This is a genomic window from Pseudomonas sp. GW456-L13, from assembly GCF_017350115.1.
In the GTDB taxonomy this organism is placed as follows: domain Bacteria; phylum Pseudomonadota; class Gammaproteobacteria; order Pseudomonadales; family Pseudomonadaceae; genus Aquipseudomonas; species Aquipseudomonas jessenii.
In genome coordinates, this window is the sequence record NZ_JACNAS010000001.1 from 572,811 (window position 1) to 629,825 (window position 57,015).

Genomic DNA, 57,015 nt, shown 5'->3' on the forward strand with positions numbered 1-57,015 from the left:
GAGATAAAGTTGAAGCAGATAATGGACAGGATCAACCAGTTGCTGCCGATAGCCTTGCCATTACTGCGGCTTAAAACACCGATGTCGCCCATCACTGCCGCTCTAGGCCCCGTACGACATCCGCAAGCAACTGCGGGTGTGATACGAACGGCTCGTGCGCCGTATCGATCTCGATAACCACGCCCGCGCCGGCACGTTGAGCAAAACGCCGCTGCCAGTCGACGGGAAGGATGTTGTCGCGCAGGGTGATGATGTAACTCGCCGGAATGATTCCCGGATATCCCACGCGACTGATGGAGTCTGTCGCAACACAAAGTGGCGTCGTGTCCTGGCTCACTTCGCTTAACAACCAACCAAGGGTTTGCTCGCTCAAGTCCTGACCGAACATCGCCACGGCCAGCACTTGAGGGGTTGTTTGCGCCGGGTCCAGCGGCCAGCCGACATGGTCCGGGCTTTCGCCATGCAGCCTGGTGCCAAGCAGCTGCAGAATTGATTGGCCTTCACTGGGCAATGCGCAAGCCAGGTATAGCAACTGCGAATACAGTTGGGGAGCGGCCATGACCATCATCGGAAGCAAAACTCCCGCGATGGAATGTCCAAGCAGGACGGCCTGGTTCACGCCGAGTGCACGCAGGTCCTCATTCAGTTCATCAACCACATCATCGAGCCGCAGGGACCCAACATCACGGCCGCGCTTGGTACCGCATCCTGGCATATCCAGGGTAATTACTCGTTCGAAGCATCCAGGCTGCTGGTTGAGCGCCTCAACGAAGGGCCCCCAACACCAGGAGCCGTGGTTGCCGCCATGCAGCAATACCAAATCAGTCATGCGCACGCTCCTGAGAGTGGGTACCGGTCGTACCTGTCTTGATCACTTGACTGCATAGCAACCCACGGCGACGACGAACCCGTTTACCCGCTGCAGAAAAGTTCTCTTGTATTCGTTTTGCCCGGTAATCGGGTTACGCCACAGATAAGCGATCTCACCTGTTTCATGGCCGCTCATCTGTTCGAGGATGTCCTCGCCAATCGGCTTGCCATCGACTGAGCGCAATGAGTTGAAGTCGGTGCCGATCAACCGGGGCGAAAAACCGTGAGCGACAAACCGCTTGGTCTTGAGATCCACCACGAAGGCATACAGATCATCCTCGGTGAACTGTTTATCGTGCTGATTAATGAGCCCGAAGGTGGTTTTCGCGTCGTTGGCAACTTGTCGCGAAATCTGCCCAAGCAGCTGTTGTGCCTGTTCGGGGGAGGACCGTGGCATGTAGTAACCCACGACGATCAACCGATCCTTGACGCGCTGATAGAACACGCGTTTACGCTCGACCTTGGCGTGTTGCCAGTTCCACCAGCGGTATTCGGCGCTACGCACAATGCCGTCGTCCGGCTGTGCAATGGCATGCTTGAATGCCGCCTGGAGGTCGTCGTCCAGGACGCTGAACACCGGCTTGCCGACCAGCGAAACGGAAGGCCCACCGCTGGCGAGCATCACACCGGAGGTATCGACCACGTAGATGTACAGTTCACCATCGATAAAGGCCCCCTGCCGACTGAACTCGGCCAACGCGGAGTCGCCCTTGGCTTTGTACTCGGCAACAGCTTTTACCAACAAGGCATTGGCGCGTTGGGTGTCAGCACTGTAAGCGTCCACCGGTGCTTGCTGAGCAAAGCCGACGAGGGAGAAAAAGCACAGGCACAACGCAGCGAACGCTCGATAAAGACTCATTGTTGTTCCTCTGGTGAAGTTTCCGATGCCCGAAGGTCCACCGTCAGATTGTCAATGAGCCGTGTTTTGCCAATGCGCGCCGCCACCAGAATCACAAAGTGAGTATCGGTGCTTTTCACAGGTGTTAAATCCTGGGCATTCCTGACTTCAAAGTATTCCAGTTGAAAACCGGCGTCGCTGATACGTTGATGACATTCAATCAACTGGCGCTCAGCCACCCTCCTCTCGAGCTGGATACTCGCCGCCATTTGCTTCAAACAAGCGTAGAGGACGGGGGCTACCGAGCGCTCATGCTCGGTCAGATAGCCGTTGCGCGAGGATAATGCCAAGCCGTCCGCGGCCCGGATCGTCGGTGCACCGACAACGTCAGTCACCATGTTGAGATCCCTGACCATCGAGCGCACGACTGCCAGCTGCTGATAGTCCTTTTCCCCGAAAACCGCCACGTCTGGCTGGGCAATGTTCAGCAGCTTGGCGACGACTGTGGCCATGCCGTCAAAGTGACCAGGGCGTGCCGCACCGCAAAGACCTTCAGAAGCGTTCGGCACACTGACGATGGCCTGATTGAGCATTCCATCCGGATAGATCTGTTCGACAGCGGGGGCAAACAGCACATCACACCCGGCATTGACCAGTCTTTCGCGATCAGCATCGGGCGTGCGGGGATAGTTGGCCAGGTCCTCATTGGCCCCGAACTGGAGTGGGTTGACGAAGATGCTGGCGACGACGAAGTCCGCTCGCTGCTTTGCGCAATGAATCAGGGCGATATGACCGTCATGCAAATTGCCCATGGTCGGCACCAGTGCGACTTTCTTGTTCTCACCCCGGGCGCGGGCAACGAGCGCACGCAACGCGCCAACCGTATCGACTGTCTGCACCGCGTTACGCCTCTTTGGCCAATTGCGCCTCGATTGCCTCAAGCAACCGCGGATCATCCGCTGCAACGTCCGGAGCGAAACGAGCGACGACCGCACCCTGGCGATCGATCAGAAACTTCTCGAAGTTCCAGAGCACGTCCGTCGTGTTGGCAGACTCGATGCCGTAACCCAGCAGACGCTCGCGCATTGGGCCTTCGCCTGTGGACTCAGGTTGCGCGGCGGTCAGCTCAGCGTAGAGAGGATGCTGCTCGGTACCGACAACCGAGATTTTCGAGAACAGCGGGAAGTGAACGTCATAGTTCACTGAACAGAACTCGGCGATTTCCGCATCGCTATACGGCTCCTGTTCCCTGAAATCGTTGGCAGGGAAACCCAGCACTTCCAGCCCTTGTGAATGCTTGCTCTGGTAGAGCTTTTCCAGACCTTCATATTGCGGGGTCAGCCCACATTTAGAAGCCAGGTTGACCACCAGCAGGACTTTGCCCCGATAATCGCTAAGGCGGCTGGCACTGCCATCGATCTGCTTCAGCGAAATATCGTAAAGGGAGTTACTCATTTGTCTGCCTCATGCAGGTTGGCTTCAAAGGGTACGGCCGATGATTTCTTTCATGATTTCCGAGGTGCCGCCATAGATGCGGGCCACTCGCGCGTCGACCCAAGCGCGGCTGATTTTGTATTCGCTCATGAAGCCGTAGCCGCCATGCAGTTGCAGGAACTCGTCGAGCAGCTTGCCCTGCATTTCCGATCCCAGCAGCTTGGCCATCGCTGCGATTTCGGGCGTCAACTCGCCGCGCATCACCTTGGCCAGGCAGTCGTCGACGAACACCCGCAACATGGTGGCTTGGGCCTTGGCTTCGGCAAGCTTGAAGCGGGTGTTCTGGAAGTCGAGAACCGGTTTGCCAAAGACTTTGCGTTCACGGGTGTAGCCGATGGTTTCTTCCAGCAGCGTGTCGATCGATTGGGCGGCACGGATAGCAATGATCAAGCGTTCCCAGGCCAATTGGTGAGTCAGGTATTTGAACCCCATCCCCTCCTCGCCCAATCGATTGCCAACCGGCACCCGTACCTCATCAAAAAACAGCTCGGCGGTGTCCTGCCCTTTCAGGCCGATCTTTTCCAGTAGACGTCCCTTGGCGAAACCCGCACGGCTTTCTTCAACGCAGATCAAGGTCAGCTCTTTGGCCGTAGGATCAATCTTGGTGGCGGTCACCACCAGCCCGGCATTGCCGCCGTTGGTGATGAAGGTCTTCTGGCCGTTGACGATGTAGTCATCACCGTCGCGGCGCGCCGAAGTGCGCATGGATCGCAGGTCGCTGCCGATGCCTGGTTCGCTCATGGCGATCACGCCAATCAATTCACCGCTGACCATGCGCGGCAGCCATTGCTGCTTCTGCTCCTCGCTGCCGTAGGCAACGATGTAAGGGGTGACGATTTCCGAGTGAGTGGTAAAACCAACCGCGGTGGCGTTGGCTCGCGCCAGTTCTTCGATCATCACCGCAGAATGACCGAAGTCGCCTCCCGGGCCGCCGTATTCTTCGGGCACCGTGGAGCACAGCAAGCCGTTCTCGCCGGCCTTGAGCCAGACTTCCTTGGGCACGATGCCGTTCTTTTCCCACTCGTGCAGGTAAGGCACGATTTCGCGGTCCACGAAACGGCGGGCCTGATCACGGAACATGTTGTGGTCTTCTCGAAATACGCCACGCATCTTGCTTACTCCAGATCGATTCTTGTTGTTGGCACTGAGTAATCAGCGGTCCCGGTATTGCGGCTCGCGTTTGTCGACAAAGGCGGCCACCGCTTCCTGATGGTCTTCGGTGTGATGGGCGAGTGCCTGGTACGCAGCAGACAATTCCAGTAGCGAGTCGAGTCGCATATGTTGGCCTTCGCGCAGCAGGCGCTTGCACAGCCGCAACGCATGGCCCGGGTTGCTGGCGATCCGCCGCGCCAAGGCTTGCGCTTCCGACTGCAAGGTTTCATGGGTGCAGACCTGCTCTACCAGACCCCATTCCAGCGCTTTTGCAGCATCTATAGCGTCACCGGTAAACGCCATCAGGCTGGCTTTCGGGATGCCGATGATCCGCGGCAACAGCCAGGCGCCGCCGTCACCCGGAACAATGCCCAGGCGCACAAAACTCTCGGCAAAGATCGCCTTGGGCGCTGCCAGCCGGATGTCGCACATGCACGCCAGATCCAGGCCCGCACCAATCGCCGGGCCGTTGACGGCGGCGATCACCGGGATATCCAGCTCGTAGATCGCCAGGGGAATACGTTGAATGCCATCACGGTAGGTATTGCGCAGCTCATAAGGCGAGCCGGCGAAGATGCCGCCACGCTCATGCATGTCCTTGACGTTGCCGCCGGCACAGAAGGCGCTGCCATTACCGGTGAGCACCATGACCCGCACCGTCGGATCGCGACGTAACTGGGCACAGAGGTCGACAAATTCCTGAATCTGCTCGGGCGTCGTCAGGGCGTTGCGGGTTTCGGGATGGTTCATGCGCACGGTGACAACACCGCCATCGCGCTCAATCTGAAGAAACTGACTCATACCGGATCACTCACAAGTCGGGTTAATGATTGTTGGCCATGACCTGTCAGTAACGGCCAGTACCCCTCGCTGCCACCCTGGCAAACCCGGACGCCCAGCCGCTGGCTCCAAAGGCTGGCCGAGCCGAATTCGCTGCGCCACGCCCACAACCGCCGGGTGAGCAAATGCAAGGGGTATTCCTCGGTGAAGCCGATGGCGCCGTGCACTGAATGGGCAATGCCGGCGCCGACGCTGGCAGCTTCTGCGCTGCTGATTTTTGCTGCTGCAATGGTCAGCGCTGCGAGTCCTGAGCGGGATTCCACGAAGGCCGCCTCGGCGGCAATCCCGGCGGCGGCGGCTTGTTCCGCGAATACCGCCAGTTGCTGTTGAATGGCCTGGAACGAGCCGATGGTCTTGCCGAATTGTTTGCGTTCCCCGGCATAATTGGCAGTCATGTCCAATAGCGCATGCAATGCCCCGGCGGTCTGCGCCGCGCGCAGCATCGCGCCACCCAGCTCCAGGACATTGGCGTCGAACCCGTTGGGCAGCGGCACTTGCGCCAGTACCTGGGCGCTGGTGAAACCCAGGTCATCACGCGGTTCGCCAGCCACATTCAGACTGAGCGTGAGTTCGCTGGCAGTGCTACGCGATAGCAACACCACATGCGGAACACCCGTCGAGCTGTTGGCAATCGCGACGACCTCTTCGACATTGCGCCCCCAAGGTACCGAATAGGCGGTGCCATTAACGCGCTCGCCATCGAGCACCAGACTGGCATTGGCAGCCATGCTCAGCGCGCCAGCTCGCCCCTCCAGACCGGTCTTGCTCAGCAGCCAGTTGGCCAGCAAGGCCTCACCCAATGGGGCCGGAACGGAAAAGCGTCCGGCGGCACGCACCAGCACATACATATCAGCCCAACTGGCTTCGGCTCCGCCCAGCGCTTCGCTGACACCCGCCAAAGTGAAGCCCGACTCATCCAGCGCGGCCCATAAATCCGCCGGCCATTCCCCGCCCTCACAGCCCATTACATAAGCGGGCGTCGCCAAATCGGCAAACAGGCGTTCAATCGTCGTTTCAAATATCTCGCGCATTATCGCAACCCCAGGCCGCGGGCAATGATGCCGCGCAGAATTTCACGAGTGCCCCCGCGCAGTGAAAACGAGGGCGCCATCTGAGTCAGGTAGGCGAGCACGCGGGCATGCTCGCTGCCGCCGTCTTGCCGTGGCTCGGTTTCCAGCAGCAGTTGGGCCACCTCGGGGATTTCTTGTTCGAAGGCATTGCCGAGGTCTTTCACACAGGAAGCCGCCCAGGCTGGGTGCTCACCCGCTGCCAGCTGTGCCGTGACCGACAATGACATATTGCGCAGGGTCAGCAGCTTGGCCGAAAGACGCCCGATTTCTCGTGCCTGTAACGCGTTGGGGGTCTTGCCCAGCGCATCGATCAGGGTTTTCAGCAGCGCCATGCAGCTGAGGAACCGTTCTGGACCGCTACGCTCGAAGGCCAGTTCGGCGGTCACTTGTTCCCAACCTTTGCCTTCAGTACCGATCAAGGCATCAGCAGCCAACCGCACATTGTCGAAGAACACTTCGTTGAAGTGCTCGCCACCGGCCAGGTCGCGGATGGGCCGGATGGTGATGCCGGGCAGGCTCAGGTCGACGATGAATTGCGACATGCCCTCATGCCGGGCGGCCTGTTTTTCACCGGTACGCACCAGGGCAATCATGTACTGCGAATGGTGGGCGTTAGTGGTCCAGACCTTCTGGCCATTGAGCAGCCAGCTATCACCCTCACACACGGCATTGCTTTTGATCGACGCCAGGTCCGATCCGGAATTGGGCTCGCTCATGCCGATGCAGAAGTAACTTTCACCTCGGCAAATGGCCGGCAGGTAATGCTGCTTTTGTTGCTCGGTACCGAAGCGATTGATCAGCGGACCGCTTTGGCGGTCGGCGATCCAATGGGCCGACACTGGCGCACCGGCGGCCAGCAATTCTTCAATGATCACATAGCGGGCAAAAGGCCCCGCCTCTGCGCCGCCGTAGGCTTTGGGCAAAGCCATGCCGACCCAGCCTTTAGCGCCGAGTTTCTTGCTGAACCCGGCGTCGAAGCCCATCCAGGACTCGGCGCGCCGGGTGGGCGGGTAATCGGCCAATGTTTCGTGGATAAACTCCCGCACTTCTGCGCGAAGCGCCTCAGCCTCGGGAGGAATACTGCTGTAGGTAAATTGACTGATGGCCATATGCGCTCTCTAACGCTGAACACAGGCGCAATCGCTTCGAATGAAGCGACCACAGGACGGCAACCGCCCCCCGCAGTCGCCGTTGGCCGACGACTGCAGAGAACAGCGGCAACTTACAACGCGGTTTGCGCGTCAGCCTGGGCGAACATCGCGTTGATGTCGCCGGAAGTCACTGGTTTGTTGTCGTGACGACCATGGTCGGCGCCGCCCAGGCCCAGGGCCGGTTCGATGCTGACGTGTGTCGCCTGAGCACGCAGCGCGCCGACTGTGCAGTTTTCCCGACCGTGGATGGAGAACGGATCAAAGGAAAATTCGCGCATTGCGTTCAAGTGAGTGACCTTGTCGATCATTTCTTTTGGTAGGTGCTGCAACCCTTCCCACGCTGTTTCCGGCGAGTTCGGCCAGGTGCAGTCGGAGTGCGGGTAATCGCTTTCCCAGGTCACCATGTCGGCGTTCAGGTAGTCGAGGTTCTTCAGCCCGAAATTGTCTTCGATGAAGCAGGTGATGAAGTGCTTGTTGAAGATGTCGCTAGGCATCTTCCCGCCGAAGTTGGAGTTGGTCCACGCGTTGTGGTGACGGTGGGTGAAGTCAGCGCGCTCCAGCAGGTACGGAATCCAGCCAATGCCACCTTCAGAAAGAGCCATGCGCAGGTCCGGGAATTTCTTCCACATCGGCGCCCAGATCCAGTCAGCGGCGGAGTTGGCGATAGAAATCGGCATGGAGGTAATCCAGGCGTCGATGGGCGACATATCCGATGCGTGCTGGGCTTTAACGCCGGTGCCGATATGGCAGCAGATCACCACCTTGTTATCGCTGCAGGCCTTCCACAGTGGATCCCAGTAATCGCTGTGAATCGATGGGTAGCCGTGAATCGCCGGGTTGTCCGACATCGAGAGTGCATGCACGCCCTGTCTGGCCAGGCGCTCGACTTCGGCGGCAGCGGCTTTCATGTCCCACCACGGCACGATCATCAGGGGAATAAAGCGACCTGGCGCTGCGTTGCACCAGTCGTGCAAATGCCAGTCGTTATAGGCCTGGATAGCGGCCATCGACACATCGCGGTCAGCGTGGACCTGGAAGCGTTGCCCGGCAAAGCCCGGGAAGGTTGGAAAGCACAATGAACCGAGCACGCCGTTGGCGTTCATGTCGTCGACACGGTCCTTGATGTTCCAGGTACCACGGCGCATTTGGTCGTAGCCCAACGGCTCCATGCCGTATTCCTCTTTCGGTCGACCGACCACGGAGTTGAGGCCCATGTAGCCTGTGGCCTGCTCCTCGAAGACCCACACGTCACGATCGCCTTTCTTGACCACATGAGGTTCACGCCCCTTGAAGCGCGCAGGCATGTGGCGAGCAAAAGCATTCGGTGGCTCGATCGCGTGGTCATCGACACTGACGAGAATCAGATCTTCAACTTTCATTGTTTTCCCCTTCGCATTCGGGCTTGTTGTTGTGCCTGAATCATAGTGCACATCGCGACTTAATTAAACACATTTTTTGAATGTGTTCATATTAATTCCGGTGCGCGGAAAAACCCTTGAGGCAGAACGCGTTGAACCGCGGCAGGCGCAAGACCTGTCGCGGTTCAACCAGAGGATTTACAAGAGGGGTACGGACGCCGTTCAGTCCCACAACACATGCAGGTAATGCGGACCGCGCAGCTGTGCACCGACGATCTGGGGCCCCGGCTTGTCTGGGTCGAGGCGGATATTGGGCATCAAGTCGAGGATCGCATTCAGTGCGCAATTGATCTCGGTCTTGGCAACGAATTGACCGATACACATGTGTGGGCCAAAGCCGAAGCCAAACGAAGGTTTTGGTTTGCGGTCGATGTCAAATTTATCGGCGTTTTCGAACGCGTCCTCATCGCGGTTGGCGGAGGTAACGATACATTGCACCATTGCCCCTTTGGGGATCGGCACACCGCGAATCTCCAGATCCTTGGCGGCCTGGCGCACCTTGAAGGTGGCCACGGGCTCAAAACGCACCGCTTCATCGATGGCCTTGTTTACAAGGCTACGATCATTGCGCACCCGCTCCAGCACATCCGGATTTTGCAGAAGCAATGCCATCAAGGTTCCGAAGGTGCGGGTCGTGGTTTCGCTGGCAGCCGGGAGCAGTGAGCGCACGAAGGTGGTGATCTCATGATCGTCCAGGGAACGCCCTTGGTACTCGACGCCAATCAGCCGGCTGATCAAGTCATCCCCCGATGCGCCCGCAGCCCGACGTTCCGCTACCACCACTTTCACCACGTCATACAGCGCTTGTGCGGCGTCCATGGCAGCGCCACGGGCGGCGGCGGCCTTCTGCGGGTCGACTTGCGGACCGGCCAGGATTGCCAATGCCCAGGCGGCGTATTGCTCGATTTGCTCAGGGCGATCCTCAGGAAAGCCAATCAAGGAGTAAATCACCCGGATCGGGAAATACAGGGCGAAGTCCATCAGGTCGCCCCCTTTGGCGGGCACCATCGGCTTGATGTATTCCTCGCGAATAACCCGGTCGATCCTGGTTTCTTTCCAGCGATTGACCGTCTCCGGCATGAATACCGGTTGCAGCAGATTACGCATGCTCTTGTGGGCATCACCATCCATTGCCGTGAGGATCAGGCCATCGAAAAACGCACCCAGCCCTTCGGCGATAAAGCCACTGGTAAATGTACCGGCGTCACGCATGACGGCCATGACATCGTCGTATTTGAACAACGTGAAGGTGGGTCGCTCGGCATCCAGGCCGGCAATCGATGGCACGCCCAGACGGGCCATGAAGTTGTCTTGGAGCACAGGCGAATTGGCGCGCATCTCGCTGTAGGTCGCGTGAAGATCGATATCACTGGTGCCGCGATAATTGCTGGCGACGTCGGTAAATACCTTGGTCAGGTCGCTCTGTACCGGTGTGGACATGATCGTCTCCGTTGTTATTGTCATTATTTTCTGAGTTAGCCTGCAGAAGGCTATACCTTTCGGCTAATAATAGGCCTGAGCAGGACAGTATTGGACACTTTTCAATAATTCGATCAACTATTTTAGATGAGCGACCTGCTCAGTAGGCCTGTTGCACCAATGTCATGCGGCCACCGGCCAACATCAGCGCGCAGTACATTCCAAGCTCTACCACTTGGGCGGTGGAGAAAAACGCGCCCAGTTGAGTAAATTGCTCGTCATCGATGCTCAGGTAATCGCTGGCAAACAACTCGGCGTAGCGCAGCGCTGCACGCTCGGCTGGCGTGAAGTACTCGCTGTCCGTCGCCATGCACGCAATATCCTCATCCGTCACACGATCGGATTTGCGCGCCAGCTGGCAGGCCTTGCAGGTGGTGATGCTGGCAATCTTCAGCCGCACCAGTTCGCGCAAGCGCTCATCCAGCAGACTGTCGCTGTGCAGGCTCTCCATTAAGCCCAGCCAGGCCAACGCCACCTTTGGTCGATGTGCCCAGACCTGCACCGGCGTCGTAGAGCTGAGCATGCGACTGCTCTGACCACGCTCGACCGCGTCTTGCAACGCGGCCGGCATGGCATTCAGGGGAATCAACGGCAAGCGAGCCATCTCAATCGAGCCGTTCGATGATGGTCGCCGTGCCCATGCCACCGGCGCAGCAAATGGCTTGCAACCCATAACGCCCGCCACGGCGCTCGAGCTCATTCAACATCGTGGTCATCAAGCGAGCGCCGCTAGCCCCCAATGGGTGTCCGAGGGCAATGGCGCCACCATTGACGTTCAACTTACTGTGCGGCACACCGGTCTCCTGCATCCAGGCCAGCGGCACGGAGGCAAAAGCTTCGTTGACCTCAAACAGATCAATGTCATTGATACTCAGTCCTGCCTTGGCAAGTACCTTTTGAGTAGCGGCAATCGGGCCGGTGAGCATCAATGTCGGGTCAGAGCCGACTGTGGTGAAGGCCACGACACGCGCTCGTGCTTTGAGGCCGAGCTTTTTCGCGGTGTCGGCACTCATCAGCAGCAACGCTGCCGCACCGTCGGAGATCTGCGACGAGTTACCAGCGGTGATGCGCCCGGTGTCCGGACGAAAACTGGTTTTAAGTGTCGACAGTTTTTCCCGCGACGTATCACGACGAATGGTTTCATCGTGACGCAACACACCAGCGGGTTCCGACAGCTCTTTTTCGCGGAGTTCTTCAACCACCACCGGTATTGTTTCATTATCGAAATAACCGGCATCGCAGGCAGCCGCTGCACGCTGGTGACTCGCGAAAGCGAAATCGTCCAGCGCATCGCGGCTGAGCGCCCACTTGTCAGCCATACGCTCGGCCGCCTCCCCCTGACTGGTCAGCTCATAACGTTGCGCCGCCATCCAGCCAAATGCCGCGCCGTGGATCTCACGGTTACTGCCCATGGGCACGCGACTCATGTTTTCCGCGCCACCGGCCACCACAATATCGGCGGCACCCGCCGCGATGGCGCCAACGGCCATATGCACTGCCACTTCACCCGAACCGCATTTACGGTCGATAGTCAGCCCCGCAACGGTGACCGGCCAGCCAGCGCCGAGTAACGCCGTGCGGGCAATATTGGCGGACTGTTCGCCAATTTGCGTGACATTGCCGAAGATCACGTCATCGACCAACGTCGGCGAGACATCGACCCGCTCCAGCAAACGGCTGATCACCAACGACCCAAGGTGATCAGCGCGTACGCCGGAAAGGCTGCCGCGGAACTTGCCGATGGGCGTTCGTACCGCATCAACAATGACGATGTCTTTCATAGCGCACTCGCCTTGAGCCCTGAACCCGGAACTTGCTTACCCTCTTCATAACGGTAAACCCCGTGCCCGGACTTGCGCCCCAGTCGTCCGGCGGCGACCATTTTGATGATCAGCGGGCAAGGTCGAAATTTTTCGCCCAAGGTCTGGTGCAAATAACGCAGTACCGACAGCCGCGTGTCCCAGCCGGTCAAGTCTCCCAATTCCAATGGACCCATCGGGTGGTTGAAGCCCAGGCGCAGCGCCGTGTCGATGTCCTCGGCGGTTGCGGTGCCTTCCTGGAGCATCCACATCGCCTCGTTACCCAGCAGCGCAGACATTCGACTGGTGGTCAGTCCTGGCGACTCATTGACCACGATCGAGGTTTTATTGATCTGCTCGCACAGAATGCGAGTGCGCGCCACCACTTCATCGCTGGTGGCCAAACCACGCACCAGCTCCACCAGTTTCATTTTGTGCACGGGGTTGAAGAAGTGCATGCCGATCACGCGATCGGCACAATCCACCGACGCCGCAATCTCGGTCACGCTGAGGGCCGACGTATTGGTGGCAATAATGGCATCCGCCGCCAGCAGCGGCGCCGCCTGGCCAATCACCGCCTTCTTCACCGCCAACTGCTCGGAGACTGTCTCCACCAGCCAGTTGGCCCCCATCGCAGCTTCGCTCAAGTCGCTACACGTCAGCAGATTGGCCAGCGATTGCTGAGCTTGTTCTTCGCTGACCTTGCCCAGACGCACACCATCGGCAAGGATCTTTTCGATGCTTGTCCGGGCGCTCGTCAACGAGGCGGCATTGGTATCGACCAACAGCGTATTGAAACCTGCGCTTGCGAACGCATGTGCAATACCGGTGCCCATCAGACCGGCACCCACCACGACTACTTTTTCTTTATTGGCGTTCATGTTTGGCTCTCGATTAGGCGCGGTTCTTTTTACTGACCACATTGCGCAACGTGCCAATGCCTTCGACGCTGGCTTCGACCACATCGCCTTCCTTGAGGAACAAGCCGGTGCCCATCCCCACTCCCGCCGGCGAGCCGGTGAACAGCACGTCGCCACTGGCAAAACTCGAACGCTGTTGCACGAAGCGAATCAGCTGGCCAACATCCCAAGTCATTTCACCGGTAGAGCCGTCCTGACGCACTTCACCATTCACTTTCAGGGTCAGGCGCAAGCGTGGTGAGCCCTCGGGAAACTCATCCTTGGTCACGATCCAGGGCCCAAGACCGGTGGTCTGGTCCTGGCTTTTGGCGGCGAACAGGTCCATGCCGATACCTGCCGGCCCACTACGTTGCAGGTCACGCGCACTGACGTCATTGCCGACGGTGTAGCCGAGCACGCAAGCAAGCGGGTTTTCCAAGTCGATTTCTTCGGTGCCGATGACGGCCACCAGTTCAACTTCGTGATCGAGCTCTTCAGTCAACGGTGGAAAGCGGATCGAGTCATTGGCGCCAATCAGCGCGCCATAAGCCTTGAGAAAAGCCACTGGCTGAGCCGGTGCCTGCAATCCGAATTCCACCAGGTGCTTGGCGTAGTTGGCACCCGCCACTACCACTCGGTTAATCGGTTCAATCGGGGGCAGCAGGCGGACCTTCGACAGCGGCAGCGATGGCCCGGCAAAACGCACCGAACTGATACCGCGCCCGGCGGCTACCGCCGGTGCCCAATCCTTGAAATCACCGGAAATGGGTGTCACTTGATCTTGAGCGACATCCACCACAGCCCAAAAGACGCCGGTAGAAAAATACTCACATCGCGCCAGTTTCATCAGCCACCTACCTTGCCCAACTTGGCAGGATCCAGGTGCAGCAAGCGGCATGCGTTTTCATAACGGATCTTGCGCATGTCCGCATCGGACAACTTCAGGCCGTGGGTCAGATCGTGGCGCACGGCATCGCTACCGCCGAAGTTGCTGCCGTACAGCACATGGTCCGCACCGATGATGTCGACCAGAGCCTGGCGCATCGGTACTTCATGCAACTCTACGTCGAAGTAGAAGTTTTTCATGTACTCGAGCAGTGGCTTCTTGTTGTATTTGACGTCGAGGTTTTCATTGGTCTTGGCCAGGCGACCGAGCTGGTACGGGACATAACCGCCGCCATGGGTGATGTAAACCTTGAGGTCAGGGAAGCGATCCAGCACGCCGCCGCAAATCAGGTTCCAGAAACAACGGGTTTCGTCGTATTGCATGCCGACGATAGCGGTGGTTTCGTAGCGGTCGCTGTTAGCGTTCTTGCCCCAGGTAACGGACTGGTTATAGCCGTGTACAAAAATCGGCAGGTCCAGGTCACAGAGGGTTCTCCACACCACATCAAGTTCCGGCGAATCGAATTCCAGACCGCCGAAGTTGGCACCGCCAGCAACCAGGCCCTTGGCGCCCAGCTCTGTGCAAGCGTGACGTATTTCAGCCGCCGCCGCTTCAGGTGCATTGAGCGGTGCATGAGCCCAGAACATCAGGCGATCAGGAGCTGCGGAGCAGTACTCGGCCAGCGTGCTGTTGACGGTGCGGGCGAATGGCACGGCGAATTCGGCTTCAGTCCAATACATGTAGCAATGGGACGGGACGGAAACCACCTGCAGGTTCTGCCCTGCGGCATCCATACCGGCCAGGCGCACTTTTGGGTCAGCCCAGCGTGAAAAATACTCCTCAAGCTTGGGACCATTACCGGAGCGCACGGCAGCCTTACGCTCTGGCGACCCGAGACCAAGAATCCAATCACCTACACGCAGCTTGATATCGCCGTCGGCGTGTTGCTCGAAGAACGGCCCCCAGTGCGGGTGCTGGTTGTAATAGCCAGGGTGGGGTGCGTGGGCGTGTAGATCGATAAGCATGTCTAGGTACCTCGAAGTTGGCACTTTTTTATTGGTTATTGGCGCAGTGCCTTCACGTGACCAGGATCAAACTGCCGCGAAAGGGGAAGCCAGGGGCTCACTGCTAAGACCAGAGCTTAAATTTAAATTGAGCAGAAATCAAAAATCTGTTCAGATTATTTTCAAGGTGCGTGAAAAAGCCCGATCCAGAGCCTTCGTCAGATGTCAAAAACACTTCGAAGAGTCAAAAAATGGACACAGAAAGGAAAAATCGCGGCACGCAGGCGAGAGAAAATTATCAGGCGGAAACGAAAAGCCCCCGAAATACGGGGGCTTTGCCTATAGCGAAAGATTGTGGGTCGAAAGTTAGCGACGGGTGCGGGAGGTGGAACCCATGATCAAGGCACCGAGCAGTTTTTTCACCCGCACCGGGAACAAACGTCGCCCCGCCGCTTCCGGCACCAGGATTTCACTCAACACGTATCGAATGATCATTTCGCAGATCAGCTCACGGTCAAGACGGACCCCGAGGCGCTCATCCCAATCGTCGAACACGATGCCCAGGCCATCCTGAAAGCGCACGATCGAATCGTGGAAAATCCGTCGAAAGAAGCCCAGTGCGTAGTCAGGTGCAACCACCAACAACCGCCGGGCTCGACTCTGCTCAAGGTAGTTGTCGAGATAGGCAAACAGCGCGTTGAGGCGTGCTTCCGGGTCGCTGATATGGCCCAGCTCCTGGGACAGCGAACTGTGGAAACTTTCGCGTTTATGCCGGGAAAAGGTGTCGAGCAAGTCTTCCTGGGAGGCGAAATAGCGATAAAAGGTACCGCGCGAAACACCCGCGACCTGGCACACATCCAGGATCGAAATGCGATCCGCACCCGACATCAGCACCACTTCTTCAGTGGCTTTAAGAATGTTGGCAATGGTCTCTTCCGAACGGCGGTTCGGCTTGACCTTGGTGCCTACCACGCCATTGGCGGCGGTACGTCGCTCCACCGGTTTTACCGGAGCCGTTCCTGCATCAGGCAGCGATTTTTTTTTCGTTTTGGAGGCCGGCGTCGGCGCTTCTGCTTTCTGGGATGCGGCTTTTGGCATGGATTGACGGGCTCATTGAGAGTAAAGATAGGTCAACACTAGCACAGGATCTGTGCATAAATAAGATTTCATGTTCAACTTATTGCTAAAGACATTTTCATATTTTGTATTTAGAATCAAATTCTCTCATCAAAATAAAATCAGGCAAACCAGCAGCTTTAGGCGCCTAAAAGGAGAATATTCATGGGCAGCAGTGGCAATCCAGAAACTTGGGCAGTGGGAGAACGAGACACTGTCATCGAAGCGCTAAGTCGTGCAGTAGCAAGGCATCCAGACAAGATTTTGTTGGATTTCAGCGGCGAGTTATACACTTATGCTCAGGTTGACTCACTCTCAACCAAGATGGCCAACGCACTCGCTACCTTGGGCGTGAAAGCCGGTGAAACCGTGCTGACCATGCTCGATAACAACATCGACGCTGTCACCACCTGGCTGGCCATCAATAAGCTCTGCGCCGTGAGCGTGCCGATCAACACCGCGCTCAAAGGGGAATTTCTCCGGCACCAGATCGCCGATACCGGCACTTCAGTGGTGATTTGCGAAGCGGCCTACCTGCCACGCATCACGCCGCTCGCCGAACAACTGCTGGACGTCCAGCACATCCTTCACCGAGGCACGGCCGATGCGATCCCCGATTGCCGAATTCGCATTGCGCCGCTGGATGAATGGCGTGGCCATGACGCCACTCCACTCGCCAATAAACCGCAACCTTCAGACCTTGCCTGCCTGATTTACACCTCAGGCACCACAGGTCCTTCAAAGGGTTGCATGATCAGCTACAACTTCATGTGCAACCTGGCACGCCTGCAATTGCGCGCTGGCCCAGCCAGTGCCGATGATGTGACCATCACGCCATTGCCGCTGTTTCACATGAATGCGCTGTGCGTATCGATCATCGCCAGTATTCTGGTTGGCGCACGCGCCGCCATTCTCCCGCGATTCTCCGTTTCGAATTTCTGGCAGGAAGTGGAACGCTCCGGCGCTACCATCGCCTCGATCCTGGGTGGCATGGGCGGTCTCCTCGCCCAGGCGCCAGATAACGAAGCGATGCTGCGTTGTGTCGGGCAGATCCATACCGCTCGAGGCAACCCTTACACCGAAGAAACCAAAAAGATCTGGCGCGAGCGTTTCGGTACCAAGCTGGTGGGCGGCAATGGCTATGGCCTCACCGAAGCCTGCGTTATTACCTCATTGGCCGCCGGCGAGTACGCCGCGCCGGGCTCCTCGGGAAAACGCATTTCGGATTTCGATGTACGCATCGTCGACGACCTCGATCAGGAAGTAGCGCCGAACAGCGCCGGCGAAATTGTGGTTCGTCCGCTGCGTCCGGACATCATGTTCCAGGGCTACTGGCGCCGTCCGGAAGACACCCAGAAGCTGATGCGCAACATGTGGTTCCACACTGGTGACATTGGCAAGTTCGATGACGATGGCTTTTTCTACTTCGTCGATCGCAAGAAGGATTATCTGCGCCGCCGAGGCGAAAACATTTCCAGCTTTGAAATGGAAGCAGCCTTTGCTGTTCACCCGGCATTGGCCGAGGTCGCCGTACATGCGGTGCCATCGGATAAGGGCGAGGACGATGTGAAGGTCACAGCGGTACTGCATGAAGGCATGACACTGGATCCGGAGCAGCTGTTCCATTGGGCCACTGAATCGGTGCCTTACTATGCCCTGCCCCGCTATATCGAATTTCGCAGCAGCCTGCCGAAAAACCCGCAGGGACGGGTGTTGAAATACTTGCTGCGCGATGAAGGAAAAACCGCGACCACTTGGGATCTGGAAACCACATCGATCGTGGTTTCCAAAAAATAATCGTCTCTATCTGGCTGGAGTTGGCCATCCATCATAGAAAAAGCCCGCTTTGAAGCGGGCTTTCTCGTCTCTTGGGCCTGGTGTCGCCTTTGTAGGAGTGAGCTTGCTCGCGATGAACTTAAGGGACAACGCGCTCTACCAGAACGTACGCGTTATCGTTAACGTCCATCGCGAGCAGGCTCGCTCCTACATTGATCTGTTGAATTCAATACTCACGCACAGGAATGCCTTTAGGGCGAGAGTTATAACCCGGCAGATGCAGGCCTCCGTCGACGTGAATGGTTTCGCCCGTGATGAAACGCGACATCTCGGACGCGAGGAATACCACCACTGGGCCGATGTCGGCTTCAGGCTCGCCACAACGGCCCAATGGACGCATGGAAGCCGACATCTCGGCAAAGCCGGGGTTCTCTGCGGCGAGCTTGTGGAACGTGGCGCCCATTGCCGTGGGAGCGATGGCGTTGGTGCGGATGTTGAACCGCCCCCACTCGGATGCAGCGCTGCGGGTCAGCCCGACAATGGCCGACTTCGCCGTGTTGTAGTCCCCATGCAACCAGGCACCGATTTCGATATCGATAGAGTAGAAGTTGATGATCTTGCCACCGCCCCGCGCCTTCATATGAGGCAGCGCGGCTTTCATCGCCCACCATGCAGCCCACACTGTTGAGCCGAGGGTTTGCTCCAGCATGGCATCGGTTTTTTCTTCCAGGAGCACATTGGGGGTGGGCGCAAAGGCGTTGTTGACCAGGATGTCCAGCCCCCCGAATTGATCAATGGCCAATTGCACGGCGGCCTCGATGTCCGTTTTGCTGCACACGTCAGTCTTGATGAATACAGCCTGGCCACCTAACGCTTTCAGTTCGGCGACTACTGCCTCTCCACTGGCGACATCCAGTTCGGCGACCACCACGGCAGCACCCTCTTTGGCAAAGTTCAGCGCAATACCGCGCCCAATTCCGCCGCCTGCACCGGTAATCAGCGCAACCTGTTCATTTAGCAGTGCCATAGCCACTCCGTTTTTGTTTTTTTGTGAACATTATTGGTTATAGTGTCTAAATATAGCGTATTTCTTCAGGCTAAACAGTACTGGAACAAGGATATTGAGGATGACTGTATTTCGTCGCCGCGTAGACATCATTGCTCACCATGTCGATGGCACGGGTGAGGTCCGTGCGGCTCTGGAAGACGACTTTCACCACTTCCGTGTATGGGTTCGTCACCATGAAGGTGAAGTCACCGCCATTGGCGGTGAAGCGCTGCGTTATCCTTACTCCATGTGCCCGCAGGCTTGCGGTCAATTACAGCAGTTGCTGGGCATGAAGCTGGACTGTATAGCCCACTCAGTGACCCGGCAGGCCGACGCCAGTCATCAATGCACCCACCTGTTCGATCTGGCGGGTCTGGCCATTGCAGCTGCAGCCCGTGGCACTCTTGAACGTCGCTACGACATCAACATCGGCCAGCGCATCGCCAACCGTACCCGCGCCACCTTGATACGTGATGGCGATGAAGACCTGACCTGGGACGTCAACGGCACCATGATTGAAGGGCCATCTCCCTATTCAGGCATCAACCTTCGCGAAGGCATGGCACGCTGGGCGCTGAAGGCCCTCGGTGAAGAAGCCGCCGAAGCCGCCCTGCTACTTCGCCGTTGCACGTTGATCTCGATGGGACGCGCCTATAACCTGGACGAGCAGATTCACGCCGCGAACACTGGCCTTTGCTACAGCCAGCAACCCGAACGCGCCGAGCAGGCACTGCGAATGAAGGGTTCGACCCTGGATTTCAGCCATGAACAACTGAAGTTGTGCGCCGAGGACCAGGATTGGTTGGGGCAAAGGCCTTAGCCGCGCTGCTCCTGGTGCAAGAGCAGTGCGGCCAAGGCCCGCAAGACCCGACGATCCGGGTTCGCCCCGGACCGCCGATAGGACTCAGAGGAAGACGGCCAGATTGGGGGTTCCGAGCACCGCCTGGTCAAGGATGACTTCGCGCCGGGAAAGCTTGAACCCCGCCTCATGCAGACGCAGCACGTCACGTCGCTCGCCACTGATGATGTCGACATGGTGGTCGTTGAAACGGCTACGGGTCAGTAGCAGGTAACTGGTCACCACAAACTCATCGCTCTTGTCGGTTTCCTCGACAAACACGTTGGTCACCAGGCGTCGGGTACGCGAGGGAGGATCTTCCGCCCAGGCGCTTTTACCGGACAGGCGCAAAATGCGGCCCATGATCGAACGGTAGTCATCGTGGTAGTGCTGAACACTGCGCACGATGGTGGTTCTGAGCTCGGACGCCACGCGAGTCTGGCGCAGCGGTACGGTATACACCAGGTCGGTGTCCAGGCGTTCGGCCCACTCCTGCAGGCGAATCTGGTCGAGCAGCGTGGCTTCCTCGTAGAGAAAGGTCACCACATCGTTGTAGATCGGCGAGCCCACCGGCACCCGCTTGGTGCCGACTGGGGAACCCGGCTGGATATCCTCCACGCCGCGTTGTTGAACCTGAGCCATGAGTCATTCCCTCACTTTTATTCTTGTACTTGTTAATGCTGTTACCGGCGATTGCGACCCGCAAGGACCGCAATCGAACCAGGGCCAACAGGCGCTTATTGCTCGTTCGGTGCAGTCATCAGCTCGTGCCAGTACAACCACCAGTGCCACTGGGTATCGTCCTTGGTGAAGCCTTCGTTGACGATGCCAGGGCCCGGCCAACCCTCGGGTGCTCCTGTTTCGAAGCAAGCCTGGTATTTCAGCGTGCTCTTGCGGCCCATCGCGCCTTTGGCGGCCAGGGTCATGTGCGGCCAGGTATCGGAGTCATCCTGCTCGACCATGCCCGAGGTGCCGAACAACTGGATGGTTTGCTTGAGCATCTTGTCGCGCAGTTCAGGGGATGCGTCTTTCTCGGCAAACACCCAGTTGACGAACTCCAGCTTGTCTGGCCCGCGAGGCACGTAGGCGTGCAAGGTCATCGAGCCGACTACGCTGCCATCGGGCTGCGGAATGTAGACGAAGCCGAAAAGAATGTTCGGGAACATCCCGCCGACTTGCGGCGGCATGCTGGTCAGCACTTTCAACTGATCTTCAGTCAGATTGCGTGCCAGCTGTTCGACCATGTCGGCAGTCATGCCGGCAGGCGGCAATGCCTCCAGTTTTTGCTGCACGGTCAGCTCGGCCGGGTCGAGGCCGGTCAGGCGCTTGATCTTGCGCGCCAGGTCGATGCAGCGCAGCGCATGGCCGTGGGGCGAGCTGATTTCCACGCCGATCATTTCCGGACTGAGGTCGGCTGTTTCGCCCTCACCTTTCTTGGCGTAGTTACCCACTTCGCCCAACCAACGGTGCAAGGTCAGGGTGTGGAAACCATCGGCCGCCGATTGCTCACCCGCGGTTTTCCAGTTGGCGTTGACGATAAAGCGCTGGGGTGGGCCGAGCACTTCCATGCCCTTGTCGGAACGACAGAACAGCATGTCGTAGTACCATTTGGCATCACCCAGGAACTCGTCAAACGACGGTCCTTCAATGTTCCAGGTGGCAAATACCAGGCCGCCATACAGCGTGACCCGGGCTTTTTTCAGGCCCAGTTCTTCCTTGGGCAGCATTTTGCCGTGCATGCATTCACGCTCGACCGGCGAGCCGATGAAGTCGCCATTGGGGCGGAAAGCCCAGCCGTGATAGATGCACTTGTGAATTTGCGTGTTGCCGCAGTCGGCAGTGCTGATGCGCATCCCGCGGTGCGGGCACACATTGAGGGTCACGAACACCTCGCCCTGCTTGCCACGGGCAACAATGACCGAATCAGACCCCATGTCACGGACCATGAAGTCGCCGGAATTAGGAATTTCCGATTCATGACCCAGCAATACCCAGATCTTGCCGAAGATTTTTTCCATTTCCAGATCGTAAATTTCGTGGTCAGACAACACACGCATTTGCACTTCACGGCTGGATGGATAGATGAGGTCCGAGACCTTGGTTCCATCCGACAATACGGGGCTTGTTCTTGTTAGCATGCTTGCCTCCTAATCAGAGTGTCACGACAGTGGTTGCAACGAAATATAAGACACTTTTTCTATTTTTGTACATAGAATTCACCTTCTTTTCGTAAGTGAATTCTTTCGCCATTCAGGTAACCGTCAATCCTTGCTCGGCGCCTTCCCCACTTGAGTGCGCAGTACACCGATGCCGTCGATCTCCAGCTCAACCACGTCGCCAGGTTTCAAATAACGCAGTTGCTCCAGGCCGCAGCCGTTGCCGACCGTGCCGGAGCCCAGGAACTCGCCGGGGTACAAGGTTTCTGAGCGCGACACGTGGGCAATCACGTCCTCGAAGCTCCAGCGCATGTCGCGGGTATTGCCGCGCCCCCACTCCTCCCCGTTGACCCGGGCAACCATATTCAGGTCGTAGGGATCACCCAGTTCGTCTGCGGTCACCAGGCACGGCCCCATGATGTTGGCCGTGTCGAAATCCTTGCTCTTGGCCGGGCCGAGCATGCCGGGCATTTCCAGGGCCTGTGCGTCGCGCGCGCTCATGTCGTTGAAGATGGTGTAACCGACGATATGCGAACGGGCGGTTTCACGACTGATGTCCTTGCCGCGCTTGCCGATGTAGCAACCGAACTCCAGTTCGAAATCCATTGCCCGACTGAAGCTCGGCCACTGGAATTCGTCGTCGATGCCGATCACCGCAAAACGGTTGCCCTTGTAGTAGATGGGCTGCTTGTTGAAGGTTTCGATCACCCGGTCATCGGCGCGAGTGTTCATCGCCTTCAAGGTCGCTTCCGGATCCTCGGTACGCAACGCCCGGGCGCGACGGGCCGCGGCGAAACTCTGGCGCAGGTGCAATTCGAAGCAGGAGCAATCGCGCATCTGCGGTGGCGGCTGGATCGGTGCGCGCAGTTTCACACTGGCGCGCTCCAGCACTGCCGCCGAGGGGGCCTTGGCCACCAGGGAGCGGGCCAACTCCAGCGCAGGCTCACCGCCTTCCACCAGAGACAGAATGCTGCTCAGTGCCGGGGTTTCGCGGCTTTCCAGCAAGCGGTAGGCGATTTGCAGGTCGAGTACCTGCTGGTCCTGGTTGAGCAACGCACCCGCACGATCAAAGCCCTCGGCGTCGCTATAGGTCACCAGTCTCATACGCGTCCACTCACTGGCAACAGCGCACCGGTTACTGCCGCAGCATCGTCCGACAACAGAAACGCAACCACCGCCGCCAATGCATCCGGGGTCACCCAGCGGCGGCTGTCGGCTTCAGGCATGTCGGCACGGTTGGCAGGAGTATCGATGATGCTTGGCAGCACGGCGTTAACCGTCACGCCACGATCCTTCAGCTCTTCGGCCAAAGCCTCGGTCAACCGGGCGACGCCGGCCTTGGAAGCAGCGTAAGCGCCCATGCCTGTTGCGGCTTTGACCGAGGCCAGCGCTCCCACGTTGACGATGCGTCCTGCCTTGGAGGCCAGAAGCTGCGCCAGCGCCGATTGGGAACTGACCACTGCGGTACGCACATTCATCTGATAGAGGCGATCCCAAGTCTGCAGGCTACCCCCTTCGACGGTCTCCCAGGCAAACCCGCCCGCGACGTTGACCAAACCATCAATGCCGCCCCACTGCGTGGCAATCTGCTCGAACGCCGCACTGGCCGACTCGGTCGAAGTCAGGTCAACACCGCCCAGGCACAGCAGGTTTTCCGTGTCCAGCAAGGCGGCAGGCGCCTCGCTGCGATCCAGCAATGCAACCCGGGCGCCACGCGCCAGCAGGAATTTGCCAAGTGCGCTGCCGAGGGCTCCAAACCCGCCGGTGACGACTACCCTCTTGTCCAGTAATGACTGGGACATCGCGAAATCCTCTTGTTGTTGTTTTACGGCGCGAAGGTTCGATTCGTGCCTTCGTCGGTACGTATATATGACACTTTTAGAAAATATGTACAAATGATACCGTATGACTTCAAGTCAAACATTCACCTGCGGACCGCTGATGCCTAGAAAACTTCCTGCACTCAACGCCGACAACCGCGCCTTCTGGCAAGGCGGCGAACGGGGCGAACTGCTCGTTCATCGCTGCGCGGCCTGCAGCCGGTATTTCCATCCACCCGCCCCGCTTTGCCCGCATTGTGCAAGCTTTGAGGTGGCGCCAGAGCCGGTGTCCGGCAAAGGCAATGTGCTCAGTTACACCATCAATTACCAGGCCTGGGCCCCCGACCTGGAGGTGCCCTATGTGGTCGCGATCATCGAGCTGGTGGAACAACCTGGCTTGCAATTGGTGAGCAACGTGGTGGGCATTCCGGTCACGGATGTGCATATCGAAATGCCGGTACGGGTCAGCTTCCTCAATGTCGAGGATGTCTGGTTGCCTCTGTTCGAGAAGGATCAGTGATGTTCGATCATCGTTATGAAAAAGACGTCGCCATCACCGGCATTGGTCAATCGGAAGTCGGGCGACCGTCGAACAAGTCGGCGATGCGCCTGACCCTTGATGCGTGCCTCGAGGCCATTGCTGACGCTGGCCTGCAGCGTAGCGACATCGACGGTGTGGCCTGCTGGCCAGGCGACAACAACAATGGCGACCCGTTTTCGCCGATTGGCCCGAGCGCTCTGAAAAGCGCTCTAGGGCTCAACGTCAACTGGTTCGGCGGCGGCTATGAAGGGCCTGGCCCGCTGACTGGCGTGATCAACGGTGCCATGGCGATTGCGGCGGGGCTGTGTAAACACGTGCTGGTGTTTCGCACCATCACCGAAGCGTCAGCCCGCATGGTGAACAAACAAGCCAGCGCCTTGACCAATAAAACCCAAGGACGTGACAGCAGCTACGCCTGGCAGTGGTTCACGCCATTCAATGTGCTCTCGGCCACTAATCTGATGGCGCTGTACGCCCAACGTCACTTCCATGAATACGGCACCCGTGCGGAGCAACTGGCGCAAATCGCCCTAACGTGTCGCCAGAACGCCATGCGCAACCCCAAGGCGGTGTTTCGCACACCGATGAGCATGGACGATTACATGGCGTCGCGGATGATTTCCACGCCGCTGCGCATGTTCGACTGCGACGTGCATTGCGATGCATCGACCGCCATCGTCTTGTCGCGCCGCGATATCGCTCAGGACCAGCCGAACAAACCGATCCGCATTGAAGCCATGGGAGCTGCATTGAACCAGCCCTGGTCATGGGACCAAATTTCCCTGACCAAAATGGCCGCTTTCGATGTTGGCCAGATGATGTGGGCACGCACTGACTACACCCCGCAGGACGTCGAATCCGCGCAGCTGTATGACGGTTTTTCGATTTTGACCATGATCTGGCTCGAGGCCTTGGGCCTGTGCCCCGTCGGAGAAAGTGGTGCATTCGTCGAGGGTGGGACGCGCATCGCGCTCGATGGCAGCCTGCCAATCAATACCAATGGCGGGCAGCTATCCGGCGGGCGCACCCATGGCCTGGGTTACGTGCATGAAGCCTGCCTGCAACTGTGGGGCCGTGCCGAAGGGCGACAAACCCGTGAACACCGTGTCAGCACGGTGGCAGCAGGTGGCGGCCCGCTGGGGGGCAGCCTGCTTCTGGTACGCGAGTAACGGCGCGCTTCAGTAAAGTACGCCGGCCACTTCGCTGCAGAACTCGATCAGTGCCTTGCCCAGCTCGGCAAGGCCCTCTTCATCGCGTTGCCCGCGGAACATCACCGCGGAGACGGTGAAGTCGATGCTGTTGGTCGGTGAGTACACTGGCGCCGCGACGGCAAGAATCCCACCCGAAAAATGCCCGTCATCTACTGCCCAACCACGCTCGGCGGCGACCCGGACTTCTTCCCGGAAAACCTCCAGCGACAGCGGCTGGGCCCAGCGAATGGTTTCGAAACTGCTCTGCACTTCGGGATCGTCGAGGTCGATCTGAGTGGCGAACAAACGCCCGCTGGCGCCCATCAGAATCGGCAGGCGCTGACCTTCGGCCATATCGATGCGGACATCAGTCGGGCTGGCAGCGGAGCTGACAATGACGATGCGGTCAGGGCTCATCTTGCGCCAAAGGGTGATGGTTACCCGCTGGCGCGCGGCCAGGTTCTGCAGCAGGGGTTTGGCCATCTGCACGCGGTGGCCTTGGGTAACCAATTGTTCAACCAGACGCGCCAGGCCCAGGCCCACGGAGTAGCGCTTGGACATGGCACTGAAGTCGACGACCTCCTCTTGCACCAGCGTGCGCAGGATGTTGAAGCAGGTGCTGGGATTGATCTTCAGTTGTCGGGCGATGTCCACCGATCGTTCCGGTGTGCCCACCTGGCTGAGGTAACGCAGGATGCGTATCGCGTTGGAAACGGGCTTGACGAGTGTTGCGCCGGTTGATTTGTCGTTGTCGTTGACGTCAGTGAAGTCCATGCCCAATCCAGTCACTTTATAGTGTCGCCATTCTAGCCTGAGAATGAATTGCGCCGTAAAGTTTTGTCTGGGAATTATTCGAACATTTCAGTCGGATTGTCTGACCAGAGGCTGATGGATCAGCCGGCGGGTTTGCAGGTCCTCGCGACGAAAACGCTCGATGAGACGCTCCTGGGCATGGTCAGCCTGAGTCACCCGTGTCTGCTGGCGCAAATACTCCAGCCAGGATTCGACAATAAATCGCTCGCTGTAGAGCTGCGGGTTGGCCATGTCGCGGTACAGGCGCCAGTTCTGCGCACCGTTGCGCCGGCGCGCCTTGCCTACTGCGTATACGGCAGCCAGGAAGTCGTCGCAGTCCGGCGCCGTCACCTGGTACACGATCTCCACCGAGACCGGTCCATCGGCATGGGTCACCGGGCTGGCCAGCTGGAGTTTGTCGGTCAATTGCACCTCGGCAAAATCTGCCTCCTGACCCAGCTCCACACGGCCGTTACGGGTCAGCAGAATGCCGACCAGCAACAAAAGCGTCGAGAGCAGCAGGCTCTGGCTCAGCCCCAGATACTCGGCCAGCGCACCCCAGATCGCACCGCCGGCGGCCATCGAACCCATGAGGATCAATACATAGACCGATGCAACCCGGGCGCGCACCCAGTTGGCGGCGTACGTTTGCACAACCGTGGAAATGGTCGCATTGACCGCCATCCACCCAAACCCTGCAAGCAACATCATCGCGCAGACCCCATAGCGATTATGGGACAGCGCGGCAGTGAGGGTCGCGAGGGCAAAGGCAATGACGCCGCACACCAGCAAATGCCGCATATTCAATACGCGGTACAGACGCGGCAAGTTGAGCGCCGCCAGCACGGCACCCGCTCCAAGAAACGCCATGAGCAAGCCATAACCACCGGCGTCCATGCCCAATTCCTGCTTGGCCACCAATGGCATCAATGCCCACAAAGCGCTAGCGCTGCTGGTGAATACCAACACCTGCTTCATGGCGCTGAACAATACCGCCGAATGGCGGATGTAACGCAGGCCACTGCGCATGCCTCCGGTCAGGGTTTCCGGTGGCAAGCCCACGGCTGGCGGGTTGGGTACCAGGCGAAAGAGGAAGAGCAGCACCGAGAACATGCACAGCGCGATGGCCAGAAACACCGAAGTGGTGTTCCAGTAAGCAATCAACGCACCGGCCAGCGCCGGCCCCAAAGCGCGGGTCGCGTTGATGGAAATGCCGTTCAACGACACGGCCGCCGGCACCTGGTCGCGGGAAAGTACACCGACCATGGTCACCATCCACGCCGACATTCCCAATGCACTGCCGGTACCCAGGACAAAGGTGAACGCCAATAATCCCCAGGTTTCCAGGTGAGCGCTGTACGCCAACCCGCACAGCACCAGCGCGGCGAACAGCATCATGCACTGCGTAATAATGAGCCAACCGCGACGGTCCACCCGATCGGCAATCACGCCACCCGGAAAGGCAAACAGGAAGACCGGCAGGGTCACAGCGGTTTGCACCAGGGAGACCATCGCCGCAGACGTGGTCAATGTGGTCATGATCCACGCAGCAGCGACCGTCTGCATCCAGATCGCCATATTGACCACAGCGCCCGCCAGCCATAGGCCGCGGAACGCTCTATTGCGAAACGGCGCCCACGCCGAACCCTCGCTCATCATCACTCCTCAGCGTCTATACCGGTCAAAATCAGGGGTTTACTTATCCAGCGGCTGGCCCAGTCGCCCCACCGCGCGCGCGGGGCTCAGCTGGCGTGGTGCTGCAATGGTATTGCGCAGTCGGCCGATGCCTTCGATTTGCGCCTCGACCCGGTCACCCGACTGCAAAAAGCGCCCGCTTTCCAGACCCACCCCGTGGGTGGAACCGGTAAACACCAGGTCACCCGGCCGCAGACTGATACGTGCATCCAGATAATTGAGCAACTCATCCAGGCTAAAAATCATCTGCCGGGTGTTGTCTTGCTGGCGCAGTTCATCGTTGACACTCAGGCGCATCTCCAATGCCGGCTGCCCCGCTACACCCAGTTCATCCACCGTGACAATCCATGGCCCCACCGGAGTGGCGCGATCCATGGCTTTCTGGGTCAACAGGTCCAGGCGCCCAATCTGCTTGCCGGCATCCCGCGCACTGATGTCATTGCCCACCGTGTACCCCAGCAGACAGTCGCTGGCATGAGGCTCATCCAGCAACGGGCGGCCCACGACAGCGACCAGTTCCACCTCGTAATCGAGCTGGGTGGTCAGCGGCGAATAATCGATCTCGTCATCAGCACCGACCAGCGCTGACTCAGGCTTCATGTACGCCAGCGGGTGCGCCGGCGCATCACTGCCCAGGCGCTTGAGGTGGCTCAGGTAATTGAGGCCCACACCAAAAACCCGACTGCCCGGCTCCAGCGGCGCAAGCAGACGTGCAGCCGACAACGGTAACCATTCGTCAGCAAGGTCGAGGATGTCTGGTGCAAGCTTCGCCCCCAACCCGGCCCACTGGGCGAATGGCGCATTGATCCGCCTAAGCCGATCCGACTGCGCATCCAGCAACGCCCAGAACGCCTGCCCGGCTACCTCGACCCGCGCCAGGCGCATCTCAGTGTCTGGCCAGGTAGATGGGCAGATACTCGGCGTCGAGCACTTCTTCCGGTGTCTTGACGCTGGCCCCGAGAATCGGGCCGACCATTTCGTGGCCCCACAGGCTGAGTTTTTCCGGGTTCAACTCATAAGGGTCGCCTTGCCATGGCTCGATTTCCGCAATGGTCTCGAAGGCAAAGCCGGACGGGTTGAAATGGTAGAACGACAGGTGCGGATCCTGGGCATGCTGACCGAGGGTCATCATCATCGGCAGTTCGCGCTGGCGCACGATGTCGTAGGTTTCACCGACATCACGCACGTTGCGCACAAACAGCCCGACATGTTGCACGCCCATGCGTCCCGGGCCGTGGCCATAAGCGATGTCGTGACTGGTGTGATGATTGAGTTTGGAGCGGAAAAATCCGGTGCGCCCTTTGCCCGCGCCGGCGCCATACCAGCTGAAGCCCATGACGTTGAGCAGGAAGTCTTCCAGTTCCGGCGTGTAGTCCGGGGTGATCAGCACCACGTGGCCTGCCCCACGTTCGTCGGCCAGGAAACCACTGTGTGGACGCCCTGGCTGGAACGAGCGCGGCAGCCATTTTTGCCCGTAAAAGAGTTCGTGCTGATACCCCACCGGGTCGCGGAAGCGCACCAGTTCGCGAACACCACGCTTTTCACAGAGCTGAGCATCGCCACGGGTGAATTCGACATTGGCCGCGGCCAACTTCTTGATGCCGTCCTCGAACGCCATGCGCCCCACCGCTTCCCAGCCGATATAGGCAATTCGGTCAACTTTACCCGGATGGAACGCCAAACGATGACGGCGATCGTCGATTTTGAAGTACAGTGACTCAGGGTCACTCTCGGGATTCTTGCCGATACCAAAGCCCATCACCTGCGGGCCGTACTCACGCCACGCCTCGAGATTGGGGGTTTCGAAGCCCATGTAACCGATACCGATGATGTCCACGTTATTCACCTTGTTATTGTTCGAGATGAAAGGGTGCCAATGGCACCTGCACTGACGCCGCGTGTGTCAGACCGCGAGTAACCCGCCGTCGATGACGAAGTCCGAACCTGTAATGAACGAAGCTTCATCCGAGGCGACGAATACCGCCATGGCCACCACTTCTTCGGGTTCGCCGGGACGGTCCATCAATACACCGTCCAGCAGCATGGCGCGCATTTTCGGGTCTTCCAGAAACGGCCGGGTACCCGGCGTGGCGACAAAGCCCGGGCTCAGGCTGACCGCACGGATACCAAACGGTGCGCCTTCCACGGCCAACTGGCGAGTGAAAGAGACCACGGCGCCCTTGGCGGCCGAATGCGCGGCAATACCGGCGACTTTCGAACCGCCCCAGGCCGCGGTAGACGACACGTTGATGATCACTCCGCGCTGCTCGGCCAAGTGCTGCCAGGCGTACTTGGTGGTGTAGAACAGCAGGTCGATTTCGTTGCGCATGGTGAACTGCCAATCTTCGATCGACATCTCGCTGACCAGCCCGAAACGTGCGGCGGAAGCGTTGTTGTAGAGGACGTCGATGCGTCCGTGCTCAGCGACGGCGGCATCGATCCAGGTCTTGGCCTGTTGGTGATCGCCCAAGTCCACGGGCGCCGAACCATACAGGGTAAACCCCTCGGCCCGCATCAAGGCTGCAGTCTCTTCATGGCCTTCGGCGTTAAAGTCGCAGCCGACCACAATCGCCCCTTCGCGGGCAAAACGCAGCGCCGCAGCGCGGCCCTGGCCACCGCCGGTCCCGGTAATCAATGCGACTTTGTTGTGTAACCGTCCCATCCGCACATCCTCAACTCTGTGGTTATCACGTGACGACTGACGCTCACGCCATTAAACGGCTTCGTCTTCCTGGGTGATGGGCTCAAGCCAAATGGCCTCCGCCGGGCAGGCGGCAGCCCCTTCACGGGCCTCCTCCTCCAGTTCCGGTGGAACACGAGCATCGTCCATGTATACCAAGCCATCGGCATCAAGTTTGTACAGGCTTGGGCAGATCGCGGCACACAAACCATAACCACAGCAGCGGCTACGGTCTGCCACGGCTTTGAATTGCGCTTTTTCTGAACTCATTTTTGTCTCCTTTATCAGGTCCAGTCTCAGCAAATTATGAACACTATTTTATTTTATGTGCAATTAATTTTTAACGCGGATATGCTGCCATCTATCCGCTGTCGCAAAACACTGGTCTGGAATCCAAATGGATAAAAAACAGCAGGATGTTGAACACGACCGGATGCAGATTGATTGAAAGGTGGGTTCAACGCAGGAAATTCGTTTGTCTTTGAGTCAGATAGCTGTGCTGGACAAAGGGGATTTTCTGATTTTATTCTGAATAAAAAACCAGATTCTGTTCAAAGAATTTGCTGGCGGTGGTCCACATCACCATCCAAAGCAGTGCTTGGCTCAACAAAACCTATAAGGAAGCCAACTGAATGCACCCGTCCAAGAACGAAGCGGCCATTGATCTTCATGAGTTCCGGCAAAGCTGGAAGATCCTGATGTTGGCTGTCGCCGGTGTCGCCATCAGCATCAACGCCGCCCTGCTCTACGGCTTCGGCACCCTGGTCGTACCACTGGGCGATGCCTTTGGTTGGAGTAAAAGCGAACTGCAGGCCTGCATCACCTTCCTATTTGGCGGCGCCGTGGTGTCCTTGCAACTGGTGGGTTGGTTCAACCTGCGCTACGGCATGAAGCGCGTCACGGTGATTTCCCTGCTGTTGTTGTCGCTCGGCTACCTGGCGACCACTCAACTGACCCAATCGATCTGGTCGATGTACATTGCCTTTGCGTTGCTGCCCATCGTCGGCATGGGCGCCCTGGCGGTCACCTGGACGCAATTGATCAGCCTGTGGTTCGACAAAAATCGTGGCCTGGCGCTGGCCATCGGGCTGTCCGGTACTGGCGTCACTGCCGCCACCATTCCCCGCCTGATGGCGTGGGGCATTGAGCAATGGGACTGGCGAGCGGCCTTCGTGATTCTCGCGCTTCTCAACCTGCTGGTACTACTGCCGCTGATTCTGCTGTGGTTCAAGCTACCCGCTGCGGTGGGTAACCGTAATGACGGCAGTGCGCTGGAGCAATTGCCCGGCATGGGTTTTCGTGAAGGCATGGGCTCGCTGAAATTCTGGACCTGCAACCTGGCACTCGGCCTGGTGATTTCTTCGATTGTCGGCATGGTCACCAGCACCGTGCCCATGCTGCAAGCCAGAGGTTTGTCCGCTGCGCAAGCCGCCACCATCTTCAGTGGTTTTGGTATCTCGCTGATCTTCGGGCGCATGTTGATCGGCTACCTGCTCGATCGGCTATGGCCGCCAGCGGTGTCTGCGCTCAGCCTCGTGCTGCCCGCTATCGGGTGTTTCATCTACCTGAGCCCCACCAACGAATTTGCCCCCCTGCTGCTGGCGGCCGTACTGGTCGGTTTCGGCGCCGGGGCAGAGTTCGACATTGCCGCCTTCCTGATCGCCCGCTACTTCGGTTTACGCGAATACGGCCGTCTGTTTGGCGTCCATCAGGGCTTGAATACCGTGGCCTCGGCACTGGCGCCGTTGCTCTTCGCCTACATGCTGGCACGCACCGGTTCTTATACCTCGATGCTGGTATACAGCGCTGCTTGCTGCCTGATCGGCCCCTTGTTGTTGCTGACCCTGGGGCGAGTGCCACGCTTCAACGCACAAACAATTCCAAGTCAATCCTGAGCCCCCAACAAGAATCGGAGCAGAACATGCCCACTTTGACGTTTATCGAACACAACGGCACGGCCCATCAGGTCAAAGGCGACGTAGGTCAATCGGTGATGCAAGCCGCTACATTCGCCTCAGTGCCGGGCATTCCTGCCGACTGCGGCGGCGCCTGCAGCTGCGCCACCTGCCACACCTATGTCGACGAGGCCTGGCTGAGCAAGGTGCAAGCCGCTGAAGGCATGGAAAACGACATGCTCGAATACGCGTTCGAGCGCCGTGACAACAGCCGCTTGAGCTGCCAGTTGATCATCAGCCAAGAGATGGACGGCATGGTCCTGCACCTGCCGTCGTCGCAATTCTGAATGCGCTTGAAGGAGCTAACATGACCCTCGCCTCAGTCGTTATCGTCGGTGCTGGCCAAGCCGGTTTTCAGGTCGCTGCCTCCTTGCGTCAGGAAGGCTATGACGGGCGCATTACCCTGATTGGCGATGAGCCAGGCCTACCCTATCAGCGGCCGCCATTGTCCAAGGCCTACTTGCTCGGCAAGATCCAGGGGACCAATCTGCTGTTCCGTCCCGCTGAGTTTTATGCCACCCAACGCATTGAACTGCTGCATGACCAGGCGACGGCAATTGACCGCCAGAACGGTCGCGTAGTGTTGGCCTCCGGTGAGGCGATCAGCTATGACCACCTGGTATTGGCCACGGGTGCACACAACCGGCCGCTGCCGGTGCCAGGCGCCGAGCTGCCTCAGGTATTCGGCATCAAAACCAAAGCCGATGCCGATGCCTTGGCGCCACTGGCTAAAGAAGCGCGCAATGTGGTGGTGATCGGCGCCGGGTTCATCGGTCTGGAGTTTGCCGCGGTAGCCGCAGCACAGGGGGCCAATGTCCATGTGCTGGAACTGGCCGAGCGGCCAATGGCCCGTGCCGTGTCGCGGGAAATGTCGGAGTTGTTCCGCCAGGCCCATGAAGCCTGGGGTGTGCATTTCGACTTCCGCCAGGGCTTGAGTCGCATCGATGGCGACAACGGCAAGGTCTGCGCCGTGCAAACCGCTGACGGACGTGCCCTGCCTGCCGACCTCGTGGTGTTTGGTATCGGTGTGATCCCCAATGCCCAACTGGCAACCGAAGCGGGTCTGGCCATCGAGAACGGCATCAAGGTCGACGCCAACCTGCTCACCTCTGACCCGCGAATTTCCGCATTGGGCGATGTCGCCAGTTTCCCGTGCCTGCAAAACGATGAACAGCACACGCGTCTCGAGTCGGTGCAGAACGCCATCGACCAGGCCCGCGCAGTGGCCGCACGGTTGATGGGTAAACCGGCGCCTTACGGCGCCCTGCCCTGGTTCTGGACCGATCAGGGTGACCTGAAACTACAGATTGCCGGACTCTCCAACGGCTACGACAGCACTGTTGTCCTCGGGTCTCCCCAAGACAAACAACTTTCCGTGCTGTGTTTCCGCAATGACCGCCTGGTAGCCGTTGAATCCTGCAATCGCATGGGCGATCACATGGCCGCGCGCAAGATTCTCGCCCGCGCGCCCAAGTTGTCGGCAGCCGAAGCCGCCGCTGACGGTTTCGACCTGAAAGCCTGGGAAGCGGCCAACCGCGACTGAGCGCCGCATGGACAGGTAAAACCCGCAGCCGCGCCCGCCTCCGAGCTGACGCGGCTTTTTTTTTGCATAACGACTGGAGCGATGCAATGAACAAAGTCTGGTTTATTACCGGTGCCGCCCGAGGCTTGGGCGCCGCCATTGCCAAAGCCGCCTTGGCTGACGGTGACCGCGTGGTGGTCAGTGGCCGACGTATCGAACCACTGGAAGATGCCTTCGCCGAGTTCGGTGAGCGCGTTTTGGCGGTGGCCCTGGATGTGACCAACGAAGCCCAGGCACTGACTGCCGTAGAGACTGCCGTCGCGCGATTTGGCCGAATCGATGTGCTGGTCAACAACGCCGGCTATGGGCAACTGGCACCCTTTGAAGACAATCTTGCCAGTGAAGCCGACAGCCAGTTCGCGACCAACGTGTTTGGTGTCTTCAACGTCTGCCGTGCCGTGTTGCCCGTCATGCGTGCGCAACGCAGTGGTCACGTATTCAACGTGTCCTCAATGGGCGGTGTGGTGGGGATGGGCGGTGCGGCGCTGTACTGCGCGTCGAAATTTGCCGTGGAGGGTTTTTCCGAATCCCTGAGCCTGGAAGTGGCGCAGTTCGGCATCAAGGTAACGCTAGTGGAACCCGGGGTTTTCCGTACCGACTTCCTCGACCCCAGCTCCGCTGTCTTTGGTACCCGTGGGCTGGAGGATTACGCCGCACTCACGGCCAAGGTCAAAGGCGCTTCGGCCGCCTACAACCACCAGCAAACCGGCAACCCGGCGAAACTGGGAGACGCGCTGGTTCACCTGGTTAACAGTGAACATCCGCCGTTGCGTTACCTGGCCGGCTCCGACGCTTACCTGCAAGTCAGCAACAAGCTCAACAATATGCTCGCGCAAATCGAGCTGTGGCGACAGCTTTCCTATTCCACCGACGGTGTATAAGCCGCCAGTGCGCACAACCTTTATGACAAGGCTGTGCGCACCCGGGCGATCAACCCTTACTGGTTGATGAAATAACGCACAAACAACTGCCCTTCTTCGAACCGATACAACTCGATTGTTTCGATGCCGCCTTCCTGCTCGCGAAAGGCATTCAGGTGATGGCACGCGGCTTCGTTGCCATTAACGATGCACTGCCGCACCTCGACGCGAATCTTCGGTTGCTGTTGCGCCCACATGCCTTCCAGGACCTGCCAGGCATCGTGCTGTGGTTTGCCGACGTATTCGATACTCAAGCCATTGGCCGAGACGCTGCGGTAATGTGCAAAAAAGCCCTCTTTATCGCCTTTGTTCCAGCAGTCGATCTGGCCGTGCAGGAAGTGCTCGATTGCGTGTTTGTCCATGCTCATATCACGTTCGTCCTCGGGTGGGGTTCAGGCGTGTTGCCGTTGTTGTAGAGTGTGCTGAAGCGCCAGAAATGCCGGTTCCATCTTCAACCACAACAAAATGCTCGGGCCGATAATGGCGCAGCAGAAACAGCACACCAGCACCGCCGAATAACTGCCGTAAGTATCGTAAAGATGGCCGAACAACATGGGCACCAGCCCGGCAGCAATGGTGATCAGGCACAGGTGCAAACCGAAGATACGCGCGTAGTCTTTCAGGCCGAAATAACGTGCCATCAGGAATGCCGCCAGATCGAATTCAGCCCCGGCACTTGCGCCGATACAAAGAGTGGCAAGCACCATTAACGGTGTGCTCTGCGCCCCGCCAAAGAGAAAGATCGCGCAGCCCAGCGCAGGCAGTGCCAGGCTCACCGCAGCCACCAGAGAAGGTGAAAAGCGGTCGAGCATGTAGCCCACCAACAGACGCCCGCCGATGATGGAAATACCAAAGGTACTGAATATCTGGCTGGCTTGCTGGCCGCTCAAGCCTTTGCTTTGCAACATCGGCACCATGTTGGTCACCATGCCTACGGTCAACGATACCGAAAGGATCAGCGCGATGTTAAAGCCCCAGTATTTCCCGGAGCGCAACGCTTGTTGGAAGGACATGCCGGCCAGTTCCGGGAGTTCCTTCTGTGTCGTCGCTTCAGTGCTGGCGTGCGGCGCCGGCATGCGCAACCACATCAAAGACAAGGGCAGCGTAAACAGCAGCGGCATCGCCCCCAATGCAATAAAACCCGCCTGCCAGCCATAGACGGCAATCAACCGCGACAGTAGCGGCGGCAGAATCATCGCCACCAGCCCGGTTCCACATAGAATCACTGCCAGCGCCAGACCCCGGTTGCGCTCGAACCAGAGGTTGACCAATTGCGTCCAGGTGATCGCAATGGTGCCGGCACAGACGATCGGCATGCTGAAAAACGCCAGGTACAACCAACCAATCGAGCCCTGAATTTGGGTGATCGCAAAATAACCGACGATCTGCAGCACGATCGAAACAATCGCCACTCGACGCAAACCGAAACGGCGGTAGAGCCAGCCGACCAACTGCGTAGAAATCGCCACACCGGCGAACAGGAAGGTGATCGAAGCCTGCAAGTCGCCACGGCTCCAGCCGAAGGCCTGCTCCAGCGGAATAACCAGGGTGCCGAAGGCATACAGCAGCGCAGCGGAAAGGCTGGTGCAGATGCCAAACAGACCCAGCAGTACCACGCGCCAGCCGCGCTTGAACTCGGAGAAATCATTGCCACCGTGGGCGGTATTGCTGCTGTTGCGTGTCTCAATTGTCATGACCTGACTCCCGGCGCGGGCCGCCATCGCGGACGCGCGACATGATTAGTGGCCCTTGAGGATTTCTTCGACTTTGGGCAGCGCGATCATGGTGGCGCCACCATCCACCAACAACGACGTGCCGGTGATATAGGAGGCCTCGTTGGAAGTGAGAAACATCACGGCATTGGCAATATCAGCGGACTCGCCCAGGCGCCCAACCGGGAAGTGTGCGGCGAGTTTGTGCGGCAGTTCATTGCCCAGGGTTTCCAGCATGTGGTCAGTGCCAATCAGCCCAGGTTCGACGACGTTGACCAGGATATTCATGGCGCCGAACTCCACCGCCAAACCACGGGCGAACGCATTCATGAATGCTTTGCTCGAACTATAGGCAATCAGTCGTGGTGTGTATTTGCGGTTGGCTTCGCCGGAGGAGATGTAAATCAGCCGGCCTTTGTCGGCTGCTTTGGACAGGTAAGGTGCGCTGTCCTTGGCCAGCCAGAACAACGACTGGATATTGCTGCGAACAATGTGATCGAAGGTGTCATCGGCCATTTCGGCGATCAGCCCGTGACTGGTGTCGGCGGCGCAATGCACCACGATATCCAGGGAGCCAAAATGTTCTACGCCGCCCTGCACCATCGACTTGATCGCCTCACGATCGGCGATGTCTCCACCGACCAGGCAGGCTTCACCGCCCAGAGCCTTGATTTGCTCGATTGTTTCTTCGCCGTATCGAGCGGTGCGTGCCGACACCACCACTTTGGCGCCCTCACGGGCATAGGCCAGGGCAATGGCGCGGCCCATGCCTCGACCGGCACCGGTGACCAGTACGACTTTGTCGCGGAATTTCATCGTGATTCCTCTTTATTGTTATTAGTTGAGGCTTTTTGTGGGAGCGAGCCTGCTCGCGATGTTTCTGAACGATAACGCGCCAAGCCTGAAGCCCCGCGGTGCTCTCAGGTTTTTCGCGAGCAGGCTCGCTCCTACAGGGGGTTCACTGATTTAGAGGTCCTTGCCTGGAACGTTACGGGCCGAGCCGTTACGCCGGTCCGACTCGCCCCAGCCCAGCCAGTGCGAAGGCTCGCGGGTATCGCCAACCCGACGCCAGCGCCCTTCCTGCTGCGCCGTGACCGGGAAACCGCCAACGAAGTCGATCATTTCGCCCTTCTCGTCAGGCAGGAATTCCCACTCCTCCTTGCCTTCGAGCACGATTTTGGCCGACTTCAAAAAGTAGCTACCGTCCTTGTGCTCGGTGTGCCCTTCGATATCGGTGGTGACCCGCACCTCGCCTTTTTCATTGTTGAAAATGGCGTAACCCAGGTGGTCGTGACCGACCATGAAAGAACCGGTATCCCACGTGCCGTCTTTATAAACGGTGACAAAGGACCACCAGATCACATGCTTGTTGTTGTTCACCACCAAGTCTTTCTTGAAGTGGATGGCGCCGCCTTCAGCCATGTAGAACTGGTCCAGCGCCATGGCGCCTTTTACCGGGCGCCCCTCGCAGACACCGGCGATATCCCACAACTGTGAAACGTAAAAGGTGCCCCACTCCACACCCGGCAAGTACCACTGCAAACCGGGTCCGAGCAGACGACCTTCGAGATGAAACAAGCCTTCTTCTTTCCAGGTCAGGCGTTCGCTGCTGGCCGTGATTTCCCAGCCATTACCGGCTTCACCCGGTTGGCTGGCCCAGCGTGCGGTATCACCTTCCAGGCTATGCACAGGCAGTGGCGTCAGTGCCTGGCGGGCCATTTTTTCGTGGTCCATGCGCAGGTGAACGTTGTCGACGTGGTTGTTCAGGTAGTAGAACTTGGTCGGGTTCGGCGTGCCATTGGGCGCCATCAGCGACCGCACGAATGAATAGATGTTGCCCTGTTCATCGCGCACCGAGCCGAACGGCGAGCTCTTGCTCAAATGCAGGCCGAAGAAGCCGCGCTCGGCAGACATCGAAGCGCCAGTGACCTTGTGCGGCCCGACCAGTTGCTGGAAGCCGAAATCACCGCGTTCTGGAATGGTTTTGAACGTTCTCATACTGCCCTCTGTTGTTTTTATCAAGGCCTGGAAACGGATTGGAATCGTGGGTCAGTCCCAGATCACCGGGAGTGTCGACACGCCGCGCAACTGCGCGCCGCCGATCTGCGGGACGGGCTGGGTCGGGTCGAGGCGCAAGTTGGGGAACAGATCGAGGATCGCGTTGACCGCGCAGCTGATTTCGACCTTGGCAACGAACTGACCGATGCACATGTGCGGACCGAAGCCAAAACCAAAAGAGGGTTTTGGCTTGCGGTCGATGTCGAAGACATCCGGGTTTTCAAAAGCGTCTTCGTCGCGGTTGGCGGACACCACCATGCACTGGACGAATGAACCTTTGGGGATCTTCACACCATGAAATTCCACTTCCTTGGCGGTTTCGCGCACTTTGAAAGTGGCGACCGGTTCAAAACGGGTGGTTTCGTCCATCAGCTTGCCAATCAGCGAGCGGTCGGCCTTGACGCGTTCGAGCAAGCCGGGCGTGGTGAGCAACAAGGTCATTACCGAGCCGAACATGCGCGTGGTAGTTTCCCCGGCCGCCGGCAACAACGAGCGAGTGAAGGTGATCACTTCATGGTCATCCAGCGTGCGCCCTTCGTATTCCGCGCGCAGCAAACGACCGACCACGTCATCGCCCTGGCTGCCCTCGGCGCGACGTTGCACCACGACCTCGGCCAGTGCGTCGTAAAGACCCTTGACGGCGATGCCGGCCTGACGCCGCGCTTCGACCATCTTGCTCGGGTCGATCTGGTTGCCGCCGACAATGGCCAAGGCCCAGGCCGCATATTGTTTGTACTTGGACGGTTCATCCGAGGGGAAGCCCATCAAGGCGTACATGATGCGAATCGGCAGCTCGAGGCCGAACTTCATCAGGTCGGCTTTCTTTGCCGGCAACATTGGCTGGATGTACTCCTCGCGGATCACCTGGTCGATCTGCGGGCGCCACTTGTTCACGGTCTCGGGCATGAATGCCGGTTGCAGCAAGGCGCGCACCTTGCGGTGTTCGTCACCGTCCATGGCCAGAATGATCAAGCCATCGAAAAACGCGCCCAGACCTTCGGCAATAAAGCCGCTGGTGTAGGTCGCACCATCGCGCAGAACAGTCATCACGTCCTGGTATTTGAACAAGGCGAAGGTCGGGCGAGTGCCCTGCTGGGTACCGGCATTGGTTGGCACCCCGAATTGAGTAATGAAATCGCCTTCATAGATGGGTGACTTCAACCGTTGCTCGCGGCACACCGCATGAATATCCAGGTCAGTACCGCGATACATTTCCGATACGGCGGAATACGCGGTGGCCAGGTCCAGTGCTGCGCTTTCGTTGCTCATCAGGTTCTCCTGTCTTGTTTTTATTGCTCTTGCACACCAAGATTGCCCGGCTGCCAATCCATGGTATGCGGTTGTGTCTGCACCGGTACTGCGCTTCGTTTGACTCTGGGTCAAACGATGGCGCCCGGGTATATGCTTCAAGGTGTGACCCCATTCAACAGGAGGAGTACGAGGTGGCGGTGAAGGCAGGAGAAGGTGGCGAACAGGGCAAACGCAATACGATGAATCGCCTGCTCGCTGCTGCGCGCGTGGAGTTCGCCAAGAAAGGCCTGGCCGGTGCGCGCGTGGAAGAAATAGCCCGGGATGCCGGGGTCACCAAGCAACTGGTCTACCACTACTACAACTCCAAGGAAGGGCTGTTTGTCGCGGTACTGGATGAATCCTCGGACAACATCATGTCGGAGCTGGTCAACCTCAAGGTTGAAGAGCTGCCACCGCCTCAGGCGATGCGCACCGTGCTCAATCACTTCTTCGACCAATACCGGTTTGACCCCTTCCTCGGCAGCCTGGCGCTGGAAGGCATCCGCTACCACGACACCCACGAAACACCGCGTAACCATTTTCTTGAAATGGCACCGAAGCTGATCGCCAAGCTCGACGCGATCCTGGTCCGTGGGGCCGCCAGTGGTGATTTTCGTGCGGACATCAACCCGCGCCTGTTGCTGGCCAGCGCATCGCTGGTGACCACAGGCTGGTTCACCAACCGCTACTCCATGTCCGCACTGGCCGGCCTGGATACCGACTCGGCAGAAGGCATGGCCACCTGGCGCCAGTACTCGGCAGATTTTGTCCTGGCGAGTATTTCGTTGGGTGCAGAAAAAAACGCCGGCAGCGTTTAACCGCTGGCAGCGTCTTTCTTGATGCACTGAACCCGTGGCAAGGGAGCAAGTTCACTCGCCACACAAGCTCAACGCTCGTACTGGCGCTACCTGTTTTTCTGCAGGTACTTGCTCACCCGTTTGGCCGCCAACCGCCCTGCCATGCCGTTGACCCCACCACCGGGATGTATGCCGGCACTGCCCAGATACAACCCCGCCACTGGCAAGGTATCGCCGCCCAAACCGTACGCAGGGCGCATGGTGCTTGAGCGCATGGAGGTGGTGTCGATATGCACCACGCAGCCATTGACCGTGTTCAAGCGCGCGGTAAAGTCCGGTGCGGCCTCGATGTGTCGGCCTAGCACCTGCCCTTCGATCCCTTCTATATAGTCGTACAGCTGTTCCTGTACCTGGTCGGCCACTCGCTCACGCAAAGCGTCCCAGCCTTCGTTAGGGTTAACCGGCATCACCGGAGGGTAGATGTACAACACGTCCTGACCGGCCGGCGCTTGTGAAGGGTCGGCGGCGCTCGGTGCGGCCACGGTGATGTAGGGCAACTTCGGTACCTCGCCTCGGGCGCAAGCGGCGAAGTTTTCCAGCACCGCCTCTTCGGTACCGATCAACATCACGGTTTTACGCAGATCCACACCGTCGCCGCGAATGGCAGCAAAACGTGGCACGGAAATCTGCCCGCGCAAGGCAAGATCCACCTTCAGTGGTCCCGATCCCTTGCCGTTGGCTGGTGCCATGGCGATGCGGGTGAGCAAGTGTTGGGGAATTTCACCACGGGTGACCATATCCAGCGCAGGCTTGGGGTGACAGCCGGCAATCACCGCACGGGCCATGAACTGGCGACCATCAGCCAGTTTCACCCCTTTTATCCGGCCATCCTTGGCCACGATTTCACTGACGCTGGCCGACACCAGCACCTGACCACCCAGCTCTTCCAGACGCGCCTGCATGGCGTTGCTCAACTGCTGCATGCCCCCCAGGACACGACCCACACCAAAACGATGGAGGAAACCGAGCAAGGCGTAATAAATGCCACCGCCATCGGCGCTGATATCACCCGCCAGACCGGTCAGTGCACACATCGCGGAAATGGTCACTGGATGCTCGAAGCGCTCACGCGCGGCCTGCAGCGCGGACCCGGTCATCAGCGCCATCAGTTCGGGCTTTAAGGCTTTGTGTTTGATCGCGGTGCCGAGCATCTTCAGCTTCACACCCAGGTTGGTCTTCGCCGGGTCGACGCGCATCATCGGCAGCGCAATGTCGAGGAACATGTCGATGACCTTCATGAACTCAAGAAACGCCTCGGCGTCCTTGCTGCTGAAGCGACGAATCTCGGCAGCGGTTTTCTCACGGTCACGCCAGAAAATCAGCGACTGCCCATCCGGATGCAAATACACATACCCCGGCGCGAGCTCCACCGATTTGAAACCGTGGCGCTCCAGCCCGAGTTCCGCCGGCACATGGGAATGCACACGCATCGACATCATGTCCAGGGCACAGGGGTGGACCAGGTGCTGCGGCGCTTCGGGTATCAGATAGCCCGATGACGCCATGCCGCCGACCTTGTCCAACGCTTCGAGCACCAGCACTTTCTTGCCTTCCATGCCCAGGTAACAGCCAGCCGAAAGGCCATTGGTGCCACCGCCGACGACGATCACATCGAAGTCGGTATTTCCCGCTTTGTGGTTCTGATTCATCACTTGCTTCCATGACGTAATTCAACCACGGCGGCGCGCGGCGGCTGTGGTGGCGAAGTACAGCCCCAGCGCACCGGACGGCGCACCGAGGCAAACGTTACATGCCGGTGCGACCCATCTGCGCGAACAACGCGCGCATCGCAACCAGGGATGGCGTGTGGCTGCTGAAACCACCGTCGGCGACCAGGGTAGTACCCGTGACGAAGGAGGATTCGTCACTGGCCAGGAACGCCACCACATCGGCGATCTGCCGAGGCGTGCCCAGCTCGGCGGTGCAATGGTTGTCGCGCAGAATGTCGAGCAAGGGTTCAGGCATGGCGTGTTCCGAAGGCGCCAGTCCGATCTGCACGGCGTTGCCGCGAATGCCTTGCTTGCCGTACTGCGAGGCCACCATGCGTGGCAGCATCATCAGCCCCGCCTTGGAAGTGGCGTAGCCGGTCAGGGACATATCGCCCTGCATGCCCAGACCCGAGGTGGCGAAGATGATCGAGCCCTTGCCGTTCTCCAGCATCACCGGAATCACATGCTTGGTGCACAGCACGGCGCCACGCAGGTTGACGGCGATGGCGCGGTCCCAGGCCTGCATGTCGAGGTTGACGAAATCGCGGTCCAGCTGGCGTTGCTCGGCATTCAGGATCGCCGCGTTGTTGTGCAAGATGTCGATACGGCCAAAACGCTCTTTCACCTGGGCAACCATTGCCCGCACGTCGTCTTCCGAGGACACATCGGTGGCAATCGCCAAGGCCTGATGGCCCTCGGCGACCAAGGATTGGGCAACGGCTGTCGCCCCTTCGAAATTGATATCGACCACGGCAATACTCGCGCCATGCGATGCCAGTACCCGTGCGCATTCGGCGCCCAGGCCGCCACCGGAGCCGGTAATAATGGCCACTCGTCCTGCCAGTTTTCCTGTACTCATGCCCTTATCCTTTTTGTTTTAGGGAGTGGCGTTTTATTCGCCGGTAAAACGCGGTTCGCGCCGTTCGCTGAAAGCCTGGGCCGCTTCGCGAGCGTCCTTGGTCGGGGCCAACAAGGCGAACAGATCAAGCTCCAGGTCCAAGCCACGCTTGAGATCCATTTCCAGTGCCGCCCGCGCAGCCTGTTTGACAAAGGCGGACGCGGTGGGTGGCTTACTGGCGATGCGCTGGGCAAAAGCCCGCACTTCTTGCACAAGGTTGGCACTGTCACTGGCCAGTCGACTGACCAGACCAATGCGCTGCGCCTGCTCGGCGCCCACACGGTCACCGGTGAGCAACATGTCCAGTGCCTGACCCGGTGCCACCACTCGGGAGAGTCGTTGTGTGCCGCCGCCACCGGGGATCAGCCCCAGACCGGTTTCCGGCAAGGCGAACACGGCATCGGGAGCGGCGAAACGGATGTCGCACGCCAGCACCAATTCCAGCCCGCCACCCATGCAGTAGCCATGAATGGCGGCGATCACCGGCTTGGTGATGCCGTCGAGGGTTTCGATCCAGCGTACGTTTTCCATGCGCTGGCGAACTTGCAAGCTGGACTCGGGGCCGCGGCGTTCCTTGATATCGGCGCCCGCACAAAAGCCCCGGTCGCCTTCCCCGCGAATCACGATCACGCGAATGTCCGGGTCCTGCTGCAACAACGCCAGTGCCTGCGGCACGCCTTGGCGGATCTCGTCGTTGATGGCGTTGATCTGCCGGGGACGGGTCAGTACCACCCAGCCCACCATGGCATCGCGCTCCAGGCGCACCGCATCGTTGATCAGCACGGGAGGCTGCTGGTTTTGCGCTGTACTCATGCAGGGCACTCCTCGAACTCGAAGACCTGACCATTGAGTTCTTGTGGATCGATCTTGATCAATGGACGACCACCCACGGCCTCCGAGGACTCGATCCACTGGAACCGGGTGCCGCGCGCACGCAGATCTTCCGCCTTGGCAGCCAGGTCATTGACACCAATACGGATGTAATACGGACCCGGACCCCAGTTATTGACGTAGTGACCGGCGTCGGTGTTCCAATAGGTCGCCTCGAGTACATCGAGGGTGGCACTGTTGGGCACGGTGAACCCCATGCGCGCACGGCGGTAGCCTTCGCTGCGGATGTTCTCCACCGGACCGCTCGGTTCCCAGTCGAGGTTGGTCGATACCTTGCGCAAGGTTTCATCAAGGTCACGGACCAGGAAGCCACGGGCCGTCACGCGTACCATGTCGCCGGGTTTGAGATCGCGTGGTTGCACCGGTGGCAACTGGTAGGTTTCCGGCGGCATCTGCAATGGCTCGGTCGGCATGATTTCAATGCACAGGCCACCGTCCACGGATGGCTGGTAGTACGGCTGCTCGGGAGTAGCACCCAGCCACAGACGGTCGAACGGCATTTCCGGGGTGCGCTGTGCCATGCGGAACGGCAAGCGCCGGCGCATCAGTTTGTCCACCAGTGCGTCGAACTTGTCCCCGTGCAGGGCCAGCACGATGGAGTGAGTGATCATCGGCCGATGATGACCCTGGAAATCTTTCAGGCTTTCCAGAAAGTCATGGAACAACGGGTCGCCGGGGTTCGGCCGATCCAGGTGCCACTGCGGTTCGATGCGCGTTGGCGACACCGCCAGGGATTTGTGTACCCGCAGAAAATGCGCGATGTACGGGTGATTGTCGAACGCCTGGCGCCAGCGTTCGTGCTTGTAGATCCCGAGCTTGTCGACCAACATTTCCGTCATGCCGTCCGGGTCCGGAACCATCATGTCGGCACTCATCAGTAACTCGAACATACTTCTCTCCTTGCAATTGCCAGCCTGGGCCTGTGCCCGGCTATTAGTCAGAGGGCACGCCGGGGTAAGGCGAGCTCAGTCAATGAGTGGGTCGGTGCGCCGGCTGCGGGCTTACGCGGTTCCTGCTGCGCGCGGGCGTCTTCGAGGTCCAAGGTCACTCCGGCCTTGGAGTTGCCCTTGGGATTTAGCAGGTAATGCGACAGGGCCGGGATCAACACCAGTGCACCGAGCATGTTCCAGAGGAACATGAAGGTCAGCAGGATGCCCATGTCGGCCTGGAACTTGATCGGCGACCAGGCCCAGGTAATCACCCCGGCCGCCATGGTCAGGCCCACCAGTGCGACCACACGGCCGGTGAAGTCCAGCGAGCGGCGATAAGCCACCGCCAGGCTGCCACCACGCTCCTGCACCGCCAGTTGCACACTGAGCAGATACAGCGCGTAGTCCACACCCACACCAACACCCACGGCGATGACCGGCAAGGTGGCCACCTTGAGGCCGATTCCCAACCAGACCATCAACGCCTTGCAGATGATCGTGGTCATCAGCAACGGAATCAGCGCCACCAGGGTTGCGCGCCAGCTGCGGAAGGTCAGCAGGCAGAGCAATGCCGTGGCACCATACACCGCCAGGTACATGGTGATGATGCCCTTCTCCACCTCGATGTTGGTGGCGGCCTCGATGCCGGCATTACCCGCAGCCAAGAGGAACTCCACCGGCTGTTCAGCGCCGACGACACTGTTGTTTTCCTTGGCGAATTCTTCGGAGACCTGCAAGACCCGGCTCAGGGTGTCGGCCTTGTGGTCAGCCAGATAGGCAATCATCGGGGTCACCGAGCACTGCTGGTTGGTGATCCCCGGGGCGGAAATCATCGCCGCATCCACCGCCGAGTTGGTGATCGCCTGGTCACGGCTGATACTCAGCCATTTCGGGCTGCCTTCGGCCATGCCGGAGCTGATCATCCGTACGGTTTCTGCCAGCGACTGGGTGGTTTGTACACCTGGTGTCTGACGCAGGCGCCAGGCCAGCTTGTCCATGCTTTGCAGCGACTGGTACAGGCGGCAGCTGTCTTCATTGGTCTTCATGATGACCACGAACTGGTCACTGGAAAGCCCGTAATGACTGGTGATGTAGGCGTTATCGCGGTTATAGCGCGAATCCGCTCGCAACTCCGGCGCACCGGGGTCCAGGTCACCGACCTTGAGATGCATCATCACTACGCTACCCGCCAGGGTCACCAGCAGCGACACGGCGATCACCGCGGTGGCCATCGGCCGTTCGGTGAACCGGTCGAGGCCGCTCCACAGACGCCCCAGAAAACCTTTGTTTTCTGCGCCGGCCTGGTCTTTGGCGATGGCGATACGCGCAGCTTTTTCACTGACGCCCAGATAGGACAGCGCCACCGGAATCAGCAGCAACTTGGTGAAAATCAGCACGGCGACGCCGATGCTGGTGGTCAGGGCCAGGTCGCGGATCACCGGGATATCGATGATCACCAGCACGGCAAAACCAACGATATTGGTCAGCAGTGCGGTAAGACCCGTGAGGAACAAACGGCGGAAGGTATAGCGCGCGGCAATGTATTTATGGGTGCCACGGCCAATGTCCTGAAGGATGCCGTTCATCTTCTGCGTGCCATGGGAAATGCCGATGGCAAAAATCAGGAACGGCACCAGAATCGAATACGGGTCCAGTTCGTAGCCGAGGATTTGCATCAAGCCCAGCAGCCACACCACGCCCGCCACTGCCACGCTTACCAGCAACAAAGTGCTGCGCAGGCAACGGGTGTAGAAATAGACGAACAGCCCGGCAATCACCACGGAGGCGCCAAAGAACAGCATCACCGAATACAGGCCGTCGATCAGGTCGCCGACCAGCTTGCTGAAGCCGACGATATGGATGCCGACCTTGTCGCTTTCCAGTGAGCGAATCTGTGCTTCCAGTTGCTTGGAGAAATCCCCGTAGTCCAGTGGTTTACCGGTCTGCGGATTGGTATCGAGCAACGGCGCGACAATCATGCTCGACTGGCTGTCGTTGGCCACCAGGTTGCCGACAATGCCGGCGCGCATGATGTTGCGGCGCAGGGCCTTGATCGACTTGTCGCTGCCGTCGTAATCGGAAGGCATCACCGCACCGCCATCGATGCCCTCCTCCGTCACTTCTTTCCAGCGGACGATGGGCATCCACAGCGACTTCATCCAGGAACGGTCGATACCCGGGATGAGGTACAGGGTGTCGTTGACCTTCTGCAGCGCCAGCAAGTAGTCGGCGTCGTAGATATCACCGGTCTTGTTTTCGACCACCACGCGAATGCTGTTACCCAACCCCGGAAGCTGGTCTTTATAGGCCAGGTAATTCTTGATATAGGGGCTGGAGCTGGGGATCATTTTCTCGAAGCTGGCATTCACTTGCAGCCGTGTAGCAAAGAAGCCCAACACCACGGTGGCGAGCAAGCAGGCAATGACGACCAACATGCGATGCCGGAAAATCACCCGTTCAAACCAGCCTCCGGAGCTCTTGTCAAAGTCCTCCAGGTTGGCAATCACTGGCATCCCGCTGTTGAATTTTTGCTCGACCATTTTTTCTTTCTCGTAGGGGAATCGTGCCGAGGGCGTCAGTTGGCCTGGGCGATATCGATGACCTTGGCGCCGCTAAAGCGCGTGACAACCAGGCTCCCAGCCTGACTGGTGGCACTGGCTGCATACACCTCGCCCATTCGCGCATCCGCCAGGGGCGTGACTTGCAAACTCTGTCGATCAACGCTGATCAGTTGCCCGCCCTGGCTCACGACGATCAAGGCGTTGCCCTGCTCGACAATGCTAACCAGGCTGCTATTGAGGTTGGTTTCCACGGCCTGCCATTGCTGTCCGTCATCGCGGCTGGCAAACAGGTTGCCGCGCAGCCCGTAAGCCAGCAGCAAATGATCGTAGGCGCGGACGCCGAAGTAGGTGCCGGTATAGGGCGTGTCGATTTTCACGAAACGTTGTTGCTGACGATCCAGGCGCATCAACAGCCCCTGTTCGCCGCTGATATAGAAAGTGTCCGCGTTCTGAGCCAGGCCATACAGGTGCATGCGCCGCTCATTGTCACTGCGCTCGATCCACGGCTCCCAGTTCTGGCCGTTGTCAGTGCTGTGCAACAACAGCCCAAAGGCACCCACGGCAAAGCCGTTGCCTTGTTCATCGAACATCACATCCAGAAAAGGTGCAGCCAGTACGCCTGGGGTCGCCGAGGTACCGGCGGACATTGCAACTTCCTTGACCACCGCGGCTGCGGACTCGTCGCCTTTTTCGGCCCGCGGACCGTAGTAAGCATTGAGCAACGTCAACAGGCGGCGCCCGTCGAGTTGTACTTGCCAGCTGTGGCCGCCATCAGTGGTGTGCAGCACCAGGGCATCGTGGCCGACAATCCAGCCATTACGCTCGTCGCGAAACCGTACTTGCACCAGATCGCTTGACACCGGACTGTCGACCTGCTGCCAGGTTCGTCCCGCGTCGGTGGAACGCTGGATCAATCCGTGGAGGCCGACACTGATCATCGCATCGCCAGCCCTGGCGACCGACAACAAGGGTGCGGGCAAACGCTCGTCCACCCGTTGCGCCGGCACGTCCAGCGAGTCGGTGGACGTCGTGGCCGCGCTATAGGCAGGCACGGTCAACAACGAACTCGTGCCAACGATCAACGCGACAGCCAGCAGCAGGCGCGACCTGGCGAGAAGAAGAGAAGCAGGGCAAAGGCTAATCATTATTTTTATTCCTTGACCATCCCGCATGGCAAAACTCTCCTGCTCTGCCCGTCAGGCTTGATGCGCAAACCGACGGGCAGGACAGGCGACTCATATCAGCGTTGAGTGACCCGGGCTACGATGGCTTCAGGGTTCATGTCGCGCTCGCTGAGCGGTTTGTCATAGAACTTGTAACCACCTTTGAGCCCATCGTTGAGCAACGCGTACATGCCTTTGTTGAAGTCATAAACGACGTTTTTCACGTTGTAGGGAATGTTCTTGTCGTAAAGCTGCACGCCACTGAGGAAGATCGAGCGATACAACGCGCCGCTCTTGTCCCAGGCGTCATACAGGCCAACGCCAAAGGTGTCTTCATCCAGGTAATAGGTGCGTTTGTTGTAGACATGGCGCATGCCCGGCTTCAACGTTGCCTCCACGACCCACACCCGATGCAGCTCCCAACGCTCGTTGGCCGGGTTGGCGTGGTGCGGCATGAACTGATCTTCCTGCTTGGTACCGAAGTAGAACTTGTAGGCGTTGTACGGGATGTACATCTCCTTTTTGCCGACCAGTTTGTAGTCGAACCGGTCCTGGCTGCCGGAGAACATTTGCAGTTCGTCGAACAGGGTCACTCCGCCCTGACTGGCCACGGGTGTATCAAAGGCAAACTCTGGAGCCAGCTTGACCCGACGCTGACCTGGGGAGTAGCTGAAGGAGCGACGTGCCTTGGCCAGTGGATCGAGGAAGTCGTTCAGCACCACGACTTCACCGGAGCGCCGCGCCGGATAGTCATTGCGCGAGAACACCCTGGCATACATCAGCGGATCACGGTCCGCCTGGGTGACCTGGTAGTACGGCGTTTCTTCGAAGGTCGCCTGTTCGGCGGTCTTGGTGATCGAACCATTGGCATCGACAACCCAACTGTTCGAAGACGAGGTCGTCGAGTAGCCGGTGCCGATCTTGTAGCGCACCTGCTGGTTCCACATCACTTCGTTGCCGTTCTTTGGAATCGGGAACGGCAAGCCGCCACGGCAGGATGGATCGACCGCCAGACCGTCCTTCTGAATCGTGCAACTGGTAGCGTTGCGCACGGTGGAATCGAGCACGGCCTGGGGATAGGCGGTCGTACGGTGGCTTGGATAAATGTCGATGTAATACGTCGGGTACTTCTTGATCAGGGTCTTTTGCCCTTCACTGAGCTTGTCCGCGTACTGGTCGACGTTTTTGGCATCGATGCGAAACAGTGGCTTTTCATCCTTGAACGGATCGACCCAGAATCCGCTGTCGGGTACGAAGCCGGCCGGCGCCTTGGTCAGGCCACCGTCATAGGCAGGGATGGTGCCCTCGGCGTTACCCGCCTTGATCGCCCCGAACGGGGTGAGGCTTTTGCCCAGTTCGGAAGCGTCACCGCCTGCCGCCAGGGTGTAGGTCGCCATGCTCATCAGGGCAATGGATAAGGCAAGTTGTCGTTTCATGAACACATTCTCCGATTCTTGTTGGATTTATCAGAAGGAGGTCTTGAAGGTAAATGCCAGCCAGCCGCGGTCGGTACCACCGACCGGACCGTTACCGGCTACAGTGCCGTTGGCCAGATGCTTGGGTTGGGCCTTGGTGTCTGCGTAACGCAAGCCGAACTCATAGAGTTGGGCATAAGTGGCCTTCAGGCCGACTGAGTAGGACAGCGCGCCTTCGTTACCGCCACCGGCAGTCGGGGCGTTGCCATGCAGGCCGTAGTTGACAGTCATTGGGACATCCAGGTCCCAGGAAGGCAGGACCTGAATGTACTGTGGCGTGTAGTTGACGGCAACTGCGTAGTAGTTCTTCGACGAGCAACCATCGGACTCATCGCCAGAGCCGGGGCTGCGAGGGTTTCTGGCATCGGTACAAGCATTCTCGCCAACCCCTTTGTACAACTCTTCGTGCTCGGTCACCCGATCCAGATGGCTGTAGGCGAATTCACCAACCAGCGTGCCGTTGTTCGAAATAAAGTTACGCGGCACGCCGTAAACAGCGTTGGCAATAAAGTGGATGGTGTCACCGCGAGGACCTTCATCGTCCAGGGCACTGACGCCGGTGGCATTCAATGCGCCGTTCATCCGATAGGACAATTCGGTACCGACCGCCACAGTGTTGAAGACCCGGGCGAAGCTGAGTCCCGCGAGCTTCACGCCACGTGGGTAAATCACCCGATAGGAACCCGCTGCTGCTTTGATTTCCGGGGCCAGCCAAGGCTGGTAATCGTCGAACTGACGGTAGTAGGCGCCGAAGGTCGATTCGATCTCTTCGACGTTGAGCTTGCCCATCACGCCCCAGTTCTTGCCATCACGCCCGAATTTCGAATCCTGACGTTGCAGGGTCGAGCCGTTGGCGGCCAACGGTAGCTGGTCCGGGCCTTCGAACAATGGGTCGGCACCACCAAAGTACGTGCCCCCGTAAGGGATGCGAGTGGGTTCCCATTCGTAGAAATACTGAGCGGCAACAGAGAGATGGTCGGTGAGTTGCGCCTTGGCTGATATTTGCCCGACTGGCAGGAACACTTCCTTGGTTTCAATACCAGGACTGGTCGAGGCTTTCACGCCATCACTTGGCGCCTGGGAATAAGACACGGCATGCGCGCCGATGAGCAGGCCCTCACCCCAGTAGTTGGTGTGGCGACCGGCTTTCACGTTGACCGGTATTTCGCCGACGTTGAAGTTTTTCCAGAGGAACGCATCGAGAATTTCGCCCGAAGGACCGTTCATGTAGCGGTCCACTTCACCGCTGTACTTGTTGTTGTGGTAGCTGGTCGCGAACCCTGGAATGTTGCTATGGACTTTGTCGTCATCGTAGGCCTGGTCATACCAGCCGGCAGCACTGAGACGAGCACCCCAATCGTTGAGATAGGAAAAATCGAACTCACTAAACAGATCGAGACGATTTGTCACGATCTCGTTTCTATCGAACTTGCCGTCCGACTCGTCGTAGTTCGGCGTATTCATGATGTGGCTGTCTTGACTGTCGGTCCGCATCCCCAGGTTGTAACGGACCGTATTGTCCCAACGCACGCGGTAGTCTGGGTTCGACATGTCGAACGAGGCCGCCATCAAACCCTGTGCACTGCCAACCATCAACAGTGTCAGAGCACCTTGAGTCAGCACTCGCCGACCCTGTTTGGTCTTCTCTTTCATACACACTACCTTTTATTTTTATTTTCTGACGTTAAGTGCGTTCAAACAGTCATTCCAGCGATCTGCGAAACCCCACAGGATCGATGCATGTCCCGCCTGGACAGTCCGCTCGAGAGGCCTGGCACGCATCCAGGACCACGTTCCTCTTCAGCTGAAAGCCACCGTAACGGATCGCAATGTAAAATTCCACATAAAGATTTCAGTTCTCTATTCAGAATTTCAACCTCGATTCCTTGCCTACCTGTTTCAGCCAACGGCGTCGTCAAGGACAATACTGCACACAAAACACATAAACGTTCAAATAATCTTTGACGATTGACCTCTTTGGGCTTTCAATAGCCCGGGCACACCCCCTGAATACGGGGCGTTCGGCAGGAAAACCCGCAAATGAACCGGCAGAAAAAAAACAACAGGAGCCAGCATGAACATTGATTTGAGTGCAAAGCGCGTGATTATCACGGGTGCATCCCGGGGCATCGGCCTGGCCATCGCCCGGGCTTTCGCGGCTGAAGGGGCACGGGTAGCGATTTGTGCCCGCAGTGAGGCAGCCGTCCGCGAGGTCGGTGCGCAGCTCGCGGAACACGCTCAGGCGGTCATTGCCCGAGCGGTTGACGTGACCGACAGTGAGGGAGTCAAGGCTTTCGTCGCCGAAGTTGCACACGCCTGGGGCGGTGTCGATGTGCTGGTCAACAATGCGGGTCAAGGACGCGGCGGTAATCTCGATACCCTGACGCCGGAGGCCATTCTCGAACATGCCAACATCCTGCAGATGGGACATTTTCGTTTCGTCCAGGCCGTGGTGCCGTTCATGCGTGAACAGCGTTGGGGGCGAATCATCGAAATCAACGCCCTGGCCGGCGCAATTCCGACGCCAGACGGCATTCCTTCGGTGATCAACCGCGCGTCGTGCATCGCCCTCTCCCGCTCGCTGGGCATGTCCCTGCCCAAGGACAATATCCTGGTCAACAGCCTGAACATGGGCTGGATCGATACCGGCCAATGGGACCGTCATTACAAAGAGATGGGGCCGGGCGTGAGTCGCGAGGAGTTCGACGCCATGGTGATGAAAGTCGTGCCGCTCGGACGCTACGGCAAGCCTGAAGACGTTGCCGGCATGGCGCTGTTCCTGGCCAGCGAATATGCCAGCTTCATCAGCGCTGCCTCGATCGACATAGCCGGTGGCATGGGCGGCCAGATTGCTTACTTCCCGACGCTCAAGCGCGACTTTGCCGCTGCCATTGCCGCTCGTAACGCTGCCAGCGAATAACGCGTACACGCAGTCCGGCATTCACAGATAGCCGCGACAGCGGCCTTGGTCCCGGTGCGCCCGGCGCACCCTCAACGTTGGCGCACCCTGATGAATCTGCTGCTACCCGTCCTTGCCACGCTGATCTGGGCCGCCAGTACGGTGGTCAACCGTCTGTCGGTCGGGGTGATCGACCCCGCAGCCATTTCCTTCTATCGCTGGCTGACGGCGTTGCTGGTGTTGTCACCGGTGTTGTTGCCCAGGGTATGGCGCTTGCGCCGTCAGATTCGCCCTTATTTGGCCAAGCTGTGGCTGCTGGGATTGCTCGGCATGTCGCTGTACCAGTCGCTGGCGTATTTCGCGGCACACACCGTCAGCGCCACCTCCATGGGCCTGATTCTGGCGACCATGCCGCTGCTCACCGTGCTGCTGGCCTTCCCGGTGCTCAATACCCGGCCGACCACGACATTACTGGTCGGCGCCCTAGTTTCATTTGCCGGACTGGCCTGGTTGCTGGCAGCAGGCGACTTGTCTTCACTCTGGCAGCACGGGGTTGGGCAAGGTGAGTTGATGATGTTGGCGGCGTCGCTGTCGTACGCGCTGTATTGCGTGTTGGTGAAGCGCTGGCAGATTCCCCTGCCGACCTGGGAAAGCCTGTACGTGCAAATTATCTGCGGCACCCTGCTGCTGGTGCCGCCTTTCGTGCTGGCACCGTCGATAGCCCTGACGGCAAAGAACATCCCACTGGTGTTATTCGCTGGCCTGTTCGCCTCAGCGCTGGCACCCGGATTATGGATGCGCGGCCTGCAAACCCTCGGCGCAGAAAAAACCGCCGTGCTGATGAACCTGGTGCCTTTGTTTACCGCGGTGTTGGCGATTGTGCTGTTAGGGGAAACATTGCACCTGTACCACGCGGTGGGTGGCGGGTTGATTTTGCTGGGGATTGGATTGGCACAATGGAAACCCGCCCGGGTGTTGGCCCGGGCTGCGACCTAGGCGACCAGCAAGGTATCTCGCAACGTCTGCAAGCGTGCGGTGCTCAAGCCACTGAAACGCTGCAGATAGCGATCCAGCCCGCCATACTCGGCCTCGATCACCGCATAAGCGGCATTCAGATATTCAGGCCGGGCATCCACTACCGCATCGAACGCCGCTTCGCTGACCGGCTGGCCAACCATACGGGTCACCGCATGACTCATCGCCTGCTGACGCTCTGCACTCAACTGACTGAAACGCCGCGCCGAACGCAAATAGTCAGTCATGATGTGTTCCGGCGCGACGCCGAGGGCGTGCAACAGCAGCATGACCGCCACGCCGGTGCGGTCCTTGCCCGCCGTGCAGTGAATCAGCACCGCGCCCTTGCCTGCAGAAAACAACTCGAACAGTGCCGGCAACCGGGGCGCCAACATTCCCGGTAGCCGCCGATAAACTTCCAGCATCATGCCCCGTGCACCCTCCGCCACCGGATTATTCGCCAGCATGAGGGCAAGGCGTGGATCCGCCCGGACATCGCCTATGACCTCCAGGTGCAACTCCCGGATTGCGCTATCGGGCAAGCGGTTCGGGTAACGTTCACGCTCACCCGCGCTGCGTAAATCGCAGACGGTCTGCAACCCCAGGCGCTGAAGTGTCTGCCAGTCTTCAGCAGTCAGCCCATGCAACTGGTCTGCGCGCAAAAGAATATCGCCGCCAATGCGGCGACCACAATGGGAGGGAATGCCTTTCAAGCTGCGAAAGTTATCCGCGCCTTGCAGACGCAAATCTTCCTGATTGACCACGCTCAACTCTCCAATAAATGTTGATACGCTTGCGTCAACGGCCTTGCGCCCTGTCCCAATATCGGTGTGCGGCGTGGCTTACGGCCGTGGGTTAACAAGCGCACAGTATCAAAATCTTCTGCGGCGGCGAAAAACCGCTCCACCATTGGCAGTCCGGCCTGCCCCCAATCATCCATGTTCGACATCCAGGTCTGCATCCCCCAGACCGGCCAACGCCGTACTTGTTCCCAGGCCGCCTCCTGACCCAGCACGCCTTCGGCTCCCAGGCTAATCAGTTTTTCACGGTAAACACGCAGCAAACGCAGCGCTTCGGCGCGGCGCTCCTCCACGGTCAACGCGCCGAGCATGAAATAGGCGACATCGCGCCATGGCCGGCCACGTCGGGCCAGTTGCCAATCCAGCCAGATACGTTGACCGTCACTGCGCAAGAAACTATTACCCTGATGGGAGTCACCATGGATCAAACAACAGGGTGAAGTCTGCTCCAGTTCAAAAGCTGCCAATTCATCGAAGGCATGGCTAAACAACTCCGGTGACTCGTACATCCATTTCGGCAGCAGCTGCTGGTACTCGGGTTTACGCAGATTGACCTTGATGTAGTTGTACATGCGCAGCAGACCGTCACTGTCCACCGGGTTGGCCATCGACACCGGCAACCAGCGCTGCTCCTGCAACTGCGGACTGTTCCAGGTAGCAGCATGCACCGTCGCCAGTGACTCGAGCCCCTGAGCAACACCGTCCACGCCAAGGTGATCGGTGCTATGACCAAATTGCCCGGCAGCCAGACCGAGGTCTTCCATCATAACCACGCCTCGACCGCCACCATCGGCGTCCCAGTCGGTGAAAAAGGTGCTTGGCAATGGCGCATCGGTCCAGCCGCGCGCCAGATGATACAGGCGCGCTTCCAACTCACAGATGTCGCCGCTCTCGAAACCTTCGGACCAATTCGACTTCAGGCACACATGCGCAGGAATACCCGCGCGCTGTCCGACCTCGTTCAACTCAAGCCTGGCGCGCAATTTGGTGGTGTGCCCGTTACGGACCTCCAACGCCGTCAACGCCAGGACCTCGCTGCCTGGATAACGCGGCTGCAATAGCTGCGTGAGCCAGGCTGCGCTGATCTCACTCAGTTGCCGAGGCAATCGCCCGCTGCGCTGCGGGTATGGCCGCCCGACGGCCATGTCCAACAGGCTGTCCGTCACGGCGTCAGTACCCGGCCAGCGTTGGTCGCAACCTTCAGCTTGAGGAGTTCGATCGCGTTACCGCTACGAATCCGTTCACGGTCTTGAGCGGACAAACCCAGTCCCTCGGTCAAGTCGCCATGGTCATAGGCGCCACCAAAGTTGGTGCCGTACAACAGACGCTCCGCCCCAACCACCTCGGCGACACCACGACGCAAGCCGGGCGCATGCACGTCGAGGTCGAAATAGAAATTCTGCATGTAATCCATCAACGGTCGCTGGTTGCGCGAGTCAGGTGCCATCGCCCGATTGAGCTCGCTCAAGCGCCCCAACTGGAAAACCGCCATGCCACCGGCATGGGTGATGTAGGTTTTCAGGGTCGGGAAAACATCCAGCGCGCCGCCGCAGATCAGGTACCAGAAGAACAACGTTTCATCGACGCAATCGCCCACGATCGAGGTGGTTTCGAACTTGTCGTCAGTGTGTTTTTCGCCCCAGTAGATCGACTGGTTGAAGCCGTGCACCATGATCGGCACATCCAGCTGTACGAGCTTTTCCCAAACAGGGAACAGGCGCTCATCGTGAGCTTCCAGGCCATTGAAATT

At 58.9% G+C, this 57,015-nt stretch carries 55 protein-coding genes (2 of these 55 running past the window's edge); 11 read left to right on the forward strand and 44 right to left on the reverse strand.

Going from position 1 to position 57,015, the window contains the following annotated elements:
* The 17 genes from J4D25_RS02465 to J4D25_RS02545 form a co-directional block, all read right to left on the reverse strand.
* Positions 1-92: the beginning of an MFS transporter gene (locus tag J4D25_RS02465; RefSeq protein WP_057715071.1), read on the reverse strand. The gene continues 1,102 nt to the left of window position 1, outside the view; only the first 92 of its 1,194 coding nucleotides appear in the window; it begins with the start codon at positions 90-92; the stop codon falls past the left edge of the window.
* The gene (locus tag J4D25_RS02470; RefSeq protein WP_057715072.1) at positions 92-829 is read right to left on the reverse strand and encodes an alpha/beta fold hydrolase; all 738 of its coding nucleotides are present in this window, start codon (positions 827-829) and stop codon (positions 92-94) included. The genes J4D25_RS02465 and J4D25_RS02470 overlap by 1 nt, the downstream gene beginning before the upstream one ends.
* Positions 830-871: 42 nt before the next feature.
* A complete protein-coding gene (locus J4D25_RS02475; RefSeq protein WP_057715073.1) occupies positions 872-1,729 on the reverse strand; it encodes a cache domain-containing protein in 858 nt (285 codons plus the stop codon).
* Positions 1,726-2,607, reverse strand: coding sequence for a pantoate--beta-alanine ligase (gene panC / locus J4D25_RS02480; protein ID WP_057715074.1), 882 nt, complete (start codon positions 2,605-2,607; stop codon positions 1,726-1,728). The genes J4D25_RS02475 and panC overlap by 4 nt, the downstream gene beginning before the upstream one ends.
* A 4-nt stretch (positions 2,608-2,611) precedes the next feature.
* Positions 2,612-3,163, reverse strand: a complete 552-nt coding sequence (locus J4D25_RS02485) for a glutathione peroxidase (RefSeq protein ID WP_057715075.1) — start codon at positions 3,161-3,163, stop codon at positions 2,612-2,614.
* A 24-nt stretch (positions 3,164-3,187) separates the two neighbouring features.
* On the reverse strand, positions 3,188-4,312 hold the full coding sequence (locus J4D25_RS02490; protein ID WP_057715076.1) for an acyl-CoA dehydrogenase family protein: 1,125 nt from the start codon (positions 4,310-4,312) through the stop codon (positions 3,188-3,190).
* A gap of 42 nt (positions 4,313-4,354) precedes the next feature.
* Positions 4,355-5,155: a crotonase/enoyl-CoA hydratase family protein gene (locus J4D25_RS02495; RefSeq protein WP_057715077.1), complete on the reverse strand. Its 801-nt coding sequence runs from the start codon at positions 5,153-5,155 to the stop codon at positions 4,355-4,357.
* Positions 5,152-6,225: an acyl-CoA dehydrogenase family protein gene (locus tag J4D25_RS02500; protein ID WP_057715078.1), complete on the reverse strand. Its 1,074-nt coding sequence runs from the start codon at positions 6,223-6,225 to the stop codon at positions 5,152-5,154. Before J4D25_RS02500 ends, J4D25_RS02495 begins: the two co-directional genes overlap by 4 nt.
* Positions 6,225-7,373, reverse strand: coding sequence for an acyl-CoA dehydrogenase family protein (locus J4D25_RS02505; RefSeq protein ID WP_057715079.1), 1,149 nt, complete (start codon positions 7,371-7,373; stop codon positions 6,225-6,227). The genes J4D25_RS02500 and J4D25_RS02505 overlap by 1 nt, the downstream gene beginning before the upstream one ends.
* A 113-nt stretch (positions 7,374-7,486) precedes the next feature.
* Positions 7,487-8,794: an amidohydrolase family protein gene (locus J4D25_RS02510; RefSeq protein ID WP_057715080.1), complete on the reverse strand. Its 1,308-nt coding sequence runs from the start codon at positions 8,792-8,794 to the stop codon at positions 7,487-7,489.
* A 201-nt stretch (positions 8,795-8,995) separates the two neighbouring features.
* Positions 8,996-10,273: a cytochrome P450 gene (locus J4D25_RS02515; protein ID WP_057715081.1), complete on the reverse strand. Its 1,278-nt coding sequence runs from the start codon at positions 10,271-10,273 to the stop codon at positions 8,996-8,998.
* 139 nt (positions 10,274-10,412) lie between these two features.
* Positions 10,413-10,916: a carboxymuconolactone decarboxylase family protein gene (locus tag J4D25_RS02520; RefSeq protein ID WP_198530241.1), complete on the reverse strand. Its 504-nt coding sequence runs from the start codon at positions 10,914-10,916 to the stop codon at positions 10,413-10,415.
* A 1-nt stretch (position 10,917) separates the two neighbouring features.
* Positions 10,918-12,093 (reverse strand): thiolase family protein, encoded by a 1,176-nt coding sequence (locus J4D25_RS02525; RefSeq protein ID WP_057715082.1) that lies wholly within the window; start codon positions 12,091-12,093, stop codon positions 10,918-10,920.
* Entirely contained in the window at positions 12,090-12,992 is a 903-nt protein-coding gene (locus J4D25_RS02530) for a 3-hydroxyacyl-CoA dehydrogenase (protein ID WP_057715083.1), read from the reverse strand. Before J4D25_RS02530 ends, J4D25_RS02525 begins: the two co-directional genes overlap by 4 nt.
* Positions 12,993-13,005: 13 nt before the next feature.
* Complete coding sequence (locus J4D25_RS02535; protein WP_057715084.1) at positions 13,006-13,857, reverse strand: fumarylacetoacetate hydrolase family protein; 852 nt, start codon at positions 13,855-13,857, stop codon at positions 13,006-13,008.
* Positions 13,857-14,921, reverse strand: a complete 1,065-nt coding sequence (locus tag J4D25_RS02540; RefSeq protein ID WP_057715085.1) for an amidohydrolase family protein — start codon at positions 14,919-14,921, stop codon at positions 13,857-13,859. The genes J4D25_RS02535 and J4D25_RS02540 overlap by 1 nt, the downstream gene beginning before the upstream one ends.
* Positions 14,922-15,266: 345 nt before the next feature.
* Positions 15,267-15,998 carry a TetR/AcrR family transcriptional regulator gene (locus J4D25_RS02545; RefSeq protein ID WP_057715086.1) on the reverse strand — a complete coding sequence of 244 codons (732 nt, stop codon included), beginning with the start codon at positions 15,996-15,998 and terminating at the stop codon, positions 15,267-15,269.
* Positions 15,999-16,181: 183 nt separating this feature from the next.
* On the opposite strand from J4D25_RS02545, the gene J4D25_RS02550 reads away from it, so the two are divergent.
* Positions 16,182-17,813: an ATP-dependent acyl-CoA ligase gene (locus tag J4D25_RS02550; RefSeq protein WP_057715087.1), complete on the forward strand. Its 1,632-nt coding sequence runs from the start codon at positions 16,182-16,184 to the stop codon at positions 17,811-17,813.
* Positions 17,814-18,018: 205 nt separating this feature from the next.
* Here J4D25_RS02550 and J4D25_RS02555 read toward each other — a convergent pair whose 3' ends face one another.
* Complete coding sequence (locus tag J4D25_RS02555) at positions 18,019-18,819, reverse strand: SDR family NAD(P)-dependent oxidoreductase (RefSeq protein ID WP_057715088.1); 801 nt, start codon at positions 18,817-18,819, stop codon at positions 18,019-18,021.
* Between the two features lie 100 nt (positions 18,820-18,919).
* On the opposite strand from J4D25_RS02555, the gene J4D25_RS02560 reads away from it, so the two are divergent.
* A complete protein-coding gene (locus tag J4D25_RS02560; protein ID WP_057715089.1) occupies positions 18,920-19,660 on the forward strand; it encodes a DUF2889 domain-containing protein in 741 nt (246 codons plus the stop codon).
* 84 nt (positions 19,661-19,744) lie between these two features.
* On the opposite strand, the gene J4D25_RS02565 is transcribed toward J4D25_RS02560, so the two are convergent.
* The 4 genes from J4D25_RS02565 to J4D25_RS02580 all read right to left on the reverse strand — a co-directional run bounded on the left by J4D25_RS02565 (position 19,745) and on the right by J4D25_RS02580 (position 23,636).
* On the reverse strand, positions 19,745-20,320 hold the full coding sequence (locus J4D25_RS02565) for an aromatic-ring-hydroxylating dioxygenase subunit beta (RefSeq protein WP_057715090.1): 576 nt from the start codon (positions 20,318-20,320) through the stop codon (positions 19,745-19,747).
* A gap of 95 nt (positions 20,321-20,415) precedes the next feature.
* A complete protein-coding gene (locus J4D25_RS02570; protein ID WP_057715091.1) occupies positions 20,416-21,816 on the reverse strand; it encodes a Rieske 2Fe-2S domain-containing protein in 1,401 nt (466 codons plus the stop codon).
* Between the two features lie 123 nt (positions 21,817-21,939).
* A complete protein-coding gene (locus J4D25_RS02575) occupies positions 21,940-22,938 on the reverse strand; it encodes a fumarylacetoacetate hydrolase family protein (RefSeq protein WP_057715092.1) in 999 nt (332 codons plus the stop codon).
* Positions 22,935-23,636, reverse strand: a complete 702-nt coding sequence (locus J4D25_RS02580; protein ID WP_057715093.1) for an SDR family NAD(P)-dependent oxidoreductase — start codon at positions 23,634-23,636, stop codon at positions 22,935-22,937. The genes J4D25_RS02575 and J4D25_RS02580 overlap by 4 nt, the downstream gene beginning before the upstream one ends.
* Before the next feature lie 139 nt (positions 23,637-23,775).
* Here J4D25_RS02580 and J4D25_RS02585 point away from each other — a divergent pair, with 139 nt between their 5' ends.
* A complete protein-coding gene (locus J4D25_RS02585; protein WP_057716619.1) occupies positions 23,776-24,174 on the forward strand; it encodes a Zn-ribbon domain-containing OB-fold protein in 399 nt (132 codons plus the stop codon).
* Positions 24,174-25,364, forward strand: a complete 1,191-nt coding sequence (locus J4D25_RS02590; RefSeq protein ID WP_057715094.1) for a thiolase family protein — start codon at positions 24,174-24,176, stop codon at positions 25,362-25,364. The genes J4D25_RS02585 and J4D25_RS02590 overlap by 1 nt, the downstream gene beginning before the upstream one ends.
* Before the next feature lie 9 nt (positions 25,365-25,373).
* Here J4D25_RS02590 and J4D25_RS02595 read toward each other — a convergent pair whose 3' ends face one another.
* From J4D25_RS02595 to J4D25_RS02620, 6 genes are all read right to left on the reverse strand, one after another.
* A complete protein-coding gene (locus J4D25_RS02595) occupies positions 25,374-26,159 on the reverse strand; it encodes an IclR family transcriptional regulator (protein WP_057715095.1) in 786 nt (261 codons plus the stop codon).
* A gap of 87 nt (positions 26,160-26,246) precedes the next feature.
* A complete protein-coding gene (locus tag J4D25_RS02600; RefSeq protein WP_057715096.1) occupies positions 26,247-27,833 on the reverse strand; it encodes an MFS transporter in 1,587 nt (528 codons plus the stop codon).
* A gap of 39 nt (positions 27,834-27,872) precedes the next feature.
* On the reverse strand, positions 27,873-28,757 hold the full coding sequence (locus tag J4D25_RS02605; protein WP_057715097.1) for a fumarylacetoacetate hydrolase family protein: 885 nt from the start codon (positions 28,755-28,757) through the stop codon (positions 27,873-27,875).
* A gap of 1 nt (position 28,758) precedes the next feature.
* Entirely contained in the window at positions 28,759-29,709 is a 951-nt protein-coding gene (locus J4D25_RS02610) for a VOC family protein (protein ID WP_057715098.1), read from the reverse strand.
* Positions 29,710-29,775: 66 nt separating this feature from the next.
* The gene (locus J4D25_RS02615) at positions 29,776-30,534 is read right to left on the reverse strand and encodes an SDR family NAD(P)-dependent oxidoreductase (protein ID WP_057715099.1); all 759 of its coding nucleotides are present in this window, start codon (positions 30,532-30,534) and stop codon (positions 29,776-29,778) included.
* Positions 30,535-30,585: 51 nt separating this feature from the next.
* Complete coding sequence (locus J4D25_RS02620; RefSeq protein ID WP_057715100.1) at positions 30,586-30,822, reverse strand: ferredoxin; 237 nt, start codon at positions 30,820-30,822, stop codon at positions 30,586-30,588.
* 362 nt (positions 30,823-31,184) lie between these two features.
* Here J4D25_RS02620 and J4D25_RS02625 point away from each other — a divergent pair, with 362 nt between their 5' ends.
* The 4 genes from J4D25_RS02625 to J4D25_RS02640 all read left to right on the forward strand — a co-directional run bounded on the left by J4D25_RS02625 (position 31,185) and on the right by J4D25_RS02640 (position 34,970).
* A complete protein-coding gene (locus J4D25_RS02625; RefSeq protein ID WP_057715101.1) occupies positions 31,185-32,447 on the forward strand; it encodes an MFS transporter in 1,263 nt (420 codons plus the stop codon).
* Between the two features lie 26 nt (positions 32,448-32,473).
* Positions 32,474-32,794: a 2Fe-2S iron-sulfur cluster-binding protein gene (locus J4D25_RS02630; protein ID WP_057715102.1), complete on the forward strand. Its 321-nt coding sequence runs from the start codon at positions 32,474-32,476 to the stop codon at positions 32,792-32,794.
* A 20-nt stretch (positions 32,795-32,814) separates the two neighbouring features.
* A complete protein-coding gene (locus J4D25_RS02635) occupies positions 32,815-34,050 on the forward strand; it encodes an NAD(P)/FAD-dependent oxidoreductase (protein WP_057715103.1) in 1,236 nt (411 codons plus the stop codon).
* A gap of 86 nt (positions 34,051-34,136) precedes the next feature.
* Positions 34,137-34,970 (forward strand): oxidoreductase, encoded by an 834-nt coding sequence (locus J4D25_RS02640; protein WP_057715104.1) that lies wholly within the window; start codon positions 34,137-34,139, stop codon positions 34,968-34,970.
* Between the two features lie 56 nt (positions 34,971-35,026).
* Here the strand turns inward: J4D25_RS02640 and J4D25_RS02645 are convergent, their stop codons facing one another.
* The 5 genes from J4D25_RS02645 to J4D25_RS02665 form a co-directional block, all read right to left on the reverse strand.
* On the reverse strand, positions 35,027-35,377 hold the full coding sequence (locus J4D25_RS02645; protein ID WP_057715105.1) for a nuclear transport factor 2 family protein: 351 nt from the start codon (positions 35,375-35,377) through the stop codon (positions 35,027-35,029).
* Positions 35,378-35,401: 24 nt separating this feature from the next.
* Positions 35,402-36,703: an MFS transporter gene (locus J4D25_RS02650; RefSeq protein WP_057715106.1), complete on the reverse strand. Its 1,302-nt coding sequence runs from the start codon at positions 36,701-36,703 to the stop codon at positions 35,402-35,404.
* Between the two features lie 45 nt (positions 36,704-36,748).
* The gene (locus J4D25_RS02655) at positions 36,749-37,537 is read right to left on the reverse strand and encodes an SDR family NAD(P)-dependent oxidoreductase (RefSeq protein ID WP_057715107.1); all 789 of its coding nucleotides are present in this window, start codon (positions 37,535-37,537) and stop codon (positions 36,749-36,751) included.
* A gap of 150 nt (positions 37,538-37,687) precedes the next feature.
* Entirely contained in the window at positions 37,688-38,719 is a 1,032-nt protein-coding gene (locus tag J4D25_RS02660) for a hypothetical protein (protein ID WP_020798226.1), read from the reverse strand.
* Between the two features lie 51 nt (positions 38,720-38,770).
* Complete coding sequence (locus J4D25_RS02665; RefSeq protein ID WP_198530242.1) at positions 38,771-40,048, reverse strand: cytochrome P450; 1,278 nt, start codon at positions 40,046-40,048, stop codon at positions 38,771-38,773.
* A gap of 173 nt (positions 40,049-40,221) precedes the next feature.
* Here J4D25_RS02665 and J4D25_RS02670 point away from each other — a divergent pair, with 173 nt between their 5' ends.
* Positions 40,222-40,887: a TetR/AcrR family transcriptional regulator gene (locus J4D25_RS02670; RefSeq protein WP_057715108.1), complete on the forward strand. Its 666-nt coding sequence runs from the start codon at positions 40,222-40,224 to the stop codon at positions 40,885-40,887.
* A gap of 86 nt (positions 40,888-40,973) precedes the next feature.
* On the opposite strand, the gene J4D25_RS02675 is transcribed toward J4D25_RS02670, so the two are convergent.
* The 8 genes from J4D25_RS02675 to J4D25_RS02710 form a co-directional block, all read right to left on the reverse strand.
* Entirely contained in the window at positions 40,974-42,575 is a 1,602-nt protein-coding gene (locus J4D25_RS02675; RefSeq protein ID WP_057715109.1) for an NAD(P)/FAD-dependent oxidoreductase, read from the reverse strand.
* A gap of 97 nt (positions 42,576-42,672) precedes the next feature.
* Positions 42,673-43,494, reverse strand: coding sequence for an SDR family NAD(P)-dependent oxidoreductase (locus J4D25_RS02680; protein ID WP_057715110.1), 822 nt, complete (start codon positions 43,492-43,494; stop codon positions 42,673-42,675).
* A 33-nt stretch (positions 43,495-43,527) separates the two neighbouring features.
* Entirely contained in the window at positions 43,528-44,346 is an 819-nt protein-coding gene (locus J4D25_RS02685; protein ID WP_057715111.1) for an enoyl-CoA hydratase/isomerase family protein, read from the reverse strand.
* Entirely contained in the window at positions 44,343-45,314 is a 972-nt protein-coding gene (locus tag J4D25_RS02690; RefSeq protein ID WP_057715112.1) for a hypothetical protein, read from the reverse strand. The genes J4D25_RS02685 and J4D25_RS02690 overlap by 4 nt, the downstream gene beginning before the upstream one ends.
* A 47-nt stretch (positions 45,315-45,361) precedes the next feature.
* A complete protein-coding gene (locus J4D25_RS02695; protein WP_057715113.1) occupies positions 45,362-47,893 on the reverse strand; it encodes an RND family transporter in 2,532 nt (843 codons plus the stop codon).
* A gap of 35 nt (positions 47,894-47,928) precedes the next feature.
* A complete protein-coding gene (locus J4D25_RS02700; protein ID WP_057715114.1) occupies positions 47,929-49,059 on the reverse strand; it encodes a YCF48-related protein in 1,131 nt (376 codons plus the stop codon).
* A 95-nt stretch (positions 49,060-49,154) separates the two neighbouring features.
* On the reverse strand, positions 49,155-50,513 hold the full coding sequence (locus J4D25_RS02705; RefSeq protein WP_057715115.1) for a DUF1329 domain-containing protein: 1,359 nt from the start codon (positions 50,511-50,513) through the stop codon (positions 49,155-49,157).
* A 30-nt stretch (positions 50,514-50,543) separates the two neighbouring features.
* Positions 50,544-52,205 (reverse strand): DUF1302 domain-containing protein, encoded by a 1,662-nt coding sequence (locus J4D25_RS02710; protein WP_020798236.1) that lies wholly within the window; start codon positions 52,203-52,205, stop codon positions 50,544-50,546.
* Between the two features lie 421 nt (positions 52,206-52,626).
* Between J4D25_RS02710 and J4D25_RS02715 the strand changes: the two genes are divergently transcribed.
* Together J4D25_RS02715 and J4D25_RS02720 are read left to right on the forward strand one after the other, a co-directional pair.
* A complete protein-coding gene (locus J4D25_RS02715; RefSeq protein WP_057715116.1) occupies positions 52,627-53,472 on the forward strand; it encodes an SDR family oxidoreductase in 846 nt (281 codons plus the stop codon).
* Positions 53,473-53,562: 90 nt separating this feature from the next.
* On the forward strand, positions 53,563-54,447 hold the full coding sequence (locus tag J4D25_RS02720; RefSeq protein WP_057715117.1) for a DMT family transporter: 885 nt from the start codon (positions 53,563-53,565) through the stop codon (positions 54,445-54,447).
* Here the strand turns inward: J4D25_RS02720 and J4D25_RS02725 are convergent.
* The 3 genes in view from J4D25_RS02725 to J4D25_RS02735 are tightly spaced (at most 2 nt apart) and all read right to left on the reverse strand, a layout consistent with a single transcriptional unit that may run on beyond the window.
* A complete protein-coding gene (locus J4D25_RS02725) occupies positions 54,444-55,229 on the reverse strand; it encodes a tyrosine-protein phosphatase (RefSeq protein WP_057715118.1) in 786 nt (261 codons plus the stop codon). The genes J4D25_RS02720 and J4D25_RS02725 overlap by 4 nt on opposite strands.
* 2 nt (positions 55,230-55,231) lie before the next feature.
* On the reverse strand, positions 55,232-56,431 hold the full coding sequence (locus J4D25_RS02730; protein ID WP_057715119.1) for a phosphotransferase: 1,200 nt from the start codon (positions 56,429-56,431) through the stop codon (positions 55,232-55,234).
* Positions 56,428-57,015 carry the 3' portion of an amidohydrolase family protein gene (locus J4D25_RS02735; protein ID WP_057715120.1) on the reverse strand. The gene runs 450 nt beyond the window's last position, so 588 of the gene's 1,038 nt are visible here — the last part of the coding sequence; its start codon lies beyond the right edge, outside the window; its stop codon occupies positions 56,428-56,430. The genes J4D25_RS02730 and J4D25_RS02735 overlap by 4 nt, the downstream gene beginning before the upstream one ends.

Excerpts from the sequence above, each read along its gene's own strand:
- J4D25_RS02570 (WP_057715091.1), bottom strand. The coding sequence starts at position 21,816 with ATGCTAACAAGAACAAGCCCCGTATTGTCGGATGGAACCAAGGTCTCG.
- J4D25_RS02695 (WP_057715113.1), bottom strand. The coding sequence starts at position 47,893 with ATGGTCGAGCAAAAATTCAACAGCGGGATGCCAGTGATTGCCAACCTG.
- J4D25_RS02700 (WP_057715114.1), bottom strand. The coding sequence starts at position 49,059 with ATGATTAGCCTTTGCCCTGCTTCTCTTCTTCTCGCCAGGTCGCGCCTG.
- J4D25_RS02615 (WP_057715099.1), bottom strand. The coding sequence starts at position 30,534 with ATGGGACGGTTACACAACAAAGTCGCATTGATTACCGGGACCGGCGGT.
- J4D25_RS02475 (WP_057715073.1), bottom strand. The coding sequence starts at position 1,729 with ATGAGTCTTTATCGAGCGTTCGCTGCGTTGTGCCTGTGCTTTTTCTCC.
- J4D25_RS02510 (WP_057715080.1), bottom strand. The coding sequence starts at position 8,794 with ATGAAAGTTGAAGATCTGATTCTCGTCAGTGTCGATGACCACGCGATC.
- J4D25_RS02560 (WP_057715089.1), top strand. The coding sequence starts at position 18,920 with ATGACTGTATTTCGTCGCCGCGTAGACATCATTGCTCACCATGTCGAT.
- J4D25_RS02565 (WP_057715090.1), bottom strand. The coding sequence starts at position 20,320 with ATGGCTCAGGTTCAACAACGCGGCGTGGAGGATATCCAGCCGGGTTCC.
- J4D25_RS02535 (WP_057715084.1), bottom strand. The coding sequence starts at position 13,857 with ATGAAACTGGCGCGATGTGAGTATTTTTCTACCGGCGTCTTTTGGGCT.
- J4D25_RS02550 (WP_057715087.1), top strand. The coding sequence starts at position 16,182 with ATGGGCAGCAGTGGCAATCCAGAAACTTGGGCAGTGGGAGAACGAGAC.
- J4D25_RS02590 (WP_057715094.1), top strand. The coding sequence starts at position 24,174 with ATGTTCGATCATCGTTATGAAAAAGACGTCGCCATCACCGGCATTGGT.
- J4D25_RS02500 (WP_057715078.1), bottom strand. The coding sequence starts at position 6,225 with ATGCGCGAGATATTTGAAACGACGATTGAACGCCTGTTTGCCGATTTG.
- J4D25_RS02665 (WP_198530242.1), bottom strand. The coding sequence starts at position 40,048 with ATGAGCAACGAAAGCGCAGCACTGGACCTGGCCACCGCGTATTCCGCC.
- J4D25_RS02660 (WP_020798226.1), bottom strand. The coding sequence starts at position 38,719 with ATGAGAACGTTCAAAACCATTCCAGAACGCGGTGATTTCGGCTTCCAG.
- J4D25_RS02520 (WP_198530241.1), bottom strand. The coding sequence starts at position 10,916 with ATGGCTCGCTTGCCGTTGATTCCCCTGAATGCCATGCCGGCCGCGTTG.
- J4D25_RS02640 (WP_057715104.1), top strand. The coding sequence starts at position 34,137 with ATGAACAAAGTCTGGTTTATTACCGGTGCCGCCCGAGGCTTGGGCGCC.
- J4D25_RS02680 (WP_057715110.1), bottom strand. The coding sequence starts at position 43,494 with ATGAGTACAGGAAAACTGGCAGGACGAGTGGCCATTATTACCGGCTCC.
- J4D25_RS02625 (WP_057715101.1), top strand. The coding sequence starts at position 31,185 with ATGCACCCGTCCAAGAACGAAGCGGCCATTGATCTTCATGAGTTCCGG.
- J4D25_RS02705 (WP_057715115.1), bottom strand. The coding sequence starts at position 50,513 with ATGAAACGACAACTTGCCTTATCCATTGCCCTGATGAGCATGGCGACC.
- J4D25_RS02620 (WP_057715100.1), bottom strand. The coding sequence starts at position 30,822 with ATGAGTTCAGAAAAAGCGCAATTCAAAGCCGTGGCAGACCGTAGCCGC.
- J4D25_RS02710 (WP_020798236.1), bottom strand. The coding sequence starts at position 52,205 with ATGAAAGAGAAGACCAAACAGGGTCGGCGAGTGCTGACTCAAGGTGCT.
- J4D25_RS02635 (WP_057715103.1), top strand. The coding sequence starts at position 32,815 with ATGACCCTCGCCTCAGTCGTTATCGTCGGTGCTGGCCAAGCCGGTTTT.
- J4D25_RS02690 (WP_057715112.1), bottom strand. The coding sequence starts at position 45,314 with ATGTTCGAGTTACTGATGAGTGCCGACATGATGGTTCCGGACCCGGAC.
- J4D25_RS02545 (WP_057715086.1), bottom strand. The coding sequence starts at position 15,998 with ATGCCAAAAGCCGCATCCCAGAAAGCAGAAGCGCCGACGCCGGCCTCC.
- J4D25_RS02555 (WP_057715088.1), bottom strand. The coding sequence starts at position 18,819 with ATGGCACTGCTAAATGAACAGGTTGCGCTGATTACCGGTGCAGGCGGC.
- J4D25_RS02485 (WP_057715075.1), bottom strand. The coding sequence starts at position 3,163 with ATGAGTAACTCCCTTTACGATATTTCGCTGAAGCAGATCGATGGCAGT.
- J4D25_RS02650 (WP_057715106.1), bottom strand. The coding sequence starts at position 36,703 with ATGACAATTGAGACACGCAACAGCAGCAATACCGCCCACGGTGGCAAT.
- J4D25_RS02495 (WP_057715077.1), bottom strand. The coding sequence starts at position 5,155 with ATGAGTCAGTTTCTTCAGATTGAGCGCGATGGCGGTGTTGTCACCGTG.
- J4D25_RS02490 (WP_057715076.1), bottom strand. The coding sequence starts at position 4,312 with ATGCGTGGCGTATTTCGAGAAGACCACAACATGTTCCGTGATCAGGCC.
- J4D25_RS02530 (WP_057715083.1), bottom strand. The coding sequence starts at position 12,992 with ATGAACGCCAATAAAGAAAAAGTAGTCGTGGTGGGTGCCGGTCTGATG.
- J4D25_RS02580 (WP_057715093.1), bottom strand. The coding sequence starts at position 23,636 with ATGTCCCAGTCATTACTGGACAAGAGGGTAGTCGTCACCGGCGGGTTT.
- J4D25_RS02645 (WP_057715105.1), bottom strand. The coding sequence starts at position 35,377 with ATGAGCATGGACAAACACGCAATCGAGCACTTCCTGCACGGCCAGATC.
- J4D25_RS02605 (WP_057715097.1), bottom strand. The coding sequence starts at position 28,757 with ATGCGCCTGGCGCGGGTCGAGGTAGCCGGGCAGGCGTTCTGGGCGTTG.
- J4D25_RS02715 (WP_057715116.1), top strand. The coding sequence starts at position 52,627 with ATGAACATTGATTTGAGTGCAAAGCGCGTGATTATCACGGGTGCATCC.
- J4D25_RS02585 (WP_057716619.1), top strand. The coding sequence starts at position 23,776 with ATGCCTAGAAAACTTCCTGCACTCAACGCCGACAACCGCGCCTTCTGG.
- J4D25_RS02720 (WP_057715117.1), top strand. The coding sequence starts at position 53,563 with ATGAATCTGCTGCTACCCGTCCTTGCCACGCTGATCTGGGCCGCCAGT.
- J4D25_RS02630 (WP_057715102.1), top strand. The coding sequence starts at position 32,474 with ATGCCCACTTTGACGTTTATCGAACACAACGGCACGGCCCATCAGGTC.
- J4D25_RS02470 (WP_057715072.1), bottom strand. The coding sequence starts at position 829 with ATGACTGATTTGGTATTGCTGCATGGCGGCAACCACGGCTCCTGGTGT.
- J4D25_RS02525 (WP_057715082.1), bottom strand. The coding sequence starts at position 12,093 with ATGAAAGACATCGTCATTGTTGATGCGGTACGAACGCCCATCGGCAAG.
- J4D25_RS02575 (WP_057715092.1), bottom strand. The coding sequence starts at position 22,938 with ATGAGACTGGTGACCTATAGCGACGCCGAGGGCTTTGATCGTGCGGGT.
- J4D25_RS02540 (WP_057715085.1), bottom strand. The coding sequence starts at position 14,921 with ATGCTTATCGATCTACACGCCCACGCACCCCACCCTGGCTATTACAAC.
- J4D25_RS02675 (WP_057715109.1), bottom strand. The coding sequence starts at position 42,575 with ATGAATCAGAACCACAAAGCGGGAAATACCGACTTCGATGTGATCGTC.
- J4D25_RS02600 (WP_057715096.1), bottom strand. The coding sequence starts at position 27,833 with ATGAGCGAGGGTTCGGCGTGGGCGCCGTTTCGCAATAGAGCGTTCCGC.
- J4D25_RS02515 (WP_057715081.1), bottom strand. The coding sequence starts at position 10,273 with ATGTCCACACCGGTACAGAGCGACCTGACCAAGGTATTTACCGACGTC.
- J4D25_RS02685 (WP_057715111.1), bottom strand. The coding sequence starts at position 44,346 with ATGAGTACAGCGCAAAACCAGCAGCCTCCCGTGCTGATCAACGATGCG.
- J4D25_RS02595 (WP_057715095.1), bottom strand. The coding sequence starts at position 26,159 with ATGGACTTCACTGACGTCAACGACAACGACAAATCAACCGGCGCAACA.
- J4D25_RS02505 (WP_057715079.1), bottom strand. The coding sequence starts at position 7,373 with ATGGCCATCAGTCAATTTACCTACAGCAGTATTCCTCCCGAGGCTGAG.
- J4D25_RS02655 (WP_057715107.1), bottom strand. The coding sequence starts at position 37,537 with ATGAAATTCCGCGACAAAGTCGTACTGGTCACCGGTGCCGGTCGAGGC.